58 protein-coding genes (1 of these 58 cut by a window edge) are annotated in these 55123 nt (G+C 61.0%); 36 read left to right on the forward strand and 22 right to left on the reverse strand.

From position 1 onward, the window contains the following. Nucleotides 1–181 precede the first annotated feature (181 nt). A complete protein-coding gene (locus QRN46_RS02215; protein ID WP_011331835.1) occupies nt 182–1402 on the reverse strand; it encodes a CaiB/BaiF CoA transferase family protein in 1221 nt (406 codons plus the stop codon). Between the two features lie 13 nt (nt 1403–1415). Beyond that, nucleotides 1416–2597, reverse strand: a complete 1182-nt coding sequence (locus tag QRN46_RS02220) for an acyl-CoA dehydrogenase (RefSeq protein WP_064379316.1) — start codon at nt 2595–2597, stop codon at nt 1416–1418. A 158-nt stretch (nt 2598–2755) separates the two neighbouring features. Here QRN46_RS02220 and QRN46_RS02225 point away from each other — a divergent pair, with 158 nt between their 5' ends. The 10 genes from QRN46_RS02225 to QRN46_RS02270 all read left to right on the forward strand — a co-directional run bounded on the left by QRN46_RS02225 (nt 2756) and on the right by QRN46_RS02270 (nt 12598). Then, nucleotides 2756–3655, forward strand: a complete 900-nt coding sequence (locus tag QRN46_RS02225) for a LysR family transcriptional regulator (protein WP_201819601.1) — start codon at nt 2756–2758, stop codon at nt 3653–3655. 434 nt (nt 3656–4089) lie between these two features. Continuing rightward, entirely contained in the window at nt 4090–5211 is a 1122-nt protein-coding gene (locus QRN46_RS02230) for a Re/Si-specific NAD(P)(+) transhydrogenase subunit alpha (protein WP_011331831.1), read from the forward strand. Nucleotides 5212–5226: 15 nt separating this feature from the next. Then, on the forward strand, nt 5227–5547 hold the full coding sequence (locus QRN46_RS02235; protein ID WP_003220416.1) for an NAD(P) transhydrogenase subunit alpha part 2: 321 nt from the start codon (nt 5227–5229) through the stop codon (nt 5545–5547). Beyond that, complete coding sequence (locus QRN46_RS02240) at nt 5547–6980, forward strand: NAD(P)(+) transhydrogenase (Re/Si-specific) subunit beta (RefSeq protein ID WP_011331830.1); 1434 nt, start codon at nt 5547–5549, stop codon at nt 6978–6980. The genes QRN46_RS02235 and QRN46_RS02240 overlap by 1 nt, the downstream gene beginning before the upstream one ends. 214 nt (nt 6981–7194) lie before the next feature. Then, the gene (scpC, locus tag QRN46_RS02245) at nt 7195–8688 is read left to right on the forward strand and encodes a succinyl-CoA:acetate CoA-transferase ScpC (RefSeq protein WP_011331829.1); all 1494 of its coding nucleotides are present in this window, start codon (nt 7195–7197) and stop codon (nt 8686–8688) included. 321 nt (nt 8689–9009) lie between these two features. Further along, on the forward strand, nt 9010–9225 hold the full coding sequence (locus QRN46_RS02250; protein ID WP_011331828.1) for a DUF1127 domain-containing protein: 216 nt from the start codon (nt 9010–9012) through the stop codon (nt 9223–9225). A 333-nt stretch (nt 9226–9558) separates the two neighbouring features. Beyond that, nucleotides 9559–9876 carry a DUF2388 domain-containing protein gene (locus QRN46_RS02255; protein WP_007953908.1) on the forward strand — a complete coding sequence of 106 codons (318 nt, stop codon included), beginning with the start codon at nt 9559–9561 and terminating at the stop codon, nt 9874–9876. 107 nt (nt 9877–9983) lie between these two features. Beyond that, nucleotides 9984–10292: a DUF2388 domain-containing protein gene (locus tag QRN46_RS02260; RefSeq protein ID WP_011331827.1), complete on the forward strand. Its 309-nt coding sequence runs from the start codon at nt 9984–9986 to the stop codon at nt 10290–10292. Nucleotides 10293–10319: 27 nt separating this feature from the next. Then, nucleotides 10320–10640: a DUF2388 domain-containing protein gene (locus tag QRN46_RS02265; protein WP_011331826.1), complete on the forward strand. Its 321-nt coding sequence runs from the start codon at nt 10320–10322 to the stop codon at nt 10638–10640. After that, a complete protein-coding gene (locus tag QRN46_RS02270; RefSeq protein WP_201819607.1) occupies nt 10637–12598 on the forward strand; it encodes a DUF7844 domain-containing protein in 1962 nt (653 codons plus the stop codon). Before QRN46_RS02265 ends, QRN46_RS02270 begins: the two co-directional genes overlap by 4 nt. 70 nt (nt 12599–12668) lie before the next feature. Here QRN46_RS02270 and QRN46_RS02275 read toward each other — a convergent pair whose 3' ends face one another. The 3 genes from QRN46_RS02275 to trpB all read right to left on the reverse strand — a co-directional run bounded on the left by QRN46_RS02275 (nt 12669) and on the right by trpB (nt 15279). Beyond that, complete coding sequence (locus QRN46_RS02275) at nt 12669–13112, reverse strand: anti-virulence regulator CigR family protein (protein ID WP_011331824.1); 444 nt, start codon at nt 13110–13112, stop codon at nt 12669–12671. Nucleotides 13113–13234: 122 nt separating this feature from the next. Further along, the gene (gene trpA / locus QRN46_RS02280) at nt 13235–14047 is read right to left on the reverse strand and encodes a tryptophan synthase subunit alpha (protein WP_011331823.1); all 813 of its coding nucleotides are present in this window, start codon (nt 14045–14047) and stop codon (nt 13235–13237) included. Further along, nucleotides 14047–15279 (reverse strand): tryptophan synthase subunit beta, encoded by a 1233-nt coding sequence (trpB, locus tag QRN46_RS02285; protein ID WP_011331822.1) that lies wholly within the window; start codon nt 15277–15279, stop codon nt 14047–14049. Before trpB ends, trpA begins: the two co-directional genes overlap by 1 nt. A 112-nt stretch (nt 15280–15391) precedes the next feature. Between trpB and QRN46_RS02290 the strand changes: the two genes are divergently transcribed. Next, a complete protein-coding gene (locus QRN46_RS02290) occupies nt 15392–16309 on the forward strand; it encodes a LysR family transcriptional regulator (protein ID WP_221615859.1) in 918 nt (305 codons plus the stop codon). On the opposite strand, the gene QRN46_RS02295 is transcribed toward QRN46_RS02290, so the two are convergent. Further along, nucleotides 16282–16608 carry an ElaB/YgaM/YqjD family protein gene (locus tag QRN46_RS02295; RefSeq protein ID WP_011331820.1) on the reverse strand — a complete coding sequence of 109 codons (327 nt, stop codon included), beginning with the start codon at nt 16606–16608 and terminating at the stop codon, nt 16282–16284. The genes QRN46_RS02290 and QRN46_RS02295 overlap by 28 nt on opposite strands. A 156-nt stretch (nt 16609–16764) precedes the next feature. Between QRN46_RS02295 and QRN46_RS02300 the strand changes: the two genes are divergently transcribed. Together QRN46_RS02300 and QRN46_RS02305 are read left to right on the forward strand one after the other, a co-directional pair. After that, nucleotides 16765–16980, forward strand: a complete 216-nt coding sequence (locus QRN46_RS02300; RefSeq protein WP_005783406.1) for a dodecin — start codon at nt 16765–16767, stop codon at nt 16978–16980. A gap of 128 nt (nt 16981–17108) precedes the next feature. Next, the gene (locus QRN46_RS02305; protein ID WP_221615858.1) at nt 17109–17333 is read left to right on the forward strand and encodes a DUF1161 domain-containing protein; all 225 of its coding nucleotides are present in this window, start codon (nt 17109–17111) and stop codon (nt 17331–17333) included. A 61-nt stretch (nt 17334–17394) separates the two neighbouring features. Here QRN46_RS02305 and QRN46_RS02310 read toward each other — a convergent pair whose 3' ends face one another. Further along, nucleotides 17395–18396: an LLM class flavin-dependent oxidoreductase gene (locus tag QRN46_RS02310; RefSeq protein ID WP_039764807.1), complete on the reverse strand. Its 1002-nt coding sequence runs from the start codon at nt 18394–18396 to the stop codon at nt 17395–17397. A 243-nt stretch (nt 18397–18639) separates the two neighbouring features. On the opposite strand from QRN46_RS02310, the gene QRN46_RS02315 reads away from it, so the two are divergent. Both QRN46_RS02315 and QRN46_RS02320 read left to right on the forward strand, forming a co-directional pair. After that, nucleotides 18640–19071 (forward strand): OsmC family protein, encoded by a 432-nt coding sequence (locus tag QRN46_RS02315; protein WP_011331817.1) that lies wholly within the window; start codon nt 18640–18642, stop codon nt 19069–19071. A gap of 112 nt (nt 19072–19183) precedes the next feature. Further along, on the forward strand, nt 19184–19423 hold the full coding sequence (locus QRN46_RS02320) for a DUF1161 domain-containing protein (RefSeq protein ID WP_221615857.1): 240 nt from the start codon (nt 19184–19186) through the stop codon (nt 19421–19423). A gap of 6 nt (nt 19424–19429) precedes the next feature. Here QRN46_RS02320 and QRN46_RS02325 read toward each other — a convergent pair whose 3' ends face one another. Together QRN46_RS02325 and QRN46_RS02330 are read right to left on the reverse strand one after the other, a co-directional pair. Then, on the reverse strand, nt 19430–19849 hold the full coding sequence (locus tag QRN46_RS02325) for a PA0061/PA0062 family lipoprotein (protein WP_011331816.1): 420 nt from the start codon (nt 19847–19849) through the stop codon (nt 19430–19432). A gap of 40 nt (nt 19850–19889) precedes the next feature. Further along, a complete protein-coding gene (locus tag QRN46_RS02330; RefSeq protein WP_011331815.1) occupies nt 19890–20312 on the reverse strand; it encodes a PA0061/PA0062 family lipoprotein in 423 nt (140 codons plus the stop codon). A gap of 57 nt (nt 20313–20369) precedes the next feature. Between QRN46_RS02330 and QRN46_RS02335 the strand changes: the two genes are divergently transcribed. Continuing rightward, nucleotides 20370–21455, forward strand: coding sequence for an aminopeptidase (locus tag QRN46_RS02335; protein ID WP_041475096.1), 1086 nt, complete (start codon nt 20370–20372; stop codon nt 21453–21455). A gap of 3 nt (nt 21456–21458) precedes the next feature. On the opposite strand, the gene QRN46_RS02340 is transcribed toward QRN46_RS02335, so the two are convergent. Continuing rightward, nucleotides 21459–22109 (reverse strand): HAD family hydrolase, encoded by a 651-nt coding sequence (locus tag QRN46_RS02340; RefSeq protein ID WP_011331813.1) that lies wholly within the window; start codon nt 22107–22109, stop codon nt 21459–21461. A 28-nt stretch (nt 22110–22137) separates the two neighbouring features. Continuing rightward, on the reverse strand, nt 22138–22683 hold the full coding sequence (locus QRN46_RS02345) for a gamma carbonic anhydrase family protein (RefSeq protein WP_011331812.1): 546 nt from the start codon (nt 22681–22683) through the stop codon (nt 22138–22140). Nucleotides 22684–22745: 62 nt separating this feature from the next. On the opposite strand from QRN46_RS02345, the gene prlC reads away from it, so the two are divergent. The 3 genes from prlC (at nt 22746) to QRN46_RS02360 (ending at nt 27266) form a co-directional block, all read left to right on the forward strand. Beyond that, the gene (gene prlC, locus QRN46_RS02350) at nt 22746–24824 is read left to right on the forward strand and encodes an oligopeptidase A (RefSeq protein WP_285354233.1); all 2079 of its coding nucleotides are present in this window, start codon (nt 22746–22748) and stop codon (nt 24822–24824) included. Further along, complete coding sequence (locus QRN46_RS02355) at nt 24821–25111, forward strand: YheV family putative zinc ribbon protein (protein ID WP_197869021.1); 291 nt, start codon at nt 24821–24823, stop codon at nt 25109–25111. The genes prlC and QRN46_RS02355 overlap by 4 nt, the downstream gene beginning before the upstream one ends. A 112-nt stretch (nt 25112–25223) precedes the next feature. After that, on the forward strand, nt 25224–27266 hold the full coding sequence (locus QRN46_RS02360; protein WP_285354234.1) for a M3 family metallopeptidase: 2043 nt from the start codon (nt 25224–25226) through the stop codon (nt 27264–27266). On the opposite strand, the gene QRN46_RS02365 is transcribed toward QRN46_RS02360, so the two are convergent. Further along, nucleotides 27253–27897 carry a phosphatase domain-containing protein gene (locus tag QRN46_RS02365; protein ID WP_285354235.1) on the reverse strand — a complete coding sequence of 215 codons (645 nt, stop codon included), beginning with the start codon at nt 27895–27897 and terminating at the stop codon, nt 27253–27255. The genes QRN46_RS02360 and QRN46_RS02365 overlap by 14 nt on opposite strands. Nucleotides 27898–28194: 297 nt before the next feature. Between QRN46_RS02365 and QRN46_RS02370 the strand changes: the two genes are divergently transcribed. From QRN46_RS02370 to QRN46_RS02395, 6 genes are all read left to right on the forward strand, one after another. Next, on the forward strand, nt 28195–28941 hold the full coding sequence (locus tag QRN46_RS02370) for a gluconate 2-dehydrogenase subunit 3 family protein (RefSeq protein WP_285354236.1): 747 nt from the start codon (nt 28195–28197) through the stop codon (nt 28939–28941). Between the two features lie 2 nt (nt 28942–28943). Next, nucleotides 28944–30728, forward strand: coding sequence for a GMC family oxidoreductase (locus tag QRN46_RS02375; RefSeq protein ID WP_085613564.1), 1785 nt, complete (start codon nt 28944–28946; stop codon nt 30726–30728). Nucleotides 30729–30740: 12 nt separating this feature from the next. Further along, nucleotides 30741–32042, forward strand: coding sequence for a c-type cytochrome (locus tag QRN46_RS02380; RefSeq protein WP_285354237.1), 1302 nt, complete (start codon nt 30741–30743; stop codon nt 32040–32042). 74 nt (nt 32043–32116) lie between these two features. Beyond that, the gene (locus QRN46_RS02385) at nt 32117–33175 is read left to right on the forward strand and encodes a PA0069 family radical SAM protein (protein ID WP_201819620.1); all 1059 of its coding nucleotides are present in this window, start codon (nt 32117–32119) and stop codon (nt 33173–33175) included. Between the two features lie 237 nt (nt 33176–33412). Next, a complete protein-coding gene (locus QRN46_RS02390) occupies nt 33413–34144 on the forward strand; it encodes a carbonic anhydrase (protein ID WP_064592510.1) in 732 nt (243 codons plus the stop codon). 90 nt (nt 34145–34234) lie between these two features. Beyond that, nucleotides 34235–35761 carry a SulP family inorganic anion transporter gene (locus tag QRN46_RS02395; RefSeq protein WP_285354238.1) on the forward strand — a complete coding sequence of 509 codons (1527 nt, stop codon included), beginning with the start codon at nt 34235–34237 and terminating at the stop codon, nt 35759–35761. 50 nt (nt 35762–35811) lie between these two features. Here the strand turns inward: QRN46_RS02395 and QRN46_RS02400 are convergent, their stop codons facing one another. Continuing rightward, nucleotides 35812–36444 carry a hypothetical protein gene (locus QRN46_RS02400; RefSeq protein WP_129973324.1) on the reverse strand — a complete coding sequence of 211 codons (633 nt, stop codon included), beginning with the start codon at nt 36442–36444 and terminating at the stop codon, nt 35812–35814. A gap of 369 nt (nt 36445–36813) precedes the next feature. On the opposite strand from QRN46_RS02400, the gene coxB reads away from it, so the two are divergent. The 4 genes from coxB (at nt 36814) to QRN46_RS02420 (ending at nt 41108) form a co-directional block, all read left to right on the forward strand. Continuing rightward, nucleotides 36814–37941, forward strand: coding sequence for a cytochrome c oxidase subunit II (gene coxB / locus QRN46_RS02405; protein ID WP_085653896.1), 1128 nt, complete (start codon nt 36814–36816; stop codon nt 37939–37941). Between the two features lie 82 nt (nt 37942–38023). Further along, the gene (gene ctaD, locus QRN46_RS02410; protein ID WP_011331800.1) at nt 38024–39616 is read left to right on the forward strand and encodes a cytochrome c oxidase subunit I; all 1593 of its coding nucleotides are present in this window, start codon (nt 38024–38026) and stop codon (nt 39614–39616) included. 27 nt (nt 39617–39643) lie between these two features. Further along, nucleotides 39644–40195 (forward strand): cytochrome c oxidase assembly protein, encoded by a 552-nt coding sequence (locus tag QRN46_RS02415; protein WP_011331799.1) that lies wholly within the window; start codon nt 39644–39646, stop codon nt 40193–40195. Nucleotides 40196–40220: 25 nt separating this feature from the next. Beyond that, nucleotides 40221–41108, forward strand: coding sequence for a cytochrome c oxidase subunit 3 (locus QRN46_RS02420; RefSeq protein ID WP_011331798.1), 888 nt, complete (start codon nt 40221–40223; stop codon nt 41106–41108). Nucleotides 41109–41117: 9 nt separating this feature from the next. Here QRN46_RS02420 and QRN46_RS02425 read toward each other — a convergent pair whose 3' ends face one another. Beyond that, nucleotides 41118–41321, reverse strand: coding sequence for a twin transmembrane helix small protein (locus tag QRN46_RS02425; RefSeq protein WP_064379555.1), 204 nt, complete (start codon nt 41319–41321; stop codon nt 41118–41120). Between the two features lie 72 nt (nt 41322–41393). On the opposite strand from QRN46_RS02425, the gene QRN46_RS02430 reads away from it, so the two are divergent. Genes QRN46_RS02430 through QRN46_RS02450 form a run of 5 tightly spaced genes read left to right on the forward strand, consistent with a single transcriptional unit; the run spans nt 41394 to nt 45302 of the window. After that, nucleotides 41394–42134: an SURF1 family protein gene (locus QRN46_RS02430; protein WP_285354239.1), complete on the forward strand. Its 741-nt coding sequence runs from the start codon at nt 41394–41396 to the stop codon at nt 42132–42134. Next, nucleotides 42100–42693, forward strand: a complete 594-nt coding sequence (locus QRN46_RS02435) for a PA_0111/PP_0108 family redox-active disulfide protein (protein WP_285354240.1) — start codon at nt 42100–42102, stop codon at nt 42691–42693. The genes QRN46_RS02430 and QRN46_RS02435 overlap by 35 nt, the downstream gene beginning before the upstream one ends. A gap of 10 nt (nt 42694–42703) precedes the next feature. After that, nucleotides 42704–43783, forward strand: a complete 1080-nt coding sequence (locus tag QRN46_RS02440) for a COX15/CtaA family protein (protein WP_285354241.1) — start codon at nt 42704–42706, stop codon at nt 43781–43783. Continuing rightward, entirely contained in the window at nt 43771–44670 is a 900-nt protein-coding gene (gene cyoE, locus QRN46_RS02445; RefSeq protein WP_007953992.1) for a heme o synthase, read from the forward strand. Before QRN46_RS02440 ends, cyoE begins: the two co-directional genes overlap by 13 nt. After that, complete coding sequence (locus QRN46_RS02450) at nt 44667–45302, forward strand: SCO family protein (RefSeq protein WP_007953994.1); 636 nt, start codon at nt 44667–44669, stop codon at nt 45300–45302. Before cyoE ends, QRN46_RS02450 begins: the two co-directional genes overlap by 4 nt. 280 nt (nt 45303–45582) lie before the next feature. Here the strand turns inward: QRN46_RS02450 and QRN46_RS02455 are convergent, their stop codons facing one another. The 3 genes from QRN46_RS02455 to QRN46_RS02465 form a co-directional block, all read right to left on the reverse strand. Beyond that, a complete protein-coding gene (locus tag QRN46_RS02455) occupies nt 45583–46356 on the reverse strand; it encodes a MetQ/NlpA family ABC transporter substrate-binding protein (RefSeq protein ID WP_011331790.1) in 774 nt (257 codons plus the stop codon). Between the two features lie 74 nt (nt 46357–46430). Continuing rightward, a complete protein-coding gene (locus QRN46_RS02460) occupies nt 46431–47105 on the reverse strand; it encodes a methionine ABC transporter permease (RefSeq protein WP_011331789.1) in 675 nt (224 codons plus the stop codon). Further along, nucleotides 47105–48112, reverse strand: a complete 1008-nt coding sequence (locus QRN46_RS02465) for a methionine ABC transporter ATP-binding protein (protein WP_007953999.1) — start codon at nt 48110–48112, stop codon at nt 47105–47107. Before QRN46_RS02465 ends, QRN46_RS02460 begins: the two co-directional genes overlap by 1 nt. A 260-nt stretch (nt 48113–48372) precedes the next feature. On the opposite strand from QRN46_RS02465, the gene katE reads away from it, so the two are divergent. Further along, nucleotides 48373–50514 (forward strand): catalase HPII, encoded by a 2142-nt coding sequence (gene katE / locus QRN46_RS02470; protein WP_285354242.1) that lies wholly within the window; start codon nt 48373–48375, stop codon nt 50512–50514. A 108-nt stretch (nt 50515–50622) separates the two neighbouring features. On the opposite strand, the gene QRN46_RS02475 is transcribed toward katE, so the two are convergent. Genes QRN46_RS02475 through zur form a run of 4 tightly spaced genes read right to left on the reverse strand, consistent with a single transcriptional unit; the run spans nt 50623 to nt 53422 of the window. After that, nucleotides 50623–51336, reverse strand: a complete 714-nt coding sequence (locus QRN46_RS02475; protein ID WP_285354243.1) for a PA5502 family lipoprotein — start codon at nt 51334–51336, stop codon at nt 50623–50625. A 37-nt stretch (nt 51337–51373) separates the two neighbouring features. Next, nucleotides 51374–52162, reverse strand: a complete 789-nt coding sequence (gene znuB, locus QRN46_RS02480) for a zinc ABC transporter permease subunit ZnuB (RefSeq protein WP_197869007.1) — start codon at nt 52160–52162, stop codon at nt 51374–51376. Continuing rightward, nucleotides 52155–52940: a zinc ABC transporter ATP-binding protein ZnuC gene (znuC, locus tag QRN46_RS02485; RefSeq protein ID WP_064379570.1), complete on the reverse strand. Its 786-nt coding sequence runs from the start codon at nt 52938–52940 to the stop codon at nt 52155–52157. Before znuC ends, znuB begins: the two co-directional genes overlap by 8 nt. Then, nucleotides 52940–53422, reverse strand: coding sequence for a zinc uptake transcriptional repressor Zur (gene zur / locus QRN46_RS02490; protein ID WP_011331783.1), 483 nt, complete (start codon nt 53420–53422; stop codon nt 52940–52942). The genes znuC and zur overlap by 1 nt, the downstream gene beginning before the upstream one ends. Nucleotides 53423–53479: 57 nt before the next feature. On the opposite strand from zur, the gene QRN46_RS02495 reads away from it, so the two are divergent. Further along, the gene (locus QRN46_RS02495) at nt 53480–54409 is read left to right on the forward strand and encodes a zinc ABC transporter substrate-binding protein (RefSeq protein WP_201819634.1); all 930 of its coding nucleotides are present in this window, start codon (nt 53480–53482) and stop codon (nt 54407–54409) included. Nucleotides 54410–54450: 41 nt separating this feature from the next. Here QRN46_RS02495 and QRN46_RS02500 read toward each other — a convergent pair whose 3' ends face one another. Beyond that, nucleotides 54451–55123 carry the 3' portion of a homoserine kinase gene (locus QRN46_RS02500; protein ID WP_011331781.1) on the reverse strand. It continues 281 nt past the right edge of the window, so the window shows 673 of its 954 coding nt (coding positions 282–954); its start codon lies off the right edge, out of view; its stop codon occupies nt 54451–54453.

Below are 55123 nucleotides of genomic sequence, written 5' to 3' on the forward strand. Positions count from 1 at the left end.
TGAATCTCAAGGAGTTTTCCGTTTCGACTGCGCCGGAAGTGGGGCGAATTATAGAGACTCAGAATCTGCCGTCAACCCTTAATTTCGCTTTTCTTTCAATAAGTTGCGGACAGGCCAAAAAACACTCAAGACCCTCTATATAAAAGAAGGATTCAGCACCCCTTCTTTATAGAGAGAACTTTCAGAGCACTCCATCCTCTTTCATCGCAGCCACTGCTCCAGCTCCAAGACCCAGCACCCGCTGCAAAACCTCCAACGTATGCTCGCCCAACAAAGGAGGCGCATGGCGATACTCAACAGGCGTCCGCGACAACCTAATCGGACTGGCCACCTGCGGCACCATCCCCGCCAGCGCGTGAGGCAGCTCAATCGCCAACCCGCGAGACTTCACCTGTGGATCCTCGAACACCTGTGACAGATCATTGATCGGTCCACACGGTACACCCGCCTGCTCCAGCTGAGCCACCCACTCAGCGGTCGTCTTGAAGACTGTTGCCTGACGGATCAACGGAATTAGAACAGCCCGGTTCGCCACTCGCAGCTTATTAGTCGCAAAACGCGGATCGTCCGCCCACTGCGGCTGCCCCGCCACTTCGGCAAATTTACGGAACTGCCCGTCGTTGCCCACCGTGAGAATGAAGTCGCCGTCAGCCGTAGGAAAATCCTGATACGGCACGATGTTCGGATGCGCATTCCCCAGCCGCTTCGGCGCAGTGCCCGTCGTCAGGTAATTCATCGCCTGGTTGGCCAGACATGCCACCTGTACATCCAGCAGCGCCATGTCGATATGTTGCCCACCGCCATCGTGATCACGATGAGCCAGCGCCGCCAGGATCGCCACGGTCGAATACAGGCCCGTCAGGATATCGGTCAGCGCCACACCCACTTTCACCGGCCCGGCCCCCTCATCACCCTCGGGTCGCCCGGTCAGACTCATGAGCCCGCCGAGACCCTGAATCATGAAGTCATAACCCGCACGCTTGGCATACGGTCCGGTTTGACCGAAACCGGTGATCGAGCAATAGATCAGATCTGGATTGATTGCCTTCAGCGACTCGTAATCCAGGCCGTAAGCCGCCAGGCCACCCACCTTGAAGTTCTCGATCAGGATGTCGGACTTGGCTGCCAGCTCCCGAACCAGCTTCTGACCTTCGGGACGCGTGAAGTCGATCGTCACCGATTGCTTGTTGCGGTTGGCCGACAAGTAGTAAGCCGCCTCGCTGGTGTTCTCGCCATAGGCGTCTTTAAGGAAGGGCGGCCCCCAGGCGCGAGTGTCGTCACCATTACCCGGGCGCTCGACCTTGATCACTTCCGCCCCAAGATCAGCCAGAATCTGACCAGCCCATGGGCCGGCCAGCACTCGCGATAAATCCAGTACCCGTAGATGCGACAGCGCGCCCATGGTCGCTCTCCTGTTAATAGAACGCCTGCAGGCCGGTCTGCGCACGACCGAGGATCAGCGCGTGAACGTCGTGAGTACCTTCATAGGTATTCACCACTTCCAGGTTGACCAGGTGACGGGCCACACCGAACTCATCAGAGATCCCGTTGCCGCCCAACATGTCACGCGCCATGCGGGCGATCTCGAGAGACTTGCCGCAAGAGTTGCGCTTCATGATGGATGTGATTTCAACCGCAGCAGTGCCTTCGTCCTTCATGCGACCCAGACGCAGACAGCCTTGCAGTGCCAAAGTGATCTCGGTCTGCATGTCAGCCAGCTTCTTCTGGATCAACTGAGTGGCAGCCAACGGACGACCGAACTGCTGACGATCCAGGGTGTACTGGCGAGCGGTGTGCCAGCAGAACTCGGCAGCACCCAGCGCCCCCCAGGAGATGCCATAACGTGCGGAGTTGAGGCAGGTGAACGGACCTTTCAGTCCACGCACATCCGGGAAGATGTTCTCTTCCGGCACGAACACATTGTCCATGACAATTTCGCCGGTGATCGAAGCCCGCAGGCCGACCTTGCCGTGAATCGCCGGAGCGCTCAGGCCTTTCCAGCCCTTCTCCAGAACGAAACCACGGATGTCGCCGGCATCGTCTTTGGCCCAGACCACGAACACATCGGCGATCGGGCTGTTGGTGATCCACATCTTGGCGCCGGTCAGGCTGTAGCCGCCTTCCACTTTGCGTGCACGCGTAATCATCGCGCCCGGGTCGGAACCGTGGTTCGGCTCGGTCAGACCGAAGCAGCCAATCCACTCGCCGGAAGCCAGCTTCGGCAGGTACTTCTGTTTCTGTGCTTCGGTACCGAATTCGTTGATCGGCACCATCACCAGCGAAGACTGCACGCTCATCATCGAACGGTAGCCAGAGTCGACACGCTCGACCTCACGGGCAATCAGGCCATAGCTGACGTAGTTGAGGCCGCTGCCACCGTACTGTTCGGGGATGGTCGCGCCCAACAGGCCAACCTCACCCATCTCACGGAAGATCGCCGGATCGGTCTTCTCATGGCGGAAGGCTTCGAGAACGCGCGGCGCGAGGCTCTGCTGGGCGAATTGCTCGGCAGTGTCGCGGATCATGCGTTCTTCTTCAGTCAGCTGTTGATCCAGCAGCAGGGGATCGATCCAGTTGAAGCTAGCTTTGCCGCCCATGAGTGAGTCCTCGCAAATCGGGTGAATTAACGTGGCATTGATCCTAGGCCCGCTTCGCCATCCCGGCAAACGAGGTTTTCGCATCCTGTTGTGCTAATTTCTCACTCCGAAACGTCGCGAAATGCCGATTGAGCGATGTATTAGTGAGGTTGACGTACATGCGCCGCAAGATACCCAGCACCACCGCCCTGATCAGCTTCGAAGCCGCCGCCCGTCACGAGAGCTTTACCAAGGCCGCCGAAGAACTTTCCCTCACTCAAGGCGCCATTTGCCGACAGATTGCCAGCCTGGAGGACTTCCTCAGCGTCGAACTCTTCCGACGCTCGCGTCGCGGAGTGAAGCTGACCGAAGCAGGTCTTTCTTACAGCCGTCGAGTAGCGACCCAGCTTGATGCCGTTGAGCGTGACACCCTGTCGGTCATGGGCCAGCAAGGTACCAACGTGATCGAACTCGCTGTGGTGCCCACCTTCGGCACGCAATGGCTACTGCCAAGGCTCAAGGATTTCCAGCTCAAGCACCCCGAGGTTACGGTCAACCTGACCAACCGCACCCGCCCGTTCCTGTTTGCCGACACTGACTTCGATGCCGCCATCTATTTTGGCGATGCCGACTGGTCCGGTACCGAATCCCACAGGTTGATGGGCGAGAATCCGATGCCGATATGCAGTCCCGCCCTGCTCGGCAACAAGACGCATCTGACACCTGATGAGATCGCCGATCTGCCGCTGCTCCAGCAAACCACCCGCCCCTACGCCTGGCGACAGTGGTTCAACTCGCAACACCTGAACATACCCCGCGACATGACAGGTCCGCGCTACGAGCTATTCTCCATGCTGGCCCAGGCCGCCATGCACGACATGGGCCTCGCGCTGATCCCACCGTTCCTGATTCAGCGCGAACTGGCCGAGAAACGCCTGGTCATTGCCAACCCGAACGCGCTCTCCAGCATCAAGGCGTATTACTTGATGATTCCGGAGCGAAAAGTCGAATCAGCGTCACTCAAGGCTTTTCGCGATTGGTTAGTGAGCCAGGCACACAGCTACAACCTAGAAGAATAAAGGGCTACAGCGATTGCTAACCCCGTAGTCAGGAAATCCAAAGCCCTACAGATATAACTATTTGTCGCAAATAGACAGACTGTATCCGAAAGTCGTACAGACGTCCCACAAGCGCCTGCCGACGTGGCTTTGCGCCCTCATTCGCGACTCATTGCGGCCTATTCACGTCACCGATGAGAAAAATCTTCAAATTCATCCAGACTCCTTGAAAGGCACGGCCTGCAAGGGATTCAACTGGCCATCTGCGACATTCGGTCACGGGATGACTTGTAGTTAATTTTCCGTCACCCGTCATAATCCCTTGAAGGGCATAAACTTCGCCTGCAAAATGCCGCGCCCCGCCCTGATTTGGCGGGATCGTGCTGATCGGCCGCCCCAGTCGCACCATCCGTAGTGCATGGGTTTACTCAATAAGATCACGCAGGAGATTTGACGTGCACATTGGTGTTCCTCTCGAAACCCAGACCGGTGAAACACGGGTTGCTGCAACCCCGGAAACCATTAAAAAGCTGATCAGCCAAGGTCATAAGGTCACTGTGCAAACCGGCGCCGGCGTTAAAGCCAGCGTTGTCGACAGTGCCTATGAAGCGGCAGGCGCAACCATTGGCAGTGCCAATGACGCGTTTGGCGCCGAGCTGATTCTCAAAGTGGTCGCGCCAAGCGATGCCGAACTGACGCTGATCAAGCGCGGAACGGTGCTGGTGGGCATGCTCAACCCATTCAACAACGACACCATCGCAAAGATGGCCGAGTGCGGGATTACCGCGTTTGCCCTGGAAGCGGCGCCACGTACCTCCCGGGCCCAGAGCCTCGACGTGCTGTCATCCCAGGCGAACATTGCCGGCTATAAGGCCGTGCTGCTGGCCGCTCATTACTATCCGCGCTTCATGCCGATGCTGATGACTGCTGCGGGCACCGTGAAAGCGGCGCGCGTGCTGATTCTGGGGGCTGGTGTGGCCGGGTTGCAGGCGATTGCCACGGCGAAACGTCTGGGTGCCGTCATCGAAGCGTCCGACGTACGTCCGGCCGTGAAGGAACAGATCGAATCCCTCGGCGCCAAGTTCGTCGACGTGCCTTACGAAACCGATGAAGAACGCGAATGCGCGGTCGGCGTCGGCGGTTACGCACGCCCGATGCCGGCGAGCTGGATGCAGCGTCAGGCCCAAGCCGTGCACGAGCGCGCCAAGCAGGCTGACATCGTCATCACCACCGCACTGATACCGGGCCGCAAGGCACCGACGCTGTTGAGCGCGGACACCGTGGCGCAGATGAAACCCGGCTCGGTGGTCATCGACCTCGCTGCAGCCCAGGGTGGCAACTGCCCGCTGACCGTGGCCGATCAGGTCGTGATCGAGAACGGCGTGACCATCGTCGGCCCGACCAACCTCGCCGGTGAAGTCGCCGCAGACGCCTCGGCGCTGTATGCACGCAACCTGCTGGACTTCCTGAAGCTGGTCTTCACCAAAGAAGGCCAGTTCGAAGTAAACCTCGAAGACGATATCGTCGCCGCGTGCCTGATGTGCCGCGACGGCCAAGTCATCCGCAAAAACGCCTAAGCAGGGATTCAGACGATGGAAGAGCTTATCTCCCCCGGTATCTACAACCTGATCATCTTCGTGCTGGCGATTTATGTCGGTTACCACGTGGTCTGGAACGTTACACCCGCGCTGCACACGCCGCTGATGGCAGTAACCAACGCCATTTCGGCGATCGTGATCGTCGGCGCCATGCTCGCGGCTGCACTGACCGTCACCCCGCTGGGCAAGACCATGGGCACCCTCGCCGTGGCACTGGCCGCGGTCAATGTGTTCGGTGGCTTCCTGGTCACCCGCCGCATGCTTGAGATGTTCAAGAAGAAAGCCCCGAAAGCAAAAGAAGAGGCGCCTAAGTAATGAGCATGAACCTCGTCACGACGCTCTACCTGATCGCATCGATCTGCTTCATCCAGGCCCTCAAAGGCCTGTCGCACCCGACCACGTCGCGCCGCGGCAACCTGTTCGGCATGCTCGGCATGGCGCTGGCAATCATCACCACGATCGGCCTCATCTATAAGCTGGGCGCTGAGCTGGCGACCGCAGGCATCGGTTATGTAATCGTCGGCCTGCTGATCGGCGGCACCGCCGGTTCGATCATGGCCAAGCGCGTTGAAATGACCAAGATGCCGGAACTGGTTGCGTTCATGCACAGCATGATCGGCCTGGCAGCGGTGTTCATCGCCATTGCGGCCGTGGTCGAGCCGCAGTCGCTGGGCATCGTCAAGCAACTGGGCGACTCGATCCCGGCGGGTAACCGTCTGGAGCTGTTCCTCGGCGCAGCCATCGGTGCAATCACCTTCTCCGGTTCGGTGATCGCTTTCGGCAAGCTGTCGGGCAAGTACAAGTTCCGTCTGTTCCAGGGTGCACCGGTACAGTTCAGCGGTCAGCACAAGCTGAACGCGGTACTGGGTCTGGCGACGCTGATCCTCGGCGTCACTTTCATGCTGACCGGCAACCTCGCCGCGTTCGCACTGATGCTGGCCCTGGCGTTCGTCATGGGCGTGCTGATCATCATCCCGATCGGCGGCGCCGACATGCCAGTGGTGGTGTCGATGCTCAACAGCTATTCCGGCTGGGCGGCGGCGGGTATCGGCTTCTCGCTGAACAACTCGATGCTGATCATTGCAGGTTCGCTGGTGGGTTCGAGCGGTGCGATCCTCTCGTACATCATGTGCAAGGCGATGAACCGTTCCTTCTTTAATGTACTGCTCGGCGGTTTCGGCAATACAGCAGACGCCGGTCCTGCCGGCGAGAAAGAAGCCCGTCCGGTGAAATCCGGTTCGGCTGACGACGCGACTTTCCTGCTGACCAACGCTGACACCGTGATCATCGTTCCGGGTTACGGCCTGGCGGTGGCTCGCGCGCAGCATGCCCTGAAAGAGCTGACCGAGAAGCTGACCCACCACGGCGTGACCGTGAAGTACGCGATCCACCCGGTGGCCGGTCGGATGCCTGGCCACATGAACGTACTGTTGGCCGAGGCCGAAGTGCCGTACGACCAGGTGTTCGAAATGGAAGACATCAACTCCGAGTTCGGCCAGGCCGACGTGGTGCTGGTGCTCGGCGCCAACGACGTGGTCAACCCGGCCGCCAAGAACGATCCGAAATCGCCGATTGCCGGCATGCCGATCCTCGAAGCGTTCAAGGCCAAGACCATCATCGTCAACAAGCGCTCGATGGCCAGCGGCTATGCCGGCCTGGACAACGAACTGTTCTATCTGGACAAGACCATGATGGTGTTCGGCGACGCGAAAAAAGTCATCGAAGACATGGTCAAAGCGGTCGAGTAACCCTCGCCGGCAACACCGAACGCCCCGACTTGTCGGGGCGTTTTTGTTTGCGCAAACCGTCGGACAATTTGCCGCGTTGTTGCAGATCCAGTAACGGTGTTTTACTTGAAACCCGCTAAATAGACGCCTCGTTTGCGACCTTGGTAGCGGGACAGGCGCTCGCGAAATTCACTAGACTGCGCATCCTGCTACTCGCTGCCCGAGAAAATAATCCATGTACCGTGACCGTATTCGCCTGCCTTCGTTGTTGGATAAAGTGATGAGCGCCGCCGACGCCGCTGCGCTGATTGAGGACGGCATGACCGTCGGCATGAGCGGCTTCACCCGCGCTGGCGAAGCCAAGGCCGTGCCCCATGCGCTGGCCGAGCGAGCCAAGGTCACGCCGCTGAAGATCAGCCTGATGACCGGCGCCAGCCTGGGCAACGATCTCGACAAGCAACTGACCGAGGCCGGCGTCCTGTCCCGGCGCATGCCGTTCCAGGTCGACAGCACCCTGCGCAAGGCGATCAACGCCGGCGAAGTGATGTTCATCGACCAGCACCTGTCGGAAACCGTCGAGCAACTGCGCAACCAGCAACTGAAACTGCCAGACATCGCCGTGATCGAGGCCGTGGCCATCACCGAACAGGGCCATATCGTGCCGACCACTTCGGTGGGCAACTCGGCGAGCTTCGCGATCTTCGCCAAACACGTGATCGTCGAGATCAACCTGGCGCACAACGCTAACCTGGAAGGTCTGCATGACATCTATATTCCAACCTATCGTCCGACCCGCACCCCGATCCCGCTGGTAAAAGTCGACGATCGCATCGGCAGCACCGCGATCCCGATCCCGCCGGAGAAAATCGTCGCCATCGTCATTACCCAGCAGTCGGACTCGCCGTCCACCGTGTCATCGCCGGATGTCGATACCAAAGCCATCGCCGATCACCTGATCACCTTCCTCAAGCAGGAAGTCGATGCCGGGCGCATGACCAACAAGCTCGGCCCACTGCAGGCCGGGATCGGCAACATTGCCAACGCGGTGATGTGCGGCCTGATCGATTCGCCGTTCGAAGAACTGACCATGTATTCCGAAGTGCTGCAGGACTCGACCTTCGACCTGATTGATGCGGGCAAACTGAGCTTCGCCTCGGGCAGTTCGATCACCCTTTCGGAGCGGCGCAACAGCGACGTGTTCGGCAATCTGGAGAAGTACAAGGACAAGCTGGTACTGCGTCCCCAGGAAATCTCCAACCACCCTGAAGTGGTGCGACGCCTGGGTATCATCGGCATCAACACGGCCCTTGAGTTCGACATCTATGGCAACGTCAACTCCACCCACGTCTGCGGCACGCGGATGATGAACGGCATCGGCGGCTCGGGCGACTTCGCGCGCAACGCACACCTGGCGGTGTTCGTGACCAAGTCGATCGCCAAGGGCGGCGCGATTTCCAGCGTGGTGCCGATGGTCAGCCACGTCGACCACACCGAGCATGACGTCGACATCCTGGTGACCGAGGTGGGCCTGGCCGACCTGCGCGGCCTGGCGCCACGGGAACGCGCCCGGGTCATCATCGATAATTGCGTGCACCCGGATTACCGCTCGGCGCTGAACGATTACTTCGAAAAAGCCTGTGCGATCGGCGGCCACACCCCGCACATCCTGCGTGACGCCCTGAGCTGGCACATCAATCTGGAAGAAACCGGACGCATGCTGGCGGTGTAATCCGCACAGATTTTCCGCTGGCGCAAACACAGTTTCGTCAGCGGAATTTTGAAAACCGCCGCAGCCGTCAAAAACTGTACTGCTGTACCGGTCGTTTCCTACGGCTTTTACCTACTTGAATCATCGAACTGGGTAAAAATGCACCAAATAAGCGCAGACAGGTACAGTTTGCGCAATTTCGACCCGTACACCCCCTATAAACAGTTAACTGGTCACTCACAATACAGGTGAACTGTATCTAGAGAGTCTGGCCAAACGAGAGGATCATGGGCACCAGTTAAACCACTACCTAATCCCGCCACAAGCGGAAGGATGTCAACCATGGAACGTACACTCAGTTCCGAACTGTTTTTCGAAGACAAAGCTGTAAAAACCCAGGCTTCCCTGCCTCTGCGCGTTATCGCCAACCTGATGTTGTGGCAGCGCCGCATCTCCAGCCGCCACCAATTGGCTCGTCTGGATTCGCGTCTGCTGGCCGATGCCGGTATCAGCGAAGCACAACGCTACGAAGAGCTGAGCAAGCCGTTCTGGCGCTAATCAGCGTCGCTGGCTCTGGTCGCTAGACCCACCGCCAGCAACCCGAATTGAACACACAAGACCCGTCGCGGGAAACCGCGACGGGTCTTGTCGTTTCAGGGCAGAAAAATCTGAATATCCAGCCCGAAACACCAGACAGGTACAGTTTCCTAAAAATAGATTAATAACAAGTACAGTTACGCAAAATGTGTTCAGGCCAGCATCCTGACCACTGTGCGGATTCCCCACGGAGGCCTAAGATCCATGCAGAACGTGGCGAATGCTGTGCGACTGGCGTCTGACCTTCAGACACCGAGCCACCTCTCAATACGGTTTATCCACAGGAGTTCTCCCATGTCCCGTCTTCGTCTGCTCAGCGCCGCAGCCCTGCTGGCCGTCGCTGCCAACGCCAGCGCCACCAGCTTCATCGTGACCACCGACGCCGTGGTTGGCGCGCTGAAGTCCTCTTCCGATGCCACTTCCGATGTCACCTCGTCCTTCCGTGACGACAAGATCGTGCTCGCTGCCCGTGACGACGCTGCCAGCTTCGTAGCCAGCGAAGGCGAAATCCGTGGCGTGAAACTGGAGAGCGCTCTGGATCACATCCGTCATCAGGCTCCGCAACTGAACGCGACCGACGCACAGTTGGCCCAAGCCATCCTGACGATCTAAGCGACAGAAACATCGCGGGGCACGCCGGTCGTGTCCCGATGTTTCGGCGCTGGCTCTAGTCCGGGCATTGCGCTAGCCTTGGGACTCGCCAACAACTGCCGAGTCTCATGCGTTTTCTTACAAATCTGCTTATCCCCTCTGTACTGATCACCGCCTGCTGGGTTCCTCTGGCAGACGCCTTCGATGTGTCCACGCAGAACACCGTTGTCAGCGTCTGGGCCACCGGCATGGTGTCTTCCGCGCCGTTCGACCGTAAACTGATCGTCGCCGCGCACGACGATGCCGCAGCGTTCGTTGCCAGTGACGGCCAGATGCGCGGCGCACAGCTCGAATCCGCCCTGCATTACCTGCGCAAGAGCCGGCCAAAACTTCATGTCAGCGACCTTGAACTGGCACAGGCAATTCTCGTCCAATAGTCATCCCTGTCCTTTCGGAGTCGTTCCATGCGTAGCCCGCTGATTGCTGCCACCCTTGGCCTGCTGTTGTTGGCCGATATGGCCCAGGCGCACACCCTGGTAGCCACCAGTAACATCATCGTCCGCGCCTCCCAGCGCACCATCGATTTCACTTCCGACACCACTACGTCGATTCGCGATTCGAAAATCATCCGCGAAGCCCACGACGACGCTGCCAGTTTCGTGGCCAGCGACGGTGATATCCGTGGTGCAAACCTGGAAGCGGCCTTCAATACCTTGCGCACCCGCGTGCCGGAAGCCCGCGACGCCAGTGATCAGGTACTCGCCGAAGCCATCCTCGCACTGTGAGGTCACTCGGCGCCTGGCTGCTGGCCGGGGCGTTGTTGCTGCTTGGCAACAGCGCCCACGCCGGCCTGCAATTGCGGCTCAAGACCGATGGCTTGAGCCCCGCCCAACAACAGGCCAGCCAGGCGCTGCTCGATGAAGCCATGCAGGCATTGCCGCCGAGCTTCATCGAACGCCTGGACCGGCGCATCGATGTCGGCTGGACCGACGACATGCCCGGCAACGCCTATGGTCAGGCGACGCTCGTCTCCGAGCTGGACCTGAACCGCAAACTGCTCGCCAGCCTCACCGATGGCAGCGCGGCCACTCAAAAAACCAATCGCCCCCACGGCACTGTACGCCGGGAACTGCTGGCCACGGTGCTGCACGAAATCACCCACATTTACGATCGCGCGCGCTTGTGGCCGGCGGCCGAACGCACGCTGATCCAGCGCTGTACCCGCCGCAACAACAGCGCCGGGCTGATCGGCATTCCCGATGAGTGCCGCGGCCAGAACGGTCGCCGCTTCACCCTCAGCGATGATCCACGCCTGCTCGACCTCGCCGGCTGGCAGCAATACGTCGGCCGTCGTGGCGAACGTGAACAGCACAACCGGCAGATCGCCCGCAGCCCCGACCTCTACGAAATCTCCAGCCCGAAGGAGTTTGTCGCGGTCAACATGGAGTATTTCCTCCTCGACCCGAGCTACGCCTGCCGCCGCCCGGCGCTGTATCGCTATTACCAGCAGCACTTCGGCTGGGCACCGCCGGCCAAGGATGCGTGCGCCAAAACCTTCGCCTTCCTTAACGCCGGCAACGACTTTGCCAAACAGCCCCTGGGCCAGGTCGATCCGGAGCGCGTGTACGCGGTGGATTACCTGTTGGCCGAAGCCAACCAGAACTGGGTCAGCCGTTGGGGCCACAGCATGCTGCGTCTGGTGATCTGCGCACCGGGCCGACCGCGCGGGCCGGACTGCCGACTGGATCTGGACCAGCATCTGGTGCTGTCATACCGCGCCTTCGTCGGCGACGTGCAGTTGTCGAGCTGGGACGGGCTGGTCGGCAAGTACCCGTCGCGCCTATTCGTGTTGCCGCTGGCGCAGGTGATCGACGAATACACCAAGACCGAACTGCGCAGCCTCGCTTCGGTCCCGCTGAATCTCTCGCGCAGCGAAATCGAGGGCGTGGTCGAACACGCCGCCGAAATGCACTGGAGCTACGACGGCAATTACTTCTTCCTCTCCAATAACTGTGCGGTCGAAGGCCTGAAGCTGCTGCGCAGCGGCAGCAACAACGCCCGGCTCACCGGCCTCGACAGCATCATGCCCAACGGTTTGCTGGAAGTGCTGAAGGGCCGAGGCCTGGCCGACACCAGCGTGCTTGATGATCCGAAAGAGGCGTTGCGCCTGGGTTATCGCTTCGACTCGTTCCGTGATCGTTATCAGGCGATGTTCGATGTGTTGAAGAAGCAATTGCCGATCAAGCAGACAACCGTTGAAGAATGGCTTTCGCTGTCCGCCGAAGAGCGTCGCCCATGGTTCGAACGGGCTGACCTGCGCACCAGCGCCGCGCTGCTATTGCTGGAGCAAGCCAGCTTTCGCCGCCAACTGTTGCTGGCTCAGGATGAGGTCAAGCAACGCTACCTCGGCGCCCGGGAGCTGGAGAACGGTGGCATGGACAAGGCCAACGCGACCTTGCAGCAGATCCTCGCCAACAGCGGCTTCCTCAGCCGACCGGCAGAACTGCTCGACTCCCGAGGTTATGGCCTGCCGCAACCAAGCGAATTCAGCCGACTGGAAGCAGAAAGCAGCCAGCGCCAGAAACAATTGCTGGCCCTGACCGGCGATCTCGATAAGGAAGTACGCGCATTGCTCGAGCCCAAACGAGCAGCCGAAATTGCGGCCAGCGAGGCCAACGTAAAACAGATCGGCGAACATCTGCGCAAACTGCACAAAGCCTCGGGCGGACTGGAACTGCCCTGAAAAAAACAAAGGCCCTGAAAACAAAAGACCGCAGCCGGTAAAGGCTGCGGTCTTTTTTATTGCCTGACGATCAGTACAGAACGCCATCCAGCACTTCGTAAACGATCCCAGTGCCCACCGCGATCAGCACGATGTCACCGCCGGCGCGACGCCATTCATAACCCGGGTAATACGGCAGGCGACTCAACGCCCGATTATCCAGCCGCTCGCCGTAATAGCCATGGGGCAGCGGTCGGCCACGTACCAGGTGGATGCCTGGAGGGGGCGGCGCACCACGAACGAAGTAGCCATGATTGTCACGGATCACCTGACGCACCGGGCCGAAGTCCCGAGGCGGCGGGCCGCCGCGATGGTTGCTTTGCCAATCATGGTGATCACCACCGCGATTGTCGTAGTGGCCCTGCTGCGGGCCGCCGTGGTCGTGATCGTCGCGCGGATCGGCGCTGGCCAGCAGCGGCGCTGCGCTGATCATCAGCACGCCCAGACTGGCAATCAGACGTTTCGGCATTTTCATCGGATCTTTCCTCATTGCACTGACAGCAAAAAGGGGTTCAGAACCTGGCTCTGAACCCCTCGGTCTTGCTCAATTAGTCTGTGCCGCGAGGCCCTAATTCCTCTGTATCAGGAACTTTACCTTCAGCTGACGCGAGCCTTACGCACGCCTTCGGACAGCGCCGAGCACAGGCTCAGCACGCCGTCGATGGCCTGGTCCGGTGTGGTCGCGTTGGCGATGTGATCGATCAGTGCCGAACCCACCACCACACCGTCGGCCAGACGCGCAATGGACGCGGCCTGCTCCGGCGTGCGGATACCAAAACCGATGCTGATCGGCAGATCGGTATGACGACGCAGACGCGCCACCGCTTCTTCGACGTGTTCCAGAGTCGCCGCGCCGGCACCGGTCACACCGGCAACCGACACGTAGTAAACGAACCCGGAGCTGCCATTCAGCACTTTCGGCAGACGCGCATCATCGGTGGTCGGCGTGGTCAAACGGATGAAGTCGATGCCCGCCGCCTGGGCCGGGTCGCACAGCTCCGAGTTGTGCTCCGGAGGCATGTCGACCACGATCAGGCCGTCGACGCCAGCCTCTTTGGCCTCGGCGATGAAGCGCTCGACGCCGAACTTGTGGATCGGGTTGAAGTAACCCATCAGCACCAGCGGAGTGTCGCTGTTGCCTTCACGGAACTCGCGAACCATTTGCAGGGTTTTCGTCAGATTCTGCTTGGCGCCCAAGGCACGGATGTTCGCCAGCTGAATCGCCGGGCCGTCGGCCATCGGGTCGGTGAACGGCATGCCCAGTTCGATCACGTCGGCACCGGCTTTCGGCAGGCCTTTGAGGATCGCCAGCGAGGTGTCGTAGTCCGGGTCGCCAGCGGTGACGAAGGTCACCAGGGCGGCGCGGTTCTGTTCCTTGAGTTCGGCAAAGCGGGTTTGCAGGCGGCTCATCAGTGTTTCTCCTGCTTGGAAGTTTCCATGTGGTGCATGACGGTCTGCATGTCTTTGTCGCCGCGACCGGACAGGTTGACCACCATCAGGTGATCCTTCGGCAGTTTCGGTGCGCGTTTGAATACTTCGGCCAGGGCGTGGGCGCTTTCCAGTGCCGGGATGATCCCTTCCAGGCGGCAGCACTGGTGGAATGCGGCGAGGGCTTCGTCGTCGGTCACCGAGGTGTACTGGACGCGGCCGATGTCATGCAACCACGCGTGCTCAGGGCCGATGCCCGGATAGTCGAGGCCGGCGGAAATCGAGTGGGCGTCGATGATCTGACCATCGTCGTCCTGCAGCAGGAAGGTGCGGTTGCCGTGCAGCACACCCGGTACACCGCCGTTGAGGCTGGCCGCGTGCTTGCCGGTCTCGATGCCGTAACCGGCGGCTTCGACACCGATGATTTCAACGCTCTTGTCGTCGAGGAACGGGTGGAACAGGCCCATGGCATTGGAGCCGCCACCGATGCACGCCACCAGGCTGTCCGGCAGGCGGCCTTCCTGGGCTTGCAGCTGATCGCGGGTTTCCTTGCCGATCACCGCCTGGAAGTCGCGAACCATGGCTGGATAAGGGTGCGGACCGGCCACGGTGCCGATCAGGTAGAAGGTGCTGTCGACATTGGTCACCCAGTCACGCAGCGCTTCGTTCATTGCGTCTTTCAGGGTGCCGGTGCCGGCGACCACCGGGATCACCTCGGCGCCCAGCAGCTTCATGCGGAACACATTGGCCTGTTGGCGTTCGATGTCAGTGGTGCCCATGTAGATCACGCAGTCCAGACCGAAACGCGCAGCCACGGTGGCGGTGGCCACGCCGTGCATGCCGGCGCCGGTCTCGGCGATGATGCGTTTTTTGCCCATGCGCCGCGCCAGCAGGATCTGGCCGATGCAGTTGTTGATCTTGTGCGCGCCGGTGTGGTTCAGCTCTTCGCGCTTGAGGTAGATCTTGGCGCCACCGCAGAACTCGGTCAGGCGCTCGGCGAAATACAGCGGGCTCGGACGTCCGACATAGTCACGCTGGAAGTAGGCCAATTCTTCTTTGAACGCCGGATCTTCCTTGGCCGCTTCGTATTCGCGGGCCAGGTCGAGGATCAACGGCATCAGGGTTTCGGCAACGTAACGGCCGCCGAACGAGCCAAACAGGCCGTTGGCGTCAGGGCCGTTACGCAGATCGGAGTTGTTCGAAGTCTGGGTCATGGTTCGCTCCAGCGGATTTCACGAGAAGACAATGGCGTTCACTGTACCCCTGACCTTCCAGGCTGAAAACCGATAAGATCGCCACAACCTGTCAGGAAAACTCACAGATATCATGAGCCATGACCTTCCCCCGCTGAACGCCCTGCGCGCCTTCGAAGCCACCGCCCGCCTGAACAGCGTGAGCCAGGCTGCGGAGCAACTGCACGTCACCCACGGCGCGGTCAGCCGCCAGCTCAAGGTGCTGGAAGAGCATCTCGGTGTCAGTCTTTTCGTCAAGGACGGTCGTGGCCTGAAACTCACAGATGCCGGCATTCGCCTGCGCGATGCCAGCGGCGAGGCGTTCGACCGCTTGCGCAGCGTTTGCGCCGAACTGACCCAAAGCACCGCCGACGCGCCGTTCGTGCTCGGTTGCTCCGGCAGCCTGCTGGCGCGCTGGTTCATTCCGCGACTGGGACGCTTGAATGCCGATCTGCCGGACTTGCGTCTGCACCTGTCAGCCGGCGAAGGCGATCTCGATCCACGACGCCCGGGGCTGGATGCATTGCTGCTGTTCGCCGAGCCGCCATGGCCGGCAGACATGCAAGTCTATGAGCTGGCCAGCGAGCGGATCGGCCCGGTCATGAGCCCGCTGTTCAGCGGCTACCAGCGCCTGCAATCAGCACCGCCCATCGCCCTGCTCGACGAACCCTTGCTGCACACGACTTCACGCCCGCAAGCCTGGCCGAGCTGGGCGCAGCAGAGCGGCCTCGACGCCAAGGCGTTGAAACTGGGGCAAGGTTTCGAACACTTGTATTACTTGCTGGAAGCGGCCGTCGCCGGCTTGGGCGTGGCAATCGCGCCAGAACCGCTGGTGACCGAAGACTTGAAGGCCGGACGCCTGGTTGCGCCGTGGGGTTTCAGTGAAACCTCGGCGCAACTGGCGTTGTGGCTACCCAAGCGCGCCGCAGACGGACGCGCCCGGCAATTGGCGCAGTGGCTCAGAAACGAGCTGCGCCAGGCGGATCACTCGCCGCGCTTGAACAGCAAGTAAGCGGCCAGCAGACCCAGCGCACCGACCGCCACACCGGCAGTCGTCCACGGGTGTTCCTGCGCGTAATCGCGGGTGGCGATCCCGGTCTCGCGGGTTTTGACTTTGACTTCTTCGTAGGCATCGCTGAGCAGGCTGCGCGAATGTTTCAGCGCACTTTCGGCATTGCTTTTAAGCGCCTTGAGGGTCTTGCGCGACTCGTCAGAAGCGTCGTCCTTCAGGCTTTCCAACGACTTGAGCAGACTCTCGATCTCCGCTTCCATGCTTTGCAACGAGGCTTTGCGTAACGAGGTGTTGGCCATGGTGGCTCTCCTGCATTGGTGATGAGTGGCGTGTGTTGGTTGGGACTTCAGCGTTTCTGGAAAGTGCAGAAAATCTGAACTTCCTCTCGCCCGGATCGCCGAAATCAACACGGCAAATCGCTGCTAGGCTCAATTGCAAACGTCAAGGAGAACACCATGAGTGACCATCACACCTACAAGAAAGTCGAGCTGGTCGGTTCGTCCACCACCAGCATCGAAGACGCGATCAACAATGCGTTGGCCGAGGCCAACAAGAGCATCAAGCATCTGGAATGGTTCGAAGTGACCGAAACCCGCGGCCACATCAAGGACGGCAAGGCGGCGCACTTTCAAGTGACCCTGAAAGTAGGGTTCCGGATTGCCAGCAGCTGAGTTGGGTCTACGCTTCTGAACTTGCGCGCTGGCCGAGTGCCATAGGAATGGCAATGCGCTACGAGGTGAGCGCATCGAGCGAATGGCTCGATGCCCGCCTTAATTAATCCGACCAGGGAGTGCGACCGATGAAGAAGTTGATATTGGCAGTAGGTTTGTTGAGCCTTGCGGGTGGTGCGTTTGCTGCCGGCAAGCCTTGTGAAGAACTGAAGGCAGAAATTGCGGCCAAACTCGATGCCAAGGGCGTTTCCGGGTATTCGCTGGAGATCGTCGATAAAGGTGCTGCAGCTGGCGGCAGGGTCGTCGGCAAGTGCGAGGGCGGTGCGAAGGAAATCGTCTACAAGCGCGGCTGATCACGCCGGAAAAACAAAAGCCGACGCAATGCGTCGGCTTTTTTCTGAACGGCAATCGGGCTCAGCCCTTCATCACCTGCGCCAGCAGCTCGTAGGAGTGCAGACGGTCGGCGTGTTCGTACAGGTCGCAGGTGAAGATCAGCTCATCAGCCTGGGTCTGTTCGATCAGCACTTCGAGTTTCGCGCGGATTTTCTGCGGACTGCCGACCATCGCCAGACCGAGGAAATCCCCCACCGCCTCACGCTCGTGGGGCAACCACAGGCCGTCCATGGTTTTTACCGGCGGACGCTGCACCAGACTTTGCCCACGCATCAGCGCGAGGATTCGTTGGTACACCGAGGTCGCCAGGTAGTCGGCCTGTTCATCAGTGTCCGCGGCCACCAGCGGCACGCCGAGCATCACGTACGGCTTATCGAGTACCGCTGACGGCTTGAAGTGATTGCGGTAGACGCGAATCGCCTCGTGCATGAAGCGCGGAGCGAAATGCGAGGCGAAGGCGTAGGGCAAACCGCGCTCGCCGGCCAGTTGCGCACTGAACAGACTCGAGCCGAGCAGCCAGATCGGTACATTGGTGCCGGTGCCCGGCATCGCGATCACGCGCTGATCAGGGGTGCGCGGCCCGAGAAAGCGCGCCAGTTCAGCCACGTCTTCCGGGAAATCATCGGCGCTGCCGGAGCGCTCGCGGCGCAGGGCACGGGCAGTCATCTGATCGGAACCCGGTGCACGGCCTAGGCCGAGGTCGATCCGACCCGGATAGAGGCTTTCAAGAGTGCCAAACTGCTCGGCGATCACCAGCGGCGCATGGTTGGGCAGCATCACGCCACCGGAGCCGACCCGGATGGTCGACGTGCCGCCGGCCAGATAGCCCAGCAACACCGAGGTGGCAGAACTGGCGATCCCATCCATGTTGTGGTGCTCGGCGACCCAGAACCGGGTGTAGCCGAACTTCTCGACGTGCTGTGCCAGATCCAGCGAGTTGCGCAGCGACTGGGCCGGGCTGCCGTTCTCGCGCACCGGCACCAGATCGAGGGTGGAAAACTTTACGTCGGACAGTTGCTTCATAAACCTGCATCTCCGATTGAGGGCGCAGGTGTGTTCTTGGCGAACGCAAACCTGCCCAATTCATAAGCGTGTTCTATGCAATGAGGGCATATACCCGAGTTTCAATAGCCGATCCGAAATTTCCTACTAAAAAAGTCAACGATTCACTTGGGCTGAACTTTGTTCCAACGTCTATCCTCAGAAGCCTTGCAGGCAAAAACCACGACGGCGCGGCGTTTCGCGCCCGAATTGAAGGAGGCACACATGGCTATCGTGAAGAAGGCATCCGCGCATTGGGAAGGTGACCTGAAAACCGGCATCGGCTCGATTTCCACCGAAACCGGCGTCCTGCGTGAAGCACCCTACGGCTTCAAGGCGCGCTTCGAAGGCGGCAAGGGTACCAATCCGGAAGAACTGATCGGCGCTGCCCATGCGGGCTGTTTCTCCATGGCGTTCTCGATGATTCTCGGTGACGCCGGGCTCAAGGCCGACAGCATCGACACTCAGGCTGAGGTCACTCTGGATCAGGTGGACGGCGGCTTTGCGATCACTGCAGTGAAACTGATTCTCAAGGCAAAAATTCCGGGAGCGACCCAGGCGCAGTTCGAGGAGCTGAGCAACAAGGCCAAGGAAGGTTGCCCGGTGTCCAAGGTGCTGAATGCGAAGATCAGCCTGGACGCTTCGCTAGTGAGTTAAGACGATTCAATCGCTTGAGCCGAATCAGAACCCGCCAGGCAAAAATGTGGTCGAATAAGTGACAGCAGCTTTCGCGCATCTTCATGCGCGCTGCTTAGATGGAGCTTCAACCATGAAACGTTTTGCCTTGGCGGTTATCTGTGGCGTGCTGGCAACGTCGGCCTTCGCAGCGCCCAAAGACTGCGAAGAACTCAAGCAAGAGATCGAAATCAAGATTCAGGCGAATGCCGTGCCCTCCTACACCCTGGAGATAGTCTCCAAAGAGGAGGCTGAAAAACACGACGTCGCCATGATCGTCGGCACCTGCGACTACGGCACCAAAGCCATCATCTATCAAAAGAACGACCGCTGATACGTCTCAGATGATGCAGTTGACTTCGCGATCCTCGGCGACGATTTCCCGCTTGTCGTTGTAAAGGCGGGCACTCGGGGTGAACGCCAGCGAGCGGCCTTCCAGCCTGTAACGCTGCCCTGCTTCGAAATGATCGTAGCGGATGGTCAGGTAGCACAGGCGCTCCACCGGGCCGGTCATCAGGCTGCCACCTCCCCCGAACACTTCAAAATCGAAGCGCACCCGCAACTCGTGGCTGCCGGGCGTTACCTGGAAGAAACGCCCGTCAGTCAGCCGCTGGTTGTCGAGACGCTCGGCCATCAGCAACTTACCGCCCGGGGACGGCGTGGAGAATTCGACCCAGGCCATGTTCGGATCGGCGGGGGGCAATGGTGTCTGGCAACCGGCGAGCAGGCCGGCGGCGAGCAACAGCATCAACGTGCGCATGATGAATGTCCGTGAGTTCGGACATCCAGCATAACGCCGATCAGGTTCGCTGGCAGCCTGCCGGCGTGCCCTGGCCCACCACGTTGCGTTGTTGATCGTAGAGTTTGGCCCACGGGCGGAAACCGATGCTTCCCGCCTGCAACTGATAACGCTGGCCGGCGTTGAAATCCTTGAATTTCACGCTCAACTGACAATCACGCCATAGCGGCTCGGCATCCGGGCCGATGTTGGTCGCCTCGACCGGAAATTGATAACGCACCCTCAGCTCATGGCTGCCGGGCTGCACTTCGAAGTAACGATGATCGACGGAAGCCTTGTTGTCGACTTCCAGCGCCTGGAGCGCCGTGTCCTGTTGCCGGGCATCCAGATCGATCCAGGCTTGCGAGGGGTCAGGGGTCGGCATTCCGAATCCGGCACAACCGGCCAGCGTCAGCACGCTTCCTGTCAGTATCAACATGCGCATAGCGGAGCTCCAATGGGCGGGATAGTCTTGGGCAGACTTTCCGGGGGATTTCTTATTTTGATCAGGCCGCTTCCAAGCCATGGGTTACTTGATCGCGTTTTGCGGGTTTTGTTTCCGGGTGTGATGATTTTGTTGCTCAACGGTTGCTCAAGCCTGAGCTATTACGGCCAGCTGGCCAGCGGTCAGCTGCAGCTTTTGCGGGCGCGGGAGCCGGTGGCCAAGGTGATCGCAGACCCGGCTCGCGATGCCAAGCTGCGCACTCACCTGGCCCAATCCCAGAAAGCCCGGGCCTTCGCCAGCGAACACCTGCACCTGCCGGACAACCAAAGCTATCGCCTTTACGCCGATATCGGTCGGCCGTTTGTCGTGTGGAATGTGTTCGCCACCCCGGAGTTTTCCCTGAGCCCGCAGAACCATTGCTTCCCGATTGCCGGTTGCGTGGCCTACCGCGGCTATTACAGCCAGAGCGCGGCGCGGGGCGAAGCTGCGATTCAGCGCCTGCAAGGCATGGACGTGTCGATCGGCGGCGTCGAGGCCTACTCGACCCTCGGCTGGTTCAACGACCCGATCCTCAATTCGATGATGGGCTGGGGCGACGAGCGTCTGGCGACGCTGATCTTCCATGAACTGGCCCACCAGCGTTTCTATGTGAAGGACGACACCGAGTTCAACGAGTCCTTCGCGACCTTCGTCGAGCAGGAAGGTACGCGGCAGTGGCGAGCGTTTCGCGGCTTGCCCCCGGAAAACGACTCGAAGCTCAAGCAGCGCGATCAATTCATTCAGTTGATCCTCGATACCCGTTCACGCCTTGAAAAACTCTATGCACAACCATTGGCGACAGCGCAGATGCGCGAACGCAAGGCGGCGGAGTTCGAACGGTTTCGACACGACTACCGAATGATGCGCGATGGCCAGTGGGCCGGAGACAAACGTTATGACGCCTGGGTCAATGCGCCGTTGAACAACGCACGGCTGTTGCCGTTCGGGCTATATGACCAATGGGTACCGGCGTTTGCGGCGTTGTTCGGGCAAGTGAAGGGAGATTGGCCGCAGTTTTATGCGCGGGTCGAACAGCTGGGTAAATTGCCGGCGGACAAGCGCAAGGCAGCACTGCGTGAGCTGGCTGCCCTTCGCCCGGATTGACGATCAGCGCTGCAAAAACGCCTGATGCAGCTCCGCCAGCGTCTCGAAGTGATACGCCGGTGCTTCAGCGCTCAGCTCTTCATGGCTGCCAAAACCGTAACCCACGGCCGCCGCGTCCAGACCGTTGCTGCGAGCACCGATCAGGTCGTGTTTGCGGTCACCGATCATCAACGTACTGGCCGGGTCCAGTCTTTCCTCGGCGATCAGGTGGGCAATCAGCTCGACCTTGTTGGTACGGGTGCCGTCCAGTTCGCTGCCGTAGATCACCTTGAAGTGTTTGGCGAAATCAAAGTGCCGGGCGATTTCCCGGGCGAACACCCAAGGCTTCGACGTCGCGATATACAACTGCCGGCCCTGGCTGCCCAGGGTTTCCAACAACGGCGTGACGCCGTCGAACACCCGGTTCTCGTACAGGCCGGTAACCTTGAAGCGCTCGCGGTAGTAATTCACCGCCTCCCAAGCCTTGGCTTCGTCGAAACCATAAAACTGCATGAACGCTTGCAACAGCGGCGGGCCGATGAAGTGTTCCAGTCTGGTCAGATCCGGCTCGTCGATGCCGAGTTTGCTCAAGGCGAACTGGATGGAACGGGTGATGCCCTCACGCGGGTCGGTGAGGGTGCCGTCAAGGTCGAACAGTACGGTCTGGTAATGCATGAAAAATCCCGGGCGGTAGAAAGAAAAGTCAGAGCTGGTCGTAGCCTTCAGCCAGATGCAGGTCCTTGAGCTTCACGTAGTTCGCCGCGCTGTAGGTGAAAAAGGCGTTTTCCTTGTCGGTCAGCTGGCGGATCTGTTTCACCGGACTGCCGACGTACAGAAAGCCGCTTTCCAGATGCTTGCCCGGTGGCACCAGGCTGCCGGCGCCGATGATCACGTCGTCCTCGACCACCGCGCCGTCCATGACGATGCTGCCCATGCCGATCAACACGCGGCTGCCGACGGTGCAGCCGTGCAGCATGACCTTGTGGGCGATGGTCACGTCATCGCCGATCAGGAGCGGGAAGCCGTCCGGGTTGAACGGGCCGGCGTGGGTAATGTGCAACACGCAGCCGTCCTGCACGCTGGTGCGCGCGCCGATACGGATGCGGTGCATGTCGCCACGGATCACGGTCAGCGGCCACACGGAGCTATCTTCGCCGATTTCGACGTCGCCGATCACCACCGCCGAGCCGTCGACAAAAGCGCCTTGGCCCAAGCGTGGGGTGTGATTCTGGTACTTGCGAAGGGACACGATTAGTTCTCTCTCTGTCGCCGATAGCTGCGGTGGGTGTCGATTGTAATTAAGATGGGCGCATGTTTCTTCCAGCCAAGGTGCCAACCGTGAGCGTGAACAACCCTCTTCTGCAGTCCTACGACCTGCCGCCGTTCTCCGCGATCCGTGCCGAACACGTGCAGCCGGCCATCGAAACCATCCTGGCCGACAACCGCGCCGCCATCGCCGAAATCCTCAAGACCCAAGGCCAGAACCCGACCTGGGCCGGGCTGGTGCTGGCGATGGACGAACTCAATGATCGCCTGGGCGCTGCCTGGAGTCCGGTCAGCCACCTCAATGCCGTGTGCAACAGCGCCGAACTGCGTGAAGCCTACGAGTCGTGCCTGCCGGCATTGAGCGCCTACTCCACCGAAATGGGCCAGAACCGCGAACTGTTCCAGGCCTATGAAGCCCTGGCCAACAGCCCGGCAGCCGCCGGTTTCGACGTGGCGCAAAAAACCATTCTGGAACACGCCCTGCGCGATTTCCGCCTGTCGGGCATCGACCTGCCGGAAGCCGAGCAGAAGCGCTACGCCGAAGTGCAGAGCAAGCTGTCCGAGCTGGGCAGCCGCTTCTCCAACCAGTTGCTCGACGCCACCCAGGCCTGGACCAAGCACCTGACTGACGAAGCCGCCCTCGCCGGCCTGACCGACTCGGCCAAGGCGCAGATGGCTGCTGCGGCACAGGCCAAAGGCCTCGACGGCTGGCTGATCACCCTGGAATTCCCGAGCTACTACGCGGTGATGACCTACGCCCAGGACCGTGCGCTGCGCGAAGAAGTCTACGCCGCCTACTGCACCCGTGCGTCGGATCAAGGCCCGAACGCCGGCCAGAACGACAATGGCCCGGTGATGGGCGAAATCCTCGACCTGCGTCAGGAACTGGCCAAACTGCTCGGTTTCTCCAGCTTCTCCGAACTGAGCCTGGCCACCAAAATGGCCGAGTCCAGTGATCAGGTGCTGAGCTTCCTGCGCGACCTGGCCAAGCGCAGCAAACCGTTCGCCGCCCAGGATCTGCAACAGCTCAAGGCTTACGCCGCCGAGCAGGGCTGCGCCGATCTGCAAAGCTGGGACAGCGGTTTCTACGGTGAAAAACTCCGTGAACAGCGTTACAGCGTCGCTCAGGAAACCCTGCGCGCGTACTTCCCGATCGACAAAGTGCTGGGTGGTCTGTTCACCATCGTTCAGCGCCTGTACGGCATCGAAATCGCCGAACTGAAAGGCTTCGACACCTGGCATCCGGACGTTCGCCTGTTCGAGATCAAGGAAAACGGTCAGCACGTCGGCCGCTTCTTCTTCGACCTCTACGCCCGCCCCAACAAGCGTGGCGGTGCCTGGATGGACGGCGCCCGCGACCGTCGTCGCACTGTCGACGGCGTGCTGCAAAGCCCGGTGGCCAATCTGGTGTGCAACTTCACCCCGGCCGACAGCGGCAAACCTGCACTGCTGACCCACGATGAAGTGACCACCCTGTTCCACGAATTCGGCCATGGCCTGCATCACCTGCTGACTCGCGTCGAGCATGCAGGCGTATCGGGCATCAACGGCGTGGCGTGGGACGCGGTCGAGCTGCCGAGCCAGTTCATGGAAAACTGGTGCTGGGAGCCGGAAGGCCTCGCGCTGATTTCCGGCCACTACGAAACCGGCGAGCCGCTGCCGCAGGATCTGCTGGAAAAAATGCTCGCGGCGAAGAACTTCCAGTCCGGCCTGATGATGGTGCGTCAGCTGGAGTTCTCGCTGTTCGACTTCGAACTGCACGCCACCCACGGTGACGGCCGCAGCGTCGCGCAAGTGCTGGAAGGCGTACGCAACGAAGTCTCGGTAATGCGACCTCCGGCCTACAACCGCTTCCCGAACAGCTTCGCGCACATCTTCGCCGGCGGTTACGCGGCGGGTTACTACAGCTACAAATGGGCGGAAGTGCTGTCGGCAGATGCCTTCTCCAAGTTCGAAGAAGACGGCGTGCTGAATGCCGACACCGGTCGCGCCTTCCGCGAAGCAATCCTCGCCCGCGGCGGCTCGCAGGAGCCGATGGTGCTGTTCGTCGACTTCCGTGGCCGTGAGCCATCGATTGACGCACTCTTGCGCCACAGCGGCCTGAGTGAGGACGCGGCAGCATGAGTGAGGCATCTGTGAAGACGAAAAAGCGCTTTATCGCCGGGGCGGTCTGCCCGGCGTGCAGCGAGCCGGACAAACTGATGATGTGGAGCGAGGACGATGTCCCGCACCGTGAATGCGTGGCGTGCGGCTACAGCGACACGCTCAATGCCCAAGGGCTGTCGGTACCGAAAGAACTGGGCACGCGGGTCAATACCAGCGCGCTCAAGCCGGCTCCGGACAAAACGGTTCAGGCGGTGCAGTTCTTCCCGAATCCGAAGCTGAAGAAAAAGCCCGACGAGCAGCACTGATCCAGAACCACCTTCCACGATTCGTCGGTGGAAGGTGGTATTGGCTTACCACCTGTCCCCCGCACTTGCTTCGTAGGCTGGCCTTTTGCGCCACGCCTCGAAGGAAGCTGCCATGCCCGACACCAATCCCCTCCTGCAACACTGGACGCTGCCACCGTGGCCAGCGATTCACGCCGAGCATTTACTGCCGGCCGTCAACAGCATCATTGCCGATAACCGACGCATCATCGCCCAGGTGATCGCCAGTCAGACCGAACATCCCGGCTGGGATGATCTGGTGCTGAGCATCGACGAGGCCGACGCGCGCCTCGGCGAAGTCCGCTCGATTCTCGAAACGTTGTCGATGGTCAGATCCGACGATCCGGTCTGGCTCGTGGAAAGCGCCAAGGCGCATCTGGCGATCAATCAGTATCGCTCTGAAAAAGCCCACAATCGCCGGTTGTACGAGACCTATCAGCGTTTGGCGCAGAGCTCGATCGCCGGCAGTTTCGATGAGGCGCGCAACATCGCACTGTCGCGAATTCTGCGCCGATTCAAGCAGTCGGGCATTGAGCTTCCCACTGAACAGCAGCAGGAGCTGGCGCGGTTGAACCGCGAGATCGGAGGCTTGGAATTCGTATTTCTGGACAACCTCGAGCGCTGGGCCGAGGCGTGGAGCAAACGTGTTGACGATGTGGCACTGCTTACGGGCCTGCCGCCGGCGATGAAGGATCGGCTGGCACTCGCCGCACGCCAGACCGGCCATGACGGCTGGTTGATCCGCCTGGACCAGAACACCTTCCAGCACATCCTCAAATACGCCGAGAACCGCGCCTTGCGGGAGGAATGCTATGTGGCCTACATGACCCGTGCCTCCGATCGAGGGCCGCTGGCCGGCCGCTTCGACAACGCCCCGGTACTGAAGAAGCTGCTCGCCTTGCGCCAGCAGAAAGCCCGTTTGCTCGGTCATGAAAACGCCGCGCAACTGAGTCTTGCCAAAAACAGCGCCGGGACAACGGCATGGGTTAGTGGTTTTCTACAGCGTCAGGCGGCGCAACTGGCACCTACCCTCGCGCAGGATTCAGAACAACTGACAGACTTCGCGCAGCAACGCGGGATCGACCGGGTCCAGCCGTGGGATGAAGACTTCCTCGCCGAACAATGGCGCCAGCAGCAGTTTCCCGGTGCGCTTGAAAACCTGCGGGATTACTTCCCGCTCGAGGGCACCCTGCGCAGGCTCTTGCTGTTTTGCGAACGAATGTTCGGGATCCGCATCGTCGAGCAATCCGGCGGTGGGCACTTGCACGACGATGTGCGCCTGCTGGAAATCAGCGAGCATGAGCAGGTCATCGGCTACATCTACCTCGATCCGTTTCACCGCGATGGCGCTGCGGATTTCCCCGGCACCTTCACGCTGCGCAACCGCCGGATCAATGCCGAAGGCCGCCCGGCGCTGCCGATTGCCCTGCTCTACAGCAATTTCACACCGGCCAGCGATACCCATCCGTGCCGGCTCGAGCTCCACGATCTGCGGGTGCTGTTTCATGAATTCGGCCATTGCCTCCAGCACGTGCTGACGCGCTCGCCCCATCACAGCCTGTCCGGCATCCTTCAATTGGGCCATGAAGCGGCGGAGTTTTCCGGGCAATTGTTCGAGCAGTGGTGTCTGTCGCGTGAGTTTTTGCTGTGGCTGGGTGCTCATTTTCAGACGGGCAAACGCTTGAGCGCAGCAAGGGTCGACGCGGCATTGTCAGCCAGTCAGGCCCATTCCGCCCGGCAACAGGCCTTGTTGCTGATGGGGGCAATGATCGATTTCGAGCTGCACCTGACCCACGGCGATGGGCGCTCGGTCGAGGAGACTTGCACCGATGTGCAGCGCAGCCTGGGTCATCTGCAACTGCCGGACGATCACCGCTTCGCCAATGGATTCGATTACATGGTGACCCAATACGACGCCTCGGTTTATGCCTACGTCTGGTCGGGCGTGCTGGCTCAGGAAGCGTTCAAGCGCTTCAGCCGGGACTGGGTGTTCAATGCGCAAACCGGTCGTGAGTTTCGCGCAACGTTCTTTACACCGGGTGCGGGGCGTCCGCTCCTGGATGCGGTTGAAGCGTTCATCGGCCGGCCGGTCGCCGGCCTCGTAAATGGGGAGGCCGGAAGGATTACTTCAGATTGACCGTCTGAAACCAGCTCTTCATCGAGCACGTGGCAAACGCGCTGGTGCTGCAATCGCCATTGGCCAGCGCGGTGCGCAACTTATCGACATCGGCCTGCATCACGTAGCGCACGCTGTCGCGGAAGTGACCACTTTCACCAAAGCCGCCCTGAGTCATTTCGTTCAGGGCGTCTTCCTTGCTCCAGCCCTGCACGACGATCCGGTACATCGCCGCCATCAGGCCGGTGCGATCGGAACCGTGCTTGCAGTGCATCAACACCGGGCCATCGGCCTCGGCGGACTGAATGGCACGCAGGGTCTTGAGCACATCACTGTCGTCCACGTGATTGGTGCGATAGGGCAATTGCACCTGATGGATACCGGGGGCTTTCAGCCAGCTGGAATCCGCTTCCGGCAGGAAGTTGATGACCGTGGCCACTTTCAGGTTGTTCAACAACGGCACCGCGCCGTCATCGGGGAGTGCACTGCGGTAAAGCGTGGGCGACATCTGGAACAGGTTGTATTGCACTTCTACCGGTTGCGCCCACTCGACGGGACGGGAAGCCAGAGTGTCCGCGGCTTGAGCTGAAGTCCAGCCGAACAGGGCAAGCAGCGACAAACAGAGTACGGAGGAAAAACGCGTCAGGAACATGCTTTACGGCGACCGTGTGGGTTTCGTCAATGAAGGCCGCAGCTTGCGAGCTTCGCAGTCAAATCCCTGTGAGGCGCTTGTAAAAGAATCGTGAATATCGCGATTCCCTTGATCGAAAAGCGCTGTTTTTTTGGCTGAATCGGTTCATCCGGTTGCTTAGCCTGCTACCATTTGTCACATCATGTTGCAGACGCGTCCCCTTTCCCCCGGTCATTCCGGCCACGTCGCAGCCAGAAAATTCTTGAGCCGTTCGCAGAAACGGCTGACAACCATCAATGCCTGATGAGGTGCACCCCCATGTCTGATGAAGATCGAGACAACCCGCGGCGTGAGTTTTTGCGCAAATCCCTGACCCTGATTCCGGTCGTGACTCTGGCCGGCAGCGGTCTCGGCAGCACGGTGCTGCAAGCCGCGCCTGAAAGCGCGCCTGCCACAGCGCCGGCGAAAACGGCCGCCGTTGAAGCCAGCACTTATCAGCCGAGCTACTTCACTGCCGAAGAGTGGGCGTTCATCAATGCCGCCGTCGCGCAATTGATCCCCAACGATGCGCAAGGCCCAGGTGCGCTCGAGGCCGGCGTGCCGGAATACATCGACCGTCAGATGAACACGCCGTACGCCGCCGGTGCCCTCTGGTACATGCAAGGGCCATTCAACGCCGACGCTGCGCCCGAGATGGGCTGGCAGAGCAAACTGGTGCCAAAAGAGATCTATCGCCTCGGCATTGCCGCCACGGATCAGTGGGCAAAATCCATCAACGGTAAAACATTTGCCGAGCAAGACAGCGCTACCCGAGACGATCTGCTCAAGCAGCTTGAAGCCGGAAAACCGCAATTCGAAGCGGTTCCGGCGAAGGTTTTCTTCAGTCTGCTGCTGCAGAACACCAAGGAAGGGTTCTTCTGCGACCCGATCCACGGCGGCAATAAAGGCATGGTCGGCTGGACCATGATCGGCTTCCCCGGCGCCCGCGCCGATTTCATGGATTGGGTGGAACGCAACGAGCAATACCCCTTCCCGGCAGTTTCGATTCGCGGCGAGAGGGCGTGAGCATGGCAACGGTAATGAAGAAGGTCGACGCAGTGATCGTCGGTTTCGGCTGGACAGGCGCGATCATGGCCAAGGAGCTGACCGAGGCCGGCCTCAACGTGCTGGCGCTGGAACGCGGGCCGATGCAGGACACCTACCCGGACGGCAACTATCCACAGGTGATCGACGAACTCACCTACAGCGTGCGGAAAAAACTCTTCCAGGACGTTTCCAAGGAAACCGTCACCATCCGCCACAGCATCAACGACATCGCCCTGCCGAATCGCCAGTTGGGCGCGTTCCTGCCCGGCAATGGCGTGGGCGGCGCCGGGCTGCACTGGTCGGGCGTGCACTTTCGGGTCGACCCGATCGAGTTGCGCATGCGCAGCCACTACGAAGAGCGCTACGGCAAAAGCTTCATCCCCAAGGACATGACCATCCAGGACTTCGGCGTCAGCTATGAAGAGCTGGAACCGTTCTTCGATTTCGCCGAAAAAGTCTTCGGCACCTCCGGCCAGGCCTGGACCGTGAAAGGCCAATTGGTCGGCCAGGGCAAGGGCGGCAACCCGTACGCACCGGATCGCTCGAACCCGTTCCCGCTGGAAGCGCAGAAGAACACGGTTTCCGCACAGCTGTTCGGCAAAGCGGCTACCGAAGTCGGTTACAAACCCTACAACCTGCCTTCCGCCAATACTTCAGGGCCGTACACCAACCCCTACGGCGCGCAGATGGGACCATGCAACTTCTGCGGTTTCTGCAGCGGTTACGTTTGCTACATGTATTCCAAGGCGTCGCCGAACGTGAACATTCTGCCGGCGCTGAAGCCGCTGCCGAATTTCGAACTGCGGCCCAACGCCCACGTGCTGCGGGTCAACCTCGACAGTACGAAAACCAAAGCCACCGGCGTCACCTACGTCGACGGCCAGGGCCGCGAGATCGAACAACCGGCGGACCTGGTGATCCTCGGCGCATTCCAGTTGCACAACGTGCGTCTGATGCTGCTCTCCGGCATCGGCAAACCCTACGACCCGGTCAGCGGAGAAGGCGTGGTTGGGCGCAACTTCGCCTACCAGAACATGGCCACGATCAAGGCGTTCTTCGACAAGGACACCCACACCAACAACTTCATCGGCGCCGGCGGCAACGGTGTGGCGGTGGATGACTTCAACGCCGACAACTTCGACCACGGGCCTCACGGTTTCGTCGGTGGCTCGCCGATGTGGGTCAACCAGGCCGGCAGCCGACCGATCGCCGGCACCTCCAACCCGCCCGGTACTCCGGCCTGGGGCAGTGCGTGGAAACGCGCGACCGCCGATTACTACACCCACCAGGTGTCGATGGACGCCCACGGCGCGCATCAGTCCTACCGTGGCAACTACCTCGATCTGGACCCGGTGTACCGCGATGCCTACGGCATGCCGCTGCTGCGGATGACGTTCGACTGGCAGGAAAACGACATCAAGATGAACCGCTTCATGGTCGAGAAAATGGGCAAGATCGCCGAAGCCATGGGCCCGAAAGCCATTGCCGTGATCGGCAAGAAAGTCGGCGACCACTTCAACAGCGCCTCGTACCAGACCACCCACCTCAACGGTGGCGCGATCATGGGCACCGATCCGAAGACCAGCGCGCTGAACCGCTACCTGCAGAGCTGGGACGTGCACAACGTATTCGTTCCGGGTGCCTCGGCATTCCCGCAAGGGCTGGGTTACAACCCGACCGGGCTGGTCGCCGCGTTGACCTACTGGTCGGCGAAAGCGATTCGCGAGCAGTACCTGAAAAACCCCGGCCCGCTGGTTCAGGCTTAAGGAGCGATGACCATGAAGACTCTCGTTATCGCGACCCTCGCGCTGCTCGGCAGCACGCCCGCTCACGGCGCCGAAATTGATCAATCCCTGATCAAACAAGGCGAATACCTCGCCCGTGCCGGCGACTGCGTGGCCTGCCACACGGCCAAGGATGGCAAGCCGTTCGCCGGTGGCCTGCCGATGGAAACCCCGATCGGCACAATTTACTCAACCAACATCACCCCGGATAAAACCGGTGTCGGTGACTACAGTTTCGAGGACTTCGACCAGGCCGTGCGCCATGGCGTGGCCAAAAACGGCACGACCCTGTACCCGGCGATGCCGTACCCGTCCTACGCCCGTGTCAGCGAAACCGACATGCGGGCGCTCTACGCCTACTTCATGCATGGCGTTGCACCGGTGGCGCAAGAGAACAAGGCCAGTGACATCCCGTGGCCATTGAGCATGCGCTGGCCGCTGATGGGCTGGCGCTGGCTGTTCACGCCAAAGGTCGAGGACTACAAACCCGCGTCGGACGATGCCGTCGTCAGCCGTGGGGCATATCTGGTGGAAGGCCTCGGACATTGCGGCGCCTGCCATACGCCACGGGCCTTGACCATGCAGGAAAAATCCCTGAGCGCAGCCGAAGGCAGCAGTTTTCTGTCAGGCAGTGCGCCGCTGGAAGGCTGGATCGCCAAGAGCCTGCGCGGCGACCACAAGGACGGTCTCGGCAGCTGGAGCGAAGAACAACTGGTGCAGTTCCTCAAGACCGGGCGCAGCGACCGCAGTGCGGTGTTCGGTGGCATGAGCGACGTGGTCACCCACAGCATGCAATACATGACCGACGCCGACCTGACCGCGATTGCTCGTTACCTGAAATCGCTGCCGGCCAATGACCCTGCCGACCAGCCGCACCAGTACGACGAAAAAGCTGCCAAGGCCTTGTGGAACGGTGACGACAGTCAGCGCGGTGCGTCGGTCTACATCGACAACTGTGCGGCGTGCCACCGCACGGACGGCCATGGCTACACCCGGGTGTTCCCGGCGCTGGCAGGCAATCCGGTGCTGCAATCGGACGACCCGACTTCGCTGATCCACATCGTGCTCAAGGGTGGAACGCTGCCGGCGACGCACGCGGCACCGTCCACCTTCACCATGCCCGGTTTCGCCTGGCGCCTGTCGGATCAGGAAGTGGCGGATGTCGTGAGCTTCATCCGTGGCAGTTGGGGCAACAAGGGCGCGCCCGTCAAGGCCGCTGATGTCGCCGAATTGCGCAAGGACGATATGAAGCAAACCTCGAACGATGACCTCGGCCAGGTGACACAGCACAACTGACTGTTCGCCAAACGGCACTGGTCAGATCGACAGCGCCTCGATACTGTATATATAAACAGTATCGAGGCACTGCCATGTCCACCCCTCTTCCTCCGCGCGGTCGCGGCACCGCCACCAACCCGCACAACCGCTTCGCGCCGAGTCGCTCGGTGGCCGAGGATGACGGCTGGTTTCAGGAAGTGCCTTTGACCCAAGGCACCGAAGTCAGCTTTGAGACGGCAAAGACCATCATCACCCGCAACACCTCGCCGGACCTGCCCTTCGACCGCTCGATCAATCCCTATCGCGGCTGCGAGCATGGCTGCATTTATTGCTACGCACGTCCCAGCCACGCCTATTGGGACATGTCGCCGGGGCTGGATTTCGAAACCAAACTGATCGCCAAAACCAACGCGGCACAGCTACTGGAAGAACAGCTGGGGAAAAAAGGCTATCAATGCGCGCCGATCAATCTCGGCTCCAACACCGATCCCTATCAGCCGATCGAACGCGAACACAAAATCACCCGCCAGACCCTGGAAGTGCTGCTGCGCTACCGGCACCCGGTGACCATCGTCACCAAGGGCTCGCTGATCCTGCGCGACCTCGACCTGCTCACCGAACTGGCGCAACAACGGCTGGTGGCGGTGATGATCAGCCTGACCACCCTGGACGACGAGCTCAAACGCATTCTCGAACCCCGCGCTGCAGCGCCCAAGGCCCGGTTGCGGGCGATCCGGGTCATGCGCGAGGCGGGGATTCCGGTCGGTGTGCTGTGTTCGCCGATGATTCCGATGATCAACGACAGCGAAATCGAAAGCCTGCTGACCGAGGCCCACGCGGCCGGCGCCCAGAGCGCGGCCTACATGATGCTGCGCCTGCCGCTGGAAGTGGCGCCGCTGTTCGAGGAATGGCTTGAGGCGCACTACCCGCAACGTGCGGCGCATGTGTTGAGCCTGATCCGCCAGAGCCGTGGCGGCGAGCTGTACGACAGCCGTTTCGGTGCCCGGATGCGCGGCGAGGGTCCGTTCGCCGATCTGCTCGCCCAGCGCTTCGCCAAAGCGATCAAGCGCCTGGGGCTCAATCACCGCGAAGGTTTCAACCTCGATTGCACGGCCTTCTGTCCACCGGGTCGCCAGATGGCGCTGATTTAGGGTCAATTGGCCTATGGTTGAGAGGAAGTAATGCTTGACCGGTTTACCCCGGTCACGTTTTTTGTGACCTGGAACACACGTTCTAGAGCGCTTGATTCAGTTTGAGTTAAGTTTCGGCGGTTACCTTGTTCATCGAGTGACTGACGGGTCGGGATGACCCGGATGTTCTAAACAGCCACTGGCTTCACACCGGAATACACGGGAACGACTCCCCGAATCCGCCAATGAGGATGAATCATGAGTGACAAGGATAAACAGCCGTTGGCTGCGTCGGCGCAAGCCGCCCCTGTGGCGGAATCCGCCGATGCAGCGTTGAAGCGTATCGTTGACGGCTTTTTGCATTTTCATCATGAGGTCTTTCCGCAGCAGGAAGAACTCTTCAAGAAACTCGCCACGGCACAGTCGCCACGGGCGATGTTCATCACCTGCGCCGATTCGCGCATCGTTCCTGAACTGATCACCCAGAGTTCGCCCGGCGATCTGTTCGTGACCCGTAACGTCGGCAACGTTGTGCCACCCTACGGCCAGATGAACGGCGGCGTTTCCACCGCCATCGAATACGCGGTTCTGGCCCTCGGCGTGCAGCACATCATCATTTGCGGCCACTCCGACTGCGGCGCCATGCGCGCGGTGCTCAACCCGGACAGCCTGGAAAAGATGCCGACGGTCAAAGCCTGGCTGCGCCACGCCGAAGTCGCGAAAACCATGGTGCATGACAACTGCAACTGCGCCGACGAAAAAGAAAGCATGCCGATCCTCACTGAGGAGAACGTCATCGCCCAACTGCAGCACTTGCGTACCCATCCTTCGGTAGCCTCGCGCATGGCGAACGGTCATCTGTTCATCCATGGCTGGGTCTACAACATCGAAACCAGCGAAATCAAAGCTTACGACGCGGATCAGGGTTGCTTCCTGCCGCTCGACGGCAGCCATCCGATTCCGGTGGCGACGCCCAAAGCGCGCTTCTAAATCCTCCTAAAAATCCGTGTGGTTTGACGCCGGCCGCTGTTTCAGCGGCCAGGCCTTGCCACGCCTGAAGAAAACTTCGGGAGTATCGCCATGCGTGCGGCTCAATTGAAAGCTGTGTTGCCACGGGAGCTGCTCGCTTCAGTGGTTGTGTTTCTGGTCGCGTTGCCGCTGTGCATGGGCATTGCCATTGCGTCAGGGCTGCCGCCGGCCAAAGGCCTGATCACCGGGATCATCGGCGGTCTGGTGGTGGGCTGGCTGGCGGGGTCGCCGTTGCAGGTCAGCGGGCCGGCGGCGGGTCTGGCGGTGCTGGTGTTCGAGCTGGTGCGCCAGCACGGCATCGAAATGCTCGGGCCGATCCTGCTGCTCGCCGGTTTTCTGCAACTGGTGGCCGGACGCCTGAAGCTCGGTTGCTGGTTCCGGGTGACGGCGCCAGCGGTGGTATACGGCATGCTCGCGGGGATTGGCGTGCTGATCGTGCTCTCGCAAGTGCATGTGATGCTCGATGCGTCACCGAAACCCTCCGGCCTCGACAACCTCACGGCATTCCCCGGCGCAGTGGCGCAGGCCTTGCCGTCCTTTGGCTGGCAGGCCGGGTTGCTCGGGCTGTCTACCATAGCTGTGATGTGGCTGTGGGAGAAATTCCGCCCGCATTCGCTGCGCTTTATTCCGGGCGCGCTGCTCGGTGTCGGCCTGGCGACAGGCGCCAGCCTGCTGTTGGCGTTGCAAGTGAAACGAGTTGAAGTGCCTGAGAATCTCGCCGAAGCCATCGACTGGCTGAAACCAGCGGACCTGCTCAGTCTCGCCGATCCAACGCTGCTGATCGCCGCGTTCGCCGTGGCCTTCATCGCCAGCGCCGAAACCCTGCTGTCCGCCGCGGCGGTGGATCGCATGCACAGCGGCCCACGTTCGGATTTCGACCGTGAGCTGTCGGCGCAAGGTGTCGGCAACATGCTCTGCGGTCTGGTCGGCGCGCTGCCGATGACCGGGGTGATCGTGCGCAGTTCGGCCAACGTCCAGGCCGGCGCCACCACACGCTACTCAACGATTTTCCATGGCCTGTGGCTGCTGGCGTTCGTGCTGTTGCTGTCGAGCCTGCTGCAGAGCATTCCGGTGGCGAGTCTGGCGGGTGTTCTGGTCTACACCGGTTTCAAACTGGTGAATCTCAAGGCGTTCCGTGGTCTGGGGCGTTATGGCCGGATGCCGATGTTCACCTACGCCGCCACGGCGCTGGCGATCATCTTCACCGACCTGTTGACGGGCGTATTGATCGGTTTCGGCCTGACTTTGTTGAAACTGGCGTTCAAGGCCTCGCGCCTGAAAATCAGCCTGATCGATCTGCCGCAGGAAGGGGAAATGGAGTTGCGTCTGGTGGGCGCCGCGACGTTCCTCAAAGTGCCGGCACTGACTCAGGTGCTGGGCAGCATTCCGCCGGGCACGACGGTGCATGTGCCGCTCAACAACCTGAGCTACATCGACCATTCGTGTCTGGAACTGCTCGAAGAGTGGGGCCGGGCGAATGCGGCCAAGGGGGCGAAACTGTTGATCGAGTCTCGCGGTTTGAAGCGACGGCTCGAGGGGCGGATCCGCACCACCACCGGGATCGGTGCGGCGGGCTGAAAACACTGGGGGAACAGAGCAATCTGTTCCCCCAATCGTTTGCGCAGAGATCAAGCAGCAGGCTGATCCAGCTCCAGGCCCACGCCCAGACGGCGGCTCATGCACGGCCAGCGTTTCCACGCCGCACCGGTGTCCGGGCTGCTGAGTTTCTCGCGGTAGGCTTCCACCGACTCCAGCGCAAAGCTGTCGTCGTCGAGCATGCTGTCCACCGCGTGATGCACCACTTCGTCGAGTTGGTTGGCAAACTCCTCACCGATCAACTGGTGAGCAATCAGATTGGCGACCGTCATGTCCAAGGGGATCAGTGGCTGGCCGAAATGCTTGATGTACAGGTCGTTGACCTCTTCGACAAAACGGTGCGCCAGATAGGCTTCGTCCAGCAGACTGTCCAGGCCCACGGGTGGCTGGAGGAAGTACTGCTCGGCGATTTTCAGCACCGGTTTGATCTGCGACTCGATTCCCGCTTCCCTGGCGACTTCATTGGCTGCATCCAGCAGGTCTGGCACTTCGTCGATGTAGGCGGCGACAAAACGCGTCAGCACGCCGTTGGCGTCGGTTTCCGGCAACTGGATGGCCGGGTGCAGGTGTTGCAGTTGGGCTTCCAGCTGACGGGTCAGCTTTCCGGTTTCAATCTCGTGTTGTCGGGCTATGTGGATCTGCTCGCGCAATGCGGCGGTGTTCATGAAAACTCCAGGAAACAAGGCAATGAAATAGGGAAGACATAACTTAGCTGGCTTACGAAAAATGCTAAGACGCATTTGTCATAATTATTTCATCCTTGATGCACCGGCGTTATATCGGTTTGCCAACACTTGTCTGCATCCTTCTCCATTCGTGCCCTGGAACGCAAGTGCCAGCTGTTTCATACGATTTACGTCCGCACATTGCATTTTTCAGCCGCTGTCTATACTCGCCATTGAATGGAGTTAGCTGATGACGCCCGACTGCACCCGCAGCAAGGCCCGGCGATTCAAGTTCGTAGTCTGATGCAGCCGCTCCCTTGCCGCAGGCGAAAGCCGGCGGGATAACAAGAACGATAAGGGGAACCCGCAATGATGCGACATCCACACGTCTGGATGGGCCTCCTGTTGTGGTCGATTTTCAGCCCGGCGCACGCTGCCTGGACTGTGAATATGGCGCCTGGAGCGACTGAAATCAGTCACGCAGTATTCGACCTGCACATGACCATTTTCTGGATCTGTGTGGTGATCGGGATCATCGTCTTCGGCGCCATGTTCTGGTCGATGATGGTGCACCGCCGTTCTACCGGGCAGGTCGCCGCAAAATTCCACGAAAGCACCACCGTCGAAATTCTCTGGACCGTCGTCCCGCTGCTGATCCTGGTGGCGATGGCCGTTCCGGCGACCGCGACCCTGATCAAGATGTACGACACCAGTGAGCCGGATATCGATATCCAGATCACCGGTTATCAGTGGAAGTGGCACTACAAATACCTGGGCCAGGACGTCGAGTTCTTCAGCAACCTGGCCACGCCCGCCGAGCAGATCCACAACAAGGAAGCCAAGGGCGAGCACTACCTGCTCGAGGTCGACAAGCCGCTGGTGCTGCCGACCGGCGCCAAGGTGCGCTTCCTCGTGACCTCCGCCGACGTGATCCACTCCTGGTGGGTGCCGGCCTTCGCGGTCAAGCGCGATGCGATTCCCGGGTTCGTCAACGAAGCCTGGACCCGCATCGACAAGCCCGGCCTCTACCGTGGCCAGTGCGCCGAGCTGTGCGGCAAGGACCACGGCTTCATGCCGATCGTGGTCGACGTCAAGGAGAAGGCCGACTACGAAAAATGGCTCGCCGAGCGCAAGGCCGAAGCGTTGCAGCTCAAGGAGCTGACCAGCAAGGAATGGACTCTCGACGAGCTCAAAGAACGTGGCGACAAGATCTACCACACCACCTGCGTCGCCTGTCACCAGGCTGAAGGCCAGGGCCTGCCGCCGATGTTCCCGGCCCTCAAAGGCTCGAAAATCGCCACCGGCCCGAAAGAGGCGCACCTGAGCATTGTCTTCCACGGCAAACCCGGCACCGCGATGGCGGCGTTCGGCAAGCAGCTCTCGGAAGTCGATATCGCAGCGGTCGTGACCTACGAACGTAACGCCTGGGGCAACAACAAGGGCGACATGGTCACGCCAAAAGAAGTGCTGGAGCTGAAACAGGCGGAAAGCAAATGAGCCGGTCTATTGCGTACTTCGTGAACCGGTCGGGGCCCTGCGCCTCGGCCTGCCCAGTCCACTCACTTGAAGGAGACCGGCCATGAGCGCTGTCATCGATGACCACGGTCATGCCGACCACGACCACGCCCACGGCCCCGCCAAAGGCCTGATGCGCTGGGTGCTGACCACCAACCACAAGGACATCGGCACGCTGTACCTGTGGTTTGCGTTCTGCATGTTCCTGCTCGGCGGCTCGTTCGCCATGGTGATCCGCGCCGAGCTGTTCCAGCCCGGCCTGCAGATCGTCGAACCGGCATTCTTCAACCAGATGACCACCATGCATGGTCTGGTGATGGTGTTCGGTGCGGTGATGCCGGCGTTCGTCGGCCTCGCCAACTGGATGATCCCGTTGATGGTCGGCGCACCGGACATGGCCCTGCCGCGGATGAACAACTTCAGCTTCTGGCTGCTGCCGGCGGCGTTTCTGCTGCTGGTCTCGACCCTGTTCACCGCCGGTGGCGGGCCGAACTTCGGCTGGACGTTCTACGCGCCATTGTCCACCACCTATGCCCCGGAAAGCGTGACGTTCTTCATCTTCGCCATCCACTTGATGGGGATCAGTTCGATCATGGGCGCGATCAACGTGATCGCCACAATCCTCAACCTGCGCGCCCCCGGCATGACCCTGATGAAAATGCCGCTGTTCGTCTGGACCTGGCTGATCACCGCGTTCCTGCTGATCGCGGTGATGCCGGTGCTGGCCGGGTGCGTGACGATGATGCTGATGGACATCCACTTCGGCACCAGCTTCTTCAGTGCCGCCGGTGGCGGTGACCCGGTGCTGTTCCAGCATGTGTTCTGGTTCTTCGGCCACCCCGAGGTGTACATCATGATCCTGCCGGCCTTCGGTGCCGTCAGCCAGATCATCCCGACCTTCTCGCGCAAGCCGCTGTTCGGCTACACCTCGATGGTCTACGCCACGGCGAGCATCGCGTTCCTGTCGTTCATCGTCTGGGCGCACCACATGTTCGTGGTGGGCATCCCGCTGGTGGGCGAGTTGTTCTTCATGTACGCGACGATGCTGATCGCGGTGCCGACCGGGGTGAAGGTGTTCAACTGGGCCAGCACCATGTGGCAGGGTTCGATGACCTTCGAGACACCGATGCTGTTTGCCGTGGCGTTCGTGATCCTGTTCTCCATCGGCGGTTTCTCCGGGCTGATGCTGGCCATCGCCCCGGCCGACTTCCAGTACCAGGACACCTACTTCGTGGTCGCGCACTTCCACTACGTGCTGGTGCCGGGGGCGATCTTCGGGATCTTCGCGTCGGCCTATTACTGGCTACCGAAATGGACCGGCCACATGTACGACGAAACCCTGGGCAAGCTGCACTTCTGGCTGTCCTTCGTCGGCATGAACCTGACGTTCTTCCCGATGCACTTCGTGGGACTGGCGGGCATGCCCCGACGGATTCCGGACTACAACCTGCAGTTCGCCGACTTCAACATGGTCTCGTCGATCGGCGCGTTCATGTTCGGCGCCACGCAGATCTTCTTCCTGTTCATCGTGATCAAGACCATCCGTGGCGGCGAGCCGGCACCGGCCAAACCGTGGGATGGCGCCGAAGGTCTGGAATGGAGCGTGCCGTCACCGGCGCCGTATCACACCTTCACCACGCCGCCGGAAGTGAAATGAACCCTGTAGCCGTTGAGGGCCGCCACCATGGCTGACTCGATTTCGATGAAGAAGCTGGTCACCCGACTGCTCGGCGTGGTGGTGGCGATGTTCGTCTTCGGTTTTGCCCTGGTGCCGATCTACGACGTGATGTGCAAGGCGTTCGGTATCAACGGCAAGACCGCCGGGCAATACGAAGGCGAGCAGACCGTCGATGCCTCGCGGCAGGTGCGGGTGCAGTTTCTGTCGACCAACACCGCCGACATGCCTTGGGATTTCTACCCCAAGCATGACGAACTGACGGCCAACCCCGGCGCGGTGAACGAGATGATCTTCATCGCCCGCAATCCCACTGACAAGCCGATGAGCGCGCAAGCCGTACCGAGCATCGCGCCGAGCAATGCGGCGGCGTACTTCCACAAGACCGAATGCTTTTGCTTTACCCAGCAGGTGCTGCAGCCCGGTCAGCAGATCGAGATGCCGGTGCGTTTCATCGTTGACCGCGACATGCCCAAGGACGTGAAGCACCTGACGCTGTCCTACACGCTGTTCGATATCACCGCCCGACATCCTCCGGTGGCTGCAAACACTGGCGGTTAAGCGTGCCCGATAAGGAGAACAATAAATGGCAACTCATGAGCACTATTACGTCCCGGCCCAGAGCAAGTGGCCGATCGTCGCCACGGTGGGGATGTTCGTCACCGTGTACGGTCTGGCGACCTGGTTCAACGATCTGAAGGCAGCGCGTCCGGAATCCCACGGCCCGCTGATCTTTTTCGTCGGCGGCCTGTTGCTGGCGTACATGCTGTTCGGCTGGTTCGGCACGGTGATCAAGGAAAGCCGCGCGGGGTTATACAGCCCGCAGCTGGACCGCTCGTTCCGCTGGGGCATGAGCTGGTTCATCTTCTCCGAGGTGATGTTCTTCATCGCCTTCTTCGGCGCGCTGTTCTACGTGCGGCACATTTCCGGCCCGGCGCTGGGCGGCGAAGGCACCAAAGGCATCGCTCATATGCTCTGGCCGAACTTCCAGTTCACCTGGCCGCTGTTGCACACGCCGGATCCGAAACTGTTCCCGCCGCCCAAGGAAGTCATCAGCCCCTGGGGCCTGCCGCTGATCAACACCATCCTGCTGGTGAGCTCCAGCGTGACCATCACCATCGCTCACCACGCGCTGAAGAAAGGTCATCGCGGCGCGCTGAAACTGTGGCTGGCGATCACCGTGCTGCTGGGTTGCGCGTTCCTCGGCTTCCAGGCCGAAGAATACATCCACGCCTACCACGAACTGGGGCTGACCCTCGGCTCGGGCATCTACGGCGCGACGTTCTTCATGCTCACCGGTTTCCACGGCGCCCACGTGACCATCGGCACGATCATTCTGTTCGTGATGCTGATGCGCATCATGAAGGGCCATTTCGACAACGAACATCAGTTCGGATTTGAAGCGGCGAGCTGGTATTGGCACTTCGTCGATGTGGTGTGGATCGGCTTGTTCATCTTCGTTTATGTGCTCTGAGGAACAGAGCTACCAAGGCGCGTGCGACACCAGTTGGCCGCTGTAGAAACCCCAGGCAATCAAGCCGACGGTGCAAGCGGCCAATGCCACCCGAACACTCAAGGCGATCACCAGGCGATTCGAGCTGCTGTCGTCCTTGACCAGGAAAAACAGGCCGCTGAACAGGCTGACCACCGTGGCAATCAGCATCAGGACGATGGCTGCTTTGAGCATGGGAAGAACTCCGGGGGAACAAGCGATGCAGTTGAGTATAGCGATCGCGTTCACTGATTTTCTGGCGCGGCCATGAAGCGCTTCCGGCCGGGTGTGGCGCCGACACTGGTAGTCGGCCTGCTGCTGCCGTTACTGATTTCGCTGGGCTTCTGGCAACTGGGTCGGGGCGCGGAGAAAACTGCCCTGCTCGCCAGCTACGCCGAACGTCGCGCCGCCGAACCGATGGCCAGCACCGAGTTGCTGCACAGCGCCGATCCGGCCTTTCGCCGGGTGCATCTGCACGGCCAGTTCGACGCCGCCCACAGCCTGTTGCTGGACAACCGTCAGCGCAACGGCAAGGTTGGCGTCGAATTGCTGCAACCATTCCAGGATCAACGCAGCGGCCAGTGGCTGCTGGTCAATCGCGGCTGGCTGCCGTGGCCGGACCGGCGCACGGCACCGCAATTCAACACGCCGGCCGACGCCGTGAATGTCGATGCCTGGGTGTATGTCGCCCCCGGCGCCACCTTCCAGCTGCATGCCGATCCGGTCAGCAGCACCTGGCCGCAAACCGTCACCGCCATCGAACCCGCGAAGTTGTGGAAAACCCTCCAACGCGACGGCTTCGCCTACGAATTACGCGCCGAACCCGGCCCCGCCAGCTATCAGGCCGACTGGCCGGTGGTCGTGATGGGCCCGGAAAAACACCTCGGTTACGCCGTGCAGTGGTTCGCCATGGCCACCGCCCTGCTCGGTCTCTACCTCTATCTCGGCTGGCACAACGCAAAGGAGAAACACCATGGGAGCGGCCATGAATCCACCCAGCATGTCTGAAGCAAAAGCCCCGGCCAGTCGCCGTCGCGGACGCATCCAGCTGCTGCTGATCGTGCTCGGTGTGGTCGGTCCGATGATCCTCGCCACCGGCATGTACAAGTTGCAGTTCTGGGTACCGGAAGGTCGCAGCTATCACGGCGAACTGATCGGCAACGGCCAGACCCGCGCCGACCTTGGCATTCAGGCTGACGAAACCCGCTGGCAGATGCTGGTGACCGCGCCGAAGGATTGCGCGGTGGACTGCCAGCAACTGGTCTACCTGGCGCGGCAGATCCAGATCGGTCTCGGTCGCGAGGCCGGACGCGCCAGCCACGCCCTCGCTGCCGCGCAACCACTGGCCGCCGACTACAAAGCCAAGCTGACCCGCGAATACCCGCAGCTGCAACGCTACCCGCTGGACGCAGCCACCTTCAGCAAGGCCACAGGCGACAAGGCCACGCCGCAACTGTGGATCATCGATCCCCACGGCAACCTCGTGCTGCGCTACGACCCGAGCGTCAAGGGCAAGGACCTGCTCAACGACCTGCGCCACCTGCTGAAACTGTCGAACATCGGATAAGGGCATCGTCATGGCCAAACCTGGATTTCGCCTCGCGCTGTTTGCCACCCTGCTGGCACTGATCGTGGTGCTGCTCGGCGCCTACACCCGCCTGACCCACGCCGGCCTCGGCTGTCCGGACTGGCCGGGCTGCTACGGGTTCATCAGCGTGCCGAAAAGCGAAGCCCAGCTGGCCCATGCCGAACTGCATTACCCCGATTCACCGGTGGAAGCGCATAAAGGCTGGAACGAGATGATCCACCGCTACTTCGCCGGCACCCTCGGCCTGCTGATTTCGGTACTGGCCGGGCGCGCGTGGGTCAATCGTCATCATCCCGGGCAACCGCTGAAACTGCCGCTGTTTCTGCTGGCGGTGGTGTTCGCCCAGGCGGCGTTCGGCATGTGGACGGTGACGCTCAAACTCTGGCCGCAAGTGGTAACCGGGCATTTGCTCGGCGGCTTCGCGACCCTGAGCCTGCTGTTTCTGCTGACGTTGAGACTGTCCGGCGTACTTCCGGCGCTGACCGTGCCCAAGCGTCTGCAATATTGGGCGACTGCCGGATTGCTGCTGGTGATCGGCCAGATCGCGCTGGGTGGCTGGGTCAGCTCCAACTATGCGGCGGTGGCCTGCATCGACTTTCCGACCTGCCACGGCCAATGGCTGCCGCCGGCGGATTTCGCCAACGGCTTTCACCTGACCCAACACATCGGCCCGAATTACCTGGGCGGGCAACTCGACAGCGATGCACGCACGGCGATTCACCTGACCCATCGCATTGGCGCGTTGCTGGTGACGCTCGTCCTGCTCGGTCTGGCCTGGCAACTGAAAGTGGTGGGCATGACCCGACTGGCCGGACTGGTGCTGATCGCCCTCGCGGCGCAGATCACCCTTGGCATCAGCAACGTGCTGTTCCATCTGCCGCTGCCGGTGGCCGTGGCGCATAACGCCGGCGGTGCGGCGCTGCTGCTGACGATGGTGCTGGTCAACTACCACGCGCGGACCAGTCTGGTTCGGGTCAAGCAGCCGATGATCGCGCGCTGGCGCCTGAGCCCGCGCAAACACTCGGCGGCGCCCATCACTATTAAAGGAGAGACGCCATGGCGATTCTGATCGGCGAACGTCCGGCGCAGGCGCTGTGGCGTGATTATCTGGAGCTGACCAAACCGAAAGTCGTGGTGCTGATGCTGATCACCTCGCTGGTGGGCATGTTTCTCGCGACCCGCGCCGGGGTGCCGTGGACGGTGCTGGTGTTCGGCAACCTGGGAATCGCGCTGTGTGCCGGCGGCGCGGCGGCGGTTAATCACGTGGTGGACCGGCGCATCGATGCGGTCATGGCCCGCACCCATAAACGGCCGCTGGCCGAGGGCCGGGTTTCGCCCACAGGCGCACTGACCTTTGCGCTGGTGCTGGCGCTGCTCGGCCAGGCCTTGCTGCTGACTTTCACCAATCCGCTGACCGCCTGGCTGACCCTGGCCTCGCTGCTCGGCTACGCGGTGATCTACACCGGTTTTCTCAAACGCGCGACGCCACAGAACATCGTCATCGGCGGCCTCGCCGGCGCCGCGCCGCCACTGCTCGGCTGGACCGCGGCCACCGGCCACGTCAGCGCCGAACCGTTGCTGCTGGTGCTGATCATCTTCGCCTGGACCCCGCCGCACTTCTGGGCGCTGGCCATCCACCGCAAGGAGGAATACGCCAAGGCCGACATTCCGATGCTGCCGGTCACCCATGGCGAGCACTACACCAAGGTGCACATCCTGCTGTACACCTTCGCCCTGCTGGCAGTCAGCCTGTTGCCGTACGTGATCCACATGAGCGGCCTGCTGTACCTGATCTGCGCGCTCGGTCTGGGCGCCAGGTTTCTGCAATGGGCCGTGGTGCTGTACCGTGGCACTCGACCGCACGCGGCGATCAACACCTTCAAGTACTCTATCTGGTACTTGTTTCTGCTGTTCATCGCCCTGCTCGTAGACCACTACTTACTGTTGAACCTATGACTCGAACCCAGAAAACCGTCTTCATCCTCGTCGCCGTGATCGCGCTGATCCTCGGCCTGACCGTCAACAAAGTGCTGAGCGGCAAGGGCCAGGGCGACCCGACCGCGCTGATCGACGCCGGCATCATCCTGCTGCCGCAGAGCCGCAACCTGCCGGACGTGACGATGACCAATCAGGACGGCCAACCGGTCACGGTCAACGAGCTCAAGGGCAAGTGGAGCCTGCTGTTCTTCGGCTACACCTTCTGCCCGGACATCTGCCCGACCACCCTCGCCCAGCTGCGGCAGATCAAGAGCGAACTGCCGAAGGATGCGGTGGATAAATTGCAGATCGTGCTGGTCAGCGTCGACCCGAACCGCGACAACCCTGCGCAGTTGAAGCAGTACCTGGGTTATTTCGATCCACAGTTCATCGGCCTGACGCCGAAGTCGATCGACGAGTTGCAGAAGGTGGCGAACGCGGTGAGCATTCCGTTCATTCCGGCGGACACCAGCAAGCCGAATTACACCGTGGATCACAGTGGGAACCTGGCGGTGATCGGGCCGGATGGTACGCAGCGCGGGTTTATTCGGGCACCGTTGAATAATGCCAAGCTGGTTGCGCAGTTACCGGTGATGTTGAACCGCAAGTAAGAAGATCAAAAGCTAGCCCTCACCCTAGCCCTCTCCCGGAGGGAGAGGGGACTGATTGGGGGATATTGAAGAATTACGCCGACGTGAAATTGCAGCATGGAATCCATAATCGCCAAGATCTTTCAGGTCGATGCAGGACGCAGGACACCTCGGTCGGCCCCCTCTCCCTTCGGGAGAGGGCTGGGGTGAGGGACGAATACACAGCGGGTCCAAAGCTGAACACCCGGGCACAAAAAAGGGGACGCCACTGGCGTCCCCTTTTTCGTTACAGCTATCGGAATCAGAACGCCGGCAGTACCGCGCCTTTGTACTTCTCGGTAATGAATTTCTTTACTTCCGGGCTGTGCAGGGCGGCGGCCAGTTTCTTCATGGCGTCGCTGTCCTTGTTATCCGCGCGGGACACCAGGATGTTCACGTAAGGCGAGTCGCTGCCTTCGATGACCAGCGCATCCTTGGACGGATCAAGCTTGGCTTCCAGCGCGTAGTTGGTGTTGATCAGCGCCAGGTCGACCTGGGTCAGCACGCGCGGGATGGTCGCGGCTTCCAGTTCACGGATCTTCAGGTCTTTCGGGTTCTGGGCGATGTCCTTGACGGTCGACAGGATGTTGTTCGGATCCTTCAGGGTGATCACACCGGCCTTGGCCAGCAGCAACAGTGCACGGCCGCCGTTGGTGGCGTCGTTCGGGATCACCACGTTGGCGCCGCTTGGCAGCTCTTCGATTTTCTTGAACTTGCTGGAGTAGGCGCCCAGCGGTTCCAGGTGCACGCCGGTCACGGACACCAGGCTGGTGCCCTTGGCCTTGTTGAACTCATCGAGGTACGGCTGGTGCTGGAAGAAGTTGGCGTCCAGACGCTTCTCGGCCACCTGGACGTTCGGCTGTACGTAGTCGGTGAAGACCTTGACCTTCAGATCCACGCCTTCTTTGGCCAGTGCCGGCTTCACGAATTCGAGGATTTCCGCGTGCGGTACCGGAGTGGCAGCAACGGTCAGGGTTTCGTCGGCGTGGGCCGAGAACGCTGCAACGGCAGCCAGGGCAACAATCAGTTTTTTCATTCAGCTAACTCCTTTTTACGGCGCCCGTCTGGCGCCTGCCAGCGAATGGCCGGCTCATGTCATTACAAAACCGGTTATTTGCGCGAGAAGTGCACGACCAGTCGGTCGCCGACCATTTGCAGCACTTGCACCAGAATCAGCAGCAACACCACGGTGACGATCATCACGTCGGTCTGGAACCGCTGATAGCCGAAACGGATCGCCAGGTCACCCAAGCCACCGGCGCCGACCACACCGGCCATCGCCGTGTAGGAAACCAGTGTAATCGCCGTCACCGTAATCGCTGCGAAGATGCCCGGACGAGCTTCCGGCAGCAAGGCGTTCATGATGATCTGGCGAGTGGTCGCGCCCATCGATTGGGTCGCTTCGATGATGCCGCGATCGACTTCACGCAGGGCGGTTTCCACCAGCCGCGCGAAGAACGGGGTCGCGCCCACTACCAGCGGCGGAATCGCACCGGCCACGCCCAGCGAGGTGCCGGTGATCAGCACGGTGAACGGGATCATCACGATCAACAGAATGATGAACGGCAGCGAACGCAGGATGTTCACCACCAGCGACAGCAATGCGTACACGCCTTTGGCTTCGAGCAACTGACGCGGGCTGCACAGGAACAGCAACACGCCCAGCGGCAGGCCGAGCAGCACGGTGAACAGCAGCGAACCGCCGAGCATCATCAGGGTGTCGCCGGTGGCGAGCCAGATTTCGTACCAGTCGATATTGGTGAAGAAACTCATCAGGTCTTCCATTAGCGCAACACCTCCATGTGAACGTCAGCGGCGGTGAAACGGGCGAACGCCGCTTCCATGTCGCCACCGGTGACGGCGAGGGTCAATTGCCCGTAAGGAATGTCTTTGATGCGGTCGATACGACCGGCCAGGATGCTGTAGTCCACACCGGTTTCCCGGGCGACGGTACCGAGCAACGGCGCGTAGGTCGCCTCGCCCTGGAAGGTCAGACGCACGATGCGGCCCGGCACGTGAGCGAAGTCATCGCGCTGCTCGCTTTCATCAATCTGCTCGCTTTCCTGGACGAAACGCTTGGTGGTCGGGTGTTTCGGATGCAGGAACACATCGGCCACCGAACCTTGCTCGACGATCACACCGGCATCCATCACGCCGACTTGATCGCACACGCGGCGGATCACATCCATCTCGTGGGTGATCAGGACGATGGTCAGTTTCAGCTCGCGGTTGATCTCGGCCAGCAGTTGCAGGACCGACGCTGTGGTCTGCGGGTCGAGGGCGCTGGTGGCTTCGTCGCACAGCAGGATCTTCGGCTTGGTCGCCAGAGCGCGGGCGATGCCGACACGCTGCTTCTGACCGCCGGACAGCTGCGCCGGGTACTTTTTGGCGTGATCGGACAGACCGACCCGCGCCAGCAACTCGGCCACACGCTGGTCGATCTCTGCGCGGGACAGTTCACCGGCCAGGGTCAGCGGCAGCGCGACGTTGTCGGCCACGGTCTTGGATGCCAGCAGGTTGAAGTGCTGGAAGATCATCCCGACCTGCTGACGAAAACGGCGCAGGCCGTTGGCGTCCAGCGCGGTGACTTCTTCACCGTCGACGATGATCTTGCCGCCACTGGATTGCTCCAGGCGATTGATCAGACGCAGCAGGGTACTTTTTCCCGCACCGGAATGGCCAATCAGGCCGAACACCTGACCGTTCTCGATGGAGAAGCTGGTCGGGTGCAGCGCGGTGATGTCCTTACCGGCGACGCGGTAAGTCTTATGGACGTTTTGAAACTCGATCACGTAGCGAACCTTGTGGGGCGCGTTGGAAAAGGATCAGCGGTTAGCCGGGCGCGCATTTTAGCCTGTCCGTATAGAGGTTCTTAGCATTTATTTCGCGAATAACCTTCGATTTGGCAATAACAGGATCAAAGGTCATAAAAAAGGAACGCCCGAAACCCTCGTCAGTCACTACTTAAGCGACTTGAAAACCCTGGGTGCCGTGCCTGGGAAACACTCAAGCGTTCCGGAGCAATCCCGGGACAAACAGGAGTTCATGACTGATGAGTACCAAGAAACCTGCCAATGACAAAAGCCAACTGGCCGGCACCGATACCCCGGATCGCGCCAACACCAATGCCAAACTCGATAGCCTGGAGAAGTTTCGCTCCGACGCCACCGGTCAGGCCCTGCGCACCAACCAGGGCGTGAAAATTGCTGATAACCAGAACACCCTCAAGGCCGGGGCTCGCGGGCCGTCGCTGCTGGAAGACTTCATCATGCGTGAGAAGATCACGCACTTTGACCATGAACGGATTCCCGAGCGCATCGTTCACGCCCGCGGCACCGGCGCCCATGGATTCTTTCAAAGCTACGAGAACCATGCGGCGCTGACCAAGGCCGGTTTCCTGCAGGATCCGGGGAAGAAAACCCCGGTGTTCGTGCGCTTTTCCACGGTCCAGGGGCCGCGCGGCTCCGGCGACACCGTGCGTGACGTGCGCGGTTTTGCTGTGAAGTTCTTCACCGACGAAGGCAACTTCGATCTGGTCGGCAACAACATGCCGGTGTTCTTCATTCAGGACGCGATCAAGTTTCCTGACTTCGTCCACGCGGTGAAACCTGAACCGCATAACGAGATCCCTACCGGCGGCTCGGCTCACGACACGTTCTGGGATTTTGTGTCGCTGGTACCGGAATCGGCGCACATGGTGATCTGGGCCATGTCCGACCGGGCCATCCCGAAAAGCCTGCGCAGCATGCAGGGCTTCGGCGTGCACACCTTCCGGCTGATCAACGCCGAGGGCAAATCGCGCTTCGTCAAATTCCACTGGCGTCCCACCGCCGGTACCTGTTCTCTGGTGTGGGACGAGGCGCAAAAGCTTGCGGGTAAAGACACCGACTATCACCGGCGCGATCTGTGGGAAGCCATCGAGATGGGTGATTACCCGGAGTGGGAACTCGGTGTACAGATCATCGAGGAGGAAAACGAGCACGACTTCGACTTCGACATCCTCGACCCGACCAAACTGATTCCCGAGGAAATCGTTCCGATCACGCCGCTGGGCAAGATGACCCTCAACCGCAACCCGGACAACTTCTTCGCCGAGACAGAACAGGTCGCGTTCTGCCCAGGCCATATCGTGCCGGGCATCGACTTCTCCAATGACCCGCTGCTGCAAGGTCGGCTGTTTTCCTACACCGACACGCAGATCAGCCGACTCGGCGGGCCGAACTTCCATGAGCTGCCGATCAATCGCCCGGTCGCACCGTTCCACAACGGCCAGCGCGATGCCCAGCACCGCACGGTGATCGACAAGGGTCGGGCGTCCTACGAACCGAACTCCATCGATGGCGGCTGGCCGAAAGAAACCCCACCGGCCGCGCAGGACGGCGGGTTCGAAAGCTATCCGGAGCGCATCGATGCCAACAAGATCCGTCAGCGCAGCGAGTCGTTCAGCGACCACTTCTCCCAGGCGCGGCTGTTCTTCAACAGCATGAGCCCGCACGAGAAAGAGCACATCATCGCCGCCTACAGTTTCGAACTCGGCAAGGTTGAGCGTGAGTTCATCCGGGCGCGGCAAGTGAACGAGATTCTCGCCAACATCGATCTGGAGCTGGCCAAACGCGTGGCGGCCAACCTGGGTCTGCCAGCGCCAGGCAAAGGCACCGTCGACGTACCGAAAACATCACTGGATCGCTCACCATCGTTGAGTCAGGCCAACCTGTTGCCGGAGAACATCAAGACCCGAAAAGTCGCGATCCTTGCGGCCAATGGTGTCGATGGTGCGGCAATTGATGCGATGAAGAAGGCGCTGGCGGCAGAGGGTGCGCACGCAAAACTGCTCGGCCCGACCTCGGCGCCGGTGAAAACCGCCGATGGCAAAAGCCTGGCGGTGGATGCGTCGATGGAAGGTTTGCCTTCGGTGGCGTTCGATGCGGTGTTCGTGCCGGGTGGCGCGGCGTCGGTCAAGACGTTGAGCGGTGACGGCGTGGCGTTGCATTACCTGCTGGAGGCATACAAGCACCTGAAGGCGACTGCGCTGCAGGGTGAGGCCAAGCAGTTGCTGGACGTGTTGAAGCTGGAAACGGATGCCGGGTTGCTGGAGGGCAAGGATGTTGGCGCGCTGACCAAGCCATTCTTTGCTGCGATCGGGCAGCATCGGGTCTGGGATCGCGAGCCTAAGGCCAAGGCCATTCCCGCTTAAGGATGTTGGTCGACTGACAGGACGCCTTCGCGGGCAAGCCCGCTCCCACAGGACTGCACTGTACCTGTGGGAGCGGGCTTACTCCGGGCGGCGTTCCGACGATGCTTTTTAAGGTTTGCGCGGACTCAGAACCACCTGCGCCGGCACCGTGCGCAGAATCTGTTTCTCGATCTTCAGATCGAAATCCGGATCGAGCTTCTTCACACGCTTGGTGATCAACGTCGCCAGCCAAGGATAATCATTGGTACGCGGGGCCTGAATGCTCACCGCACAGTCGTAATTCACCACATCGGCGGCGATCGCATCCAGTTGGCGGCGAAGTTTGCGGCTATCGGTGATGTTCAGCGCGACCGTGGTGCTCTCGGCGGTCGGATCGATCACCTTGGCTTTCGGCTTGGCTTCAGCAGCCTGGAGTGCTGCTTCGGCTTTCTCCAGCTCGGCCTTGCGCGCTTCAGTGATCGCGCCGTTGACGCCACCGGTCAGTGCCGGGGCCTTGGGCATCAGCACACGGGCACGGGCCAGCGCGGTCGCGGCCGCGTTCACATCGCCCTTCTGCAGGACGATCTGGCTGCGACGCAGGTAGGCTTCGGCCAACTGGCGCTGGTATTGCTCAAGGGATTGATCGTTGGGTGTCTCGGCCTGCAAGGCTGCCAATTGGTCTTCGGCAGTGGCCAGTTCGCTGCTGGCCAGGCTTTGCTCCAGCTGTGCGATGGCCGTGGCCCGCGCATCGGGAACTTCGGCCACCGGCGGCGTGCTTTGGCAGGCGCCCAGCAGCACTGAAAAGGCCACAAGGAGCAGATAACGGGAGGCGAACGGCTTCATTCCTGCGACTCTCTATTTGCGCAAAAAACGAGCAAGTCTACACCCCTCGACGGGGCAGAACAAAACTCAGCAGAAACAGTGCGGCGGCCGTCACAACGATTGACGGACCGGCCGGGGTGTCCTTGAACCACGACAACGCCAGCCCGCCACACACGGCGAGCATGCCCAGCACGCTCGCGCCCAGAGCCATCTGCTCCGGAGAACGGGCGTGACGCTGTGCCGCAGCCGCCGGAATGATCAACAGCGAAGTAATCAGCAACACACCGACGATTTTCATCGCCACTGCGATCACCACCGCGATCAACAGCATCAACGCCATGCGCAAACCGGCCACCGGCAGGCCTTCGACCCTGGCCAGCTCTTCGTGCACGGTGATCGCCAGCAATGGGCGCCATAGCGTCACCAGCAACACCAGCACGGCTGCGCTGCCACCGAGGATCCACGCCAGATCGGTCGGGCTGATCGCCAGCAGGTCGCCGAACAGATAGGCCATCAGGTCGATCCGCACTTCATGCATGAAGCTTAGTACCACCAGCCCGAGAGAGAGCGTGCTCGGTGCGAGAATTCCCAGAAGCGTGTCGGACGCCAGTGGCTGACGCTGCTGCAAGGTCACCAGCAACACCGCCAGCAGCAGGCAGCCCACGGTCACCGCCACGGTCGGGCTGACATCCAGCAAAAAGCCCAGGGCCACGCCAAGCAGTGCGGCGTGGGACAGCGTATCGCCGAAATAGGCCATGCGCCGCCAGACCACGAACGAGCCGAGCGGCCCCGCGACCAACGCCAGCGCCAGACCTGCAAGCAGGGCGTAGAACAGAAAATCAGCCATGCTTGCAGCTATCTCCGTGAACGTGAGGTTGGCCTGTCACAGGCCCTTTGACCACCGAACCGTGCAGGTCGTGGGCATGGTCATGATGGTGGTGATAGATCGCCAGGCTCGGCGCGTTGTTGCCGAACAGCTCGACGAACGCCGGATCGCCACTGACCTGCTCGGGATGCCCGGAGCAGCAGACGTGACGGTTGAGGCATACCACCTGATCGGTGGTGCTCATCACCAGATGCAGATCGTGGGACACCATCAACACGCCGCAGCCATGCCGATCGCGCAGCCGGGTGATCAGGCTGTACAGCTCGGCTTGCCCGGCGACATCGACGCCCTGCACCGGCTCATCGAGCACCAGCAGTTCCGGCTCGCGCAACAAGGCACGGGCCAGCAGCACGCGCTGCATTTCACCGCCGGAAACGCTTTGCACCGGGCTGTCGATAACGTGCTCGGCGCCGACTTCCTTGAGCGCCGCCAGCGCACGCGGGCGATCGACACCCGGCACCAGCCGCAGGAAGCGCAGCACCGACAGTGGCAAGGTCGGATCGACATGAAGTTTTTGCGGCATGTAGCCGACACGCAGTTTCGGCTTGCGCCATACGCTGCCGCTGTCGGGCTTCAGCAGCCCGAGCACGGCGCGCACCAGCGTGGTCTTGCCGGCGCCGTTGGGGCCGATCAGGGTGACGATCTGCCCCGGCTCGACGCTCAGGTGAATGTTGTCCAGCACGTTCTGCCCGGCAAACCGGACCGCCACCTGCTCCAGACGGATCAGCGCATCGCTCATCAAGCCCCCCGGCAACCGGAGCAGAGGCCGACCACTTCGACGGTCTGGGCCTCGACGATGAAGCCGACATCCTTGGCGCTGTGGACAATCGCGTCGCTGATGGTTTTTTGCTCAAGTTCGATGGCGGCATGGCATTCACGGCAGATCAGGAACTGGCCCTGATGCGAATGTTTCGGGTGCACGCAGCCAACGAAGGCGTTGAGCGAGGAGATGCGGTGCACCAGGCCGTTTTCCAGCAGGAAATCCAGCGCCCGGTACACGGTTGGCGGCGCGGCGCGGCGGCCGTCCTGCTCGCTGAGCACCGCCAGAATGTCGTAGGCACCCAGCGGCTTGTGGCTCTGCCAGACCAGTTCCAGCACGCGCCGGCGCAACGCGGTCAGGCGCAAGCCTTTCTGTGCACACAGGGCATCGGCCTCGGACAGCGCGCTGTGAACGCAGTGCGAGTGGTCGTGGGGACGGCTGGCAATCGGTGTAATAGGCATGAGCGGCGACGAGTTTGGTTAGAGACGTTATTATGTTACCCGTTCTCGCCTCATTGAGTGGTCATCGTGTCCCGACTTTTTTCTGTTTTTGTCGTATTCATCACCGGTTTTCTGCTGATCGGCCCGGCTCAGGCCGAGGTCAGAGTCCTCACCAGCATCAAGCCCCTGCAACTGATTGCCGCTGCGGTGCAGGACGGCGTGGCGATTCCGGAAGTGCTGCTGCCGCCGGGGGCTTCGCCTCATAACTACGCGTTGCGCCCGTCCGACGTGCGCAAGGTGCAATCTGTTGACCTGCTGTACTGGATCGGCCCGGACATGGAAGGTTTCCTGCCTCGCGTGCTGAACGGTCGTACGCTGCCGAGCGTTGCCGTGCAGGATCTGCCGGGCATGAAACTGCGCCGCTTCGCAGCAGACAGTCATTCCCATGCCGAAGAAGCCGACGAACACGATCACGACCATCGCCCGGGCAGTCTCGATGCGCATTTGTGGCTATCGCCGGTGAACGCGCGGGTTATTGCCGACAAAATGGCCGCCGACTTGAGCGCTGCTGACCCGGCCAACGCCGAGCGTTATCAGAGTAACGCCAAAGCGTTCGACGAGCGTCTGGATGCACTGGATCAGCGTTTGAAGAAACGTCTGGCCAGTGTTGAAGGCAAACCCTACTTCGTCTTCCACGAAGCCTTCGATTACTTCGAAGACGCCTACGGCTTGAAACACACCGGCGTGTTCAGCGTTGCAGCAGAAGTGCAACCCGGTGCCCAGCATGTAGCGGCGATGCGCACGCGTTTGCAGGAGGTCGGCAAGACCTGCGTGTTCAGTGAGCCGCCGCTGCGTCCACGACTGGCCGAGACCCTGGTGGCGGGCCTGCCGGTGAAGCTGGCGGAGCTGGATGCTTTGGGCGGGTACACGCCAGCCACGGCTCAGGGTTATGAGCAAGTGCTGGAGAAGCTCGGGAATGATCTGGCGGGTTGTCTCGAATCGCTCTGATACAAAAAAACCGCAGCCTGCACAGGCTGCGGTTTTTTCTTTTACAGGGCGAAAGGTAGCGGCGTACTGACCGTCTGACGCTGCGCCAGCCGCTGCTCGAACTCTTTCGGATCGTGAATCAGCACGTCCTGCCCGGCGAACGATTCCGCCGCAATCAGGCGCGACAGCCAGAACCGAACGCACGCCACTCGCAGCATGGTCGGCCACAGCTCGGCTTCGGCCGCCGTGAATGGACGCAGTGCCGCGTAGGCGCCAAGGAACGCACGCGCACGCGGGCCGTCGATCAGGCCGTTATCGTCCGAACACCAGTCGTTCAGAGCAATCGCCACGTCATAGAGCATCGGCCCGGAGCAGGCGTTGTAGAAGTCGATCAACCCGGTCAGGTGTGTGCCTTCGAACATCGCGTTGTCGCGGAACAGGTCGGCGTGGATGTTCGCCCGTGGCAGCGCGAGAATTTTCTCTCTCTGTTGGGTGATTTCGTCCAGCGCCTTCTGCAGCAGTGCGCGCGGCTCATCGCTCAGGTGCGAAAGAAACTGCGTACCCTCTTCCAGCATCCAGTCCAGGCCACGATCGGTCTTGCGCTTGATCATGTTGTCGCCCTGGGTCGCCAGGTGCAGATGCGCCTGCAAGTCACCGACCTGCGCGCAATGCTGGGCGTTGGCCTGCTTGATGTGCTTGCCAGCCAGGCGCGGTTGCAGCAATGCCGGTTTGCCC

The sequence above is a fragment of the Pseudomonas sp. lyk4-R2A-10 genome, assembly GCF_030209075.1.
GTDB classification, from domain to species: domain Bacteria; phylum Pseudomonadota; class Gammaproteobacteria; order Pseudomonadales; family Pseudomonadaceae; genus Aquipseudomonas; species Aquipseudomonas glycinae.

Excerpts from the sequence above, each read along its gene's own strand:
- QRN46_RS02235 (WP_003220416.1), top strand. The coding sequence starts at position 5,227 with ATGGAAGAGCTTATCTCCCCCGGTATCTACAACCTGATCATCTTCGTG.
- QRN46_RS02395 (WP_285354238.1), top strand. The coding sequence starts at position 34,235 with ATGCGTGCGGCTCAATTGAAAGCTGTGTTGCCACGGGAGCTGCTCGCT.
- QRN46_RS02400 (WP_129973324.1), bottom strand. The coding sequence starts at position 36,444 with ATGAACACCGCCGCATTGCGCGAGCAGATCCACATAGCCCGACAACAC.
- QRN46_RS02300 (WP_005783406.1), top strand. The coding sequence starts at position 16,765 with ATGAGTGACCATCACACCTACAAGAAAGTCGAGCTGGTCGGTTCGTCC.
- prlC (WP_285354233.1), top strand. The coding sequence starts at position 22,746 with ATGTTTCTTCCAGCCAAGGTGCCAACCGTGAGCGTGAACAACCCTCTT.
- QRN46_RS02315 (WP_011331817.1), top strand. The coding sequence starts at position 18,640 with ATGGCTATCGTGAAGAAGGCATCCGCGCATTGGGAAGGTGACCTGAAA.
- QRN46_RS02390 (WP_064592510.1), top strand. The coding sequence starts at position 33,413 with ATGAGTGACAAGGATAAACAGCCGTTGGCTGCGTCGGCGCAAGCCGCC.
- QRN46_RS02360 (WP_285354234.1), top strand. The coding sequence starts at position 25,224 with ATGCCCGACACCAATCCCCTCCTGCAACACTGGACGCTGCCACCGTGG.
- QRN46_RS02260 (WP_011331827.1), top strand. The coding sequence starts at position 9,984 with ATGCGTTTTCTTACAAATCTGCTTATCCCCTCTGTACTGATCACCGCC.
- QRN46_RS02265 (WP_011331826.1), top strand. The coding sequence starts at position 10,320 with ATGCGTAGCCCGCTGATTGCTGCCACCCTTGGCCTGCTGTTGTTGGCC.
- katE (WP_285354242.1), top strand. The coding sequence starts at position 48,373 with ATGAGTACCAAGAAACCTGCCAATGACAAAAGCCAACTGGCCGGCACC.
- QRN46_RS02355 (WP_197869021.1), top strand. The coding sequence starts at position 24,821 with ATGAGTGAGGCATCTGTGAAGACGAAAAAGCGCTTTATCGCCGGGGCG.
- znuB (WP_197869007.1), bottom strand. The coding sequence starts at position 52,162 with ATGGCTGATTTTCTGTTCTACGCCCTGCTTGCAGGTCTGGCGCTGGCG.
- QRN46_RS02455 (WP_011331790.1), bottom strand. The coding sequence starts at position 46,356 with ATGAAAAAACTGATTGTTGCCCTGGCTGCCGTTGCAGCGTTCTCGGCC.
- QRN46_RS02310 (WP_039764807.1), bottom strand. The coding sequence starts at position 18,396 with ATGAAGCAACTGTCCGACGTAAAGTTTTCCACCCTCGATCTGGTGCCG.
- QRN46_RS02475 (WP_285354243.1), bottom strand. The coding sequence starts at position 51,336 with ATGAAGCCGTTCGCCTCCCGTTATCTGCTCCTTGTGGCCTTTTCAGTG.
- QRN46_RS02435 (WP_285354240.1), top strand. The coding sequence starts at position 42,100 with ATGGGAGCGGCCATGAATCCACCCAGCATGTCTGAAGCAAAAGCCCCG.
- QRN46_RS02440 (WP_285354241.1), top strand. The coding sequence starts at position 42,704 with ATGGCCAAACCTGGATTTCGCCTCGCGCTGTTTGCCACCCTGCTGGCA.
- QRN46_RS02430 (WP_285354239.1), top strand. The coding sequence starts at position 41,394 with ATGAAGCGCTTCCGGCCGGGTGTGGCGCCGACACTGGTAGTCGGCCTG.
- coxB (WP_085653896.1), top strand. The coding sequence starts at position 36,814 with ATGATGCGACATCCACACGTCTGGATGGGCCTCCTGTTGTGGTCGATT.
- QRN46_RS02460 (WP_011331789.1), bottom strand. The coding sequence starts at position 47,105 with ATGGAAGACCTGATGAGTTTCTTCACCAATATCGACTGGTACGAAATC.
- QRN46_RS02420 (WP_011331798.1), top strand. The coding sequence starts at position 40,221 with ATGGCAACTCATGAGCACTATTACGTCCCGGCCCAGAGCAAGTGGCCG.
- QRN46_RS02385 (WP_201819620.1), top strand. The coding sequence starts at position 32,117 with ATGTCCACCCCTCTTCCTCCGCGCGGTCGCGGCACCGCCACCAACCCG.
- QRN46_RS02330 (WP_011331815.1), bottom strand. The coding sequence starts at position 20,312 with ATGCGCATGTTGATACTGACAGGAAGCGTGCTGACGCTGGCCGGTTGT.
- QRN46_RS02255 (WP_007953908.1), top strand. The coding sequence starts at position 9,559 with ATGTCCCGTCTTCGTCTGCTCAGCGCCGCAGCCCTGCTGGCCGTCGCT.
- trpB (WP_011331822.1), bottom strand. The coding sequence starts at position 15,279 with ATGACCCAGACTTCGAACAACTCCGATCTGCGTAACGGCCCTGACGCC.
- trpA (WP_011331823.1), bottom strand. The coding sequence starts at position 14,047 with ATGAGCCGCCTGCAAACCCGCTTTGCCGAACTCAAGGAACAGAACCGC.
- QRN46_RS02295 (WP_011331820.1), bottom strand. The coding sequence starts at position 16,608 with ATGGCCAACACCTCGTTACGCAAAGCCTCGTTGCAAAGCATGGAAGCG.
- zur (WP_011331783.1), bottom strand. The coding sequence starts at position 53,422 with ATGCCTATTACACCGATTGCCAGCCGTCCCCACGACCACTCGCACTGC.
- QRN46_RS02290 (WP_221615859.1), top strand. The coding sequence starts at position 15,392 with ATGAGCCATGACCTTCCCCCGCTGAACGCCCTGCGCGCCTTCGAAGCC.
- QRN46_RS02220 (WP_064379316.1), bottom strand. The coding sequence starts at position 2,597 with ATGGGCGGCAAAGCTAGCTTCAACTGGATCGATCCCCTGCTGCTGGAT.
- QRN46_RS02365 (WP_285354235.1), bottom strand. The coding sequence starts at position 27,897 with ATGTTCCTGACGCGTTTTTCCTCCGTACTCTGTTTGTCGCTGCTTGCC.
- ctaD (WP_011331800.1), top strand. The coding sequence starts at position 38,024 with ATGAGCGCTGTCATCGATGACCACGGTCATGCCGACCACGACCACGCC.
- QRN46_RS02325 (WP_011331816.1), bottom strand. The coding sequence starts at position 19,849 with ATGCGCACGTTGATGCTGTTGCTCGCCGCCGGCCTGCTCGCCGGTTGC.
- QRN46_RS02215 (WP_011331835.1), bottom strand. The coding sequence starts at position 1,402 with ATGGGCGCGCTGTCGCATCTACGGGTACTGGATTTATCGCGAGTGCTG.
- QRN46_RS02225 (WP_201819601.1), top strand. The coding sequence starts at position 2,756 with ATGCGCCGCAAGATACCCAGCACCACCGCCCTGATCAGCTTCGAAGCC.
- QRN46_RS02425 (WP_064379555.1), bottom strand. The coding sequence starts at position 41,321 with ATGCTCAAAGCAGCCATCGTCCTGATGCTGATTGCCACGGTGGTCAGC.
- QRN46_RS02380 (WP_285354237.1), top strand. The coding sequence starts at position 30,741 with ATGAAGACTCTCGTTATCGCGACCCTCGCGCTGCTCGGCAGCACGCCC.
- QRN46_RS02375 (WP_085613564.1), top strand. The coding sequence starts at position 28,944 with ATGGCAACGGTAATGAAGAAGGTCGACGCAGTGATCGTCGGTTTCGGC.
- QRN46_RS02240 (WP_011331830.1), top strand. The coding sequence starts at position 5,547 with ATGAGCATGAACCTCGTCACGACGCTCTACCTGATCGCATCGATCTGC.
- scpC (WP_011331829.1), top strand. The coding sequence starts at position 7,195 with ATGTACCGTGACCGTATTCGCCTGCCTTCGTTGTTGGATAAAGTGATG.
- QRN46_RS02275 (WP_011331824.1), bottom strand. The coding sequence starts at position 13,112 with ATGAAAATGCCGAAACGTCTGATTGCCAGTCTGGGCGTGCTGATGATC.
- QRN46_RS02320 (WP_221615857.1), top strand. The coding sequence starts at position 19,184 with ATGAAACGTTTTGCCTTGGCGGTTATCTGTGGCGTGCTGGCAACGTCG.
- QRN46_RS02415 (WP_011331799.1), top strand. The coding sequence starts at position 39,644 with ATGGCTGACTCGATTTCGATGAAGAAGCTGGTCACCCGACTGCTCGGC.
- QRN46_RS02450 (WP_007953994.1), top strand. The coding sequence starts at position 44,667 with ATGACTCGAACCCAGAAAACCGTCTTCATCCTCGTCGCCGTGATCGCG.
- QRN46_RS02305 (WP_221615858.1), top strand. The coding sequence starts at position 17,109 with ATGAAGAAGTTGATATTGGCAGTAGGTTTGTTGAGCCTTGCGGGTGGT.
- QRN46_RS02250 (WP_011331828.1), top strand. The coding sequence starts at position 9,010 with ATGGAACGTACACTCAGTTCCGAACTGTTTTTCGAAGACAAAGCTGTA.
- cyoE (WP_007953992.1), top strand. The coding sequence starts at position 43,771 with ATGGCGATTCTGATCGGCGAACGTCCGGCGCAGGCGCTGTGGCGTGAT.
- QRN46_RS02340 (WP_011331813.1), bottom strand. The coding sequence starts at position 22,109 with ATGCATTACCAGACCGTACTGTTCGACCTTGACGGCACCCTCACCGAC.
- QRN46_RS02370 (WP_285354236.1), top strand. The coding sequence starts at position 28,195 with ATGTCTGATGAAGATCGAGACAACCCGCGGCGTGAGTTTTTGCGCAAA.
- znuC (WP_064379570.1), bottom strand. The coding sequence starts at position 52,940 with ATGAGCGATGCGCTGATCCGTCTGGAGCAGGTGGCGGTCCGGTTTGCC.